The organism is Pseudomonas sp. P7758 (genome assembly GCF_013386485.1).
Lineage (GTDB): Bacteria > Pseudomonadota > Gammaproteobacteria > Pseudomonadales > Pseudomonadaceae > Aquipseudomonas.
Genome location: NZ_JACARS010000083.1, coordinates 1 through 57671 on the forward strand (window position 1 = coordinate 1; position 57671 = coordinate 57671).

Here is a 57671-nt window from a genome sequence, read left to right on the forward strand (position 1 = left end):
ACCCACAACCCCCTGCCCCCGTTGGCCCAAGCCCCCATGGCATGCCCGTTGCAGTCCCAATCCCCAAAGGTCCCCGCACCCAATACGACTGAACCGGAGCACCCATGACCACTGAATTCTTCTGGCGCCTGCCGCTGGGCACCGACGGCCCCCAACTCACCACCGACAAACACAACCGCGGCAACCCCACCTACCGCCCCGGCAACATCGCACCAGGCCGCCTGCCCAACGGCCAACCCGACGACTTCACCTACATCGACTACATCGCTCAGGTCGCCAAAGCCGCCGAACTCGCCGGCTTCGAAGGCGCCCTGCTGCCCACCGGCCCCGAACCATGGATCGTCGCCGCCGCCCTGGCCCGAGAAACCCGGCGCATCAAATTCCTGATCGCCTTCCAGGCCACCTGGACCCTGCCCGCCTACGCCGCCCAACAAGCCGCGATCCTGCAAAACCTCAGCCGTGGCCGCGTAGAGTGGAACATCATCACCGGCGGCAACCCCGCCAGCCAGCGCGCCAACGGTGACTTCCTCGAACACGACCTGCGCTACAAGCGCACCGGCGAATTCCTCGACATCATCCAGGGCCTCTGGGAGCACGAAAAATTCTCCTACAACGGTGATATCTACCAACTGGAAAACGGCGCCCTGCCCCACGGCCTGCACCACGAACGCAAGCCCGGCGTGTACTTCTCCGGTTTCTCCGACGCCGCCCTCGACGTCGCCGCCAAACACGCCGACGTGTACCTGAACTGGGCCGAACCCATCGACAAGCTCAAGCCACACATCGAGCGCGTGCGCGAACTGGCCGACAAACAAGGCCGCACCGTGCGCTTCGGCCTGCGGGTAGACCTGTTCGCCCGGGAGACCGAGGAGCAAGCCTGGAAAGACCTGCGTCGCCAGTTCGACAAGCTCGAAGGCAAGAGCAGCCAGGTCGCCAAGGGCTTTACCAGCGGCTCGGACTCGGTCGGCGGCGCACGCCAGACCGCGTACCACCAGAACGTCGACCGCTTCGATGACCTGATCATCGGTCCCAACCTGTGGGCCGGTTTCGCCAAAGCCAAACCGGGTCCGACCGTGGGCCTGGTCGGCAGCCACCAGAACATCGCCGAGCGCCTGGTGGAATACCGCGACGCCGGCTTCTCGACCTTCATCCTCGCCGGCAATCCACACCTGGAAGAAGCGTTGCGCATTGGCCAGGAAGTCCTGCCGCTTGTGCACCAACGCCCGGCGATCCAACCTTTGAAAGCCAGCGCCTGAACGCTGTGGGAGAACTCCTGATGACCCAACCTCTCGATACGCTCTGGTACACCCGCTGCCCCGTGCCCACCGGCCTGGGCATTGCAGTGCAAAAAGGCTGGCTGCAAGACACAGTCGGTGCCCTGGGCACCGAGGTGCAGTCGCTGCGTGAGTCCGATGACAAGGCGGTGCGCGAATCGCACTTCGATCACACCTTGCGCAATTCGGTACGCCATGGCGGCAATATCCCGGCGATCTGGGCCCGCGCCCAAGGCCGGGAAACCCGAGTGATCGGCCTGTCGTGGGCAGATGAAGTGCAACTGATCCTGACCCGCCAGGACAGCGGCATCAAAACCGTCAAGGACCTCAAGGGCCGTACTTTCGGCTTGCCGGACTGGGCCGGCGCACAGATCGACTTCACCCGCGCCCAGGCCCTGCGCGGGCTGGAAAACGCGTTGTCACTGGAAGGCCTGAAAGTCGGCGACGTGAAGCTGAAGAACTTCCGCTACGGCGGCACCTTCAGCGATACCCCGGTGCGCAATATCGCCGGTACGCCGGTCACGCAAAAAGTCAGCGAACGCAACCTGGAGCTGATAGGCCTGCTGCGCGGTGAAGTCGATGCGATCTTCCTCAAGGGCGCCCACGCCGCCCAACAGGCTCATGATTTCGGCCTGCACACGGTGATCGACACCGGCTCGCACCCGGACCCGCTGATCCGCAGCAACAACGGCACGCCGCGCACCCTGGCGGTGGACCTGAACCTGCTGGAAAACCACTTCGACGTAGCCACCGGCATTCTTGACTCGGTCCTGCGCGCCGAGCAATGGGCCCACACCCACTCGGAGGAAACCCGCCGCTACCTGGCCCAGGAAACCAACAGCAGTGAGTATTGGGTCACCGCCGCCTACGGCAACGACGCCCACTTGCGCCTGCGCACCGAACTGGATGAACAGGCAATTGCCGCGCTGCAGGACTTCACGCATTTCCTGCACCGCTGGCGCTTTATCCCGAAAAGCTTCGACGTGCGTGAATGGATTGATGCACGGCCGCTGGAAGCACTCTTGAACGGCAAAACTGCGCTGGCAGGCTAACCCCTGTAGAAGCCGGCTTGCCGGCGATGACGGCCTTGAATGGGGTATTGACCTTTCGGGCCTCATCGCCGGCAAGCCGGGCTCCTGCAAAGGTTTCCTATTTCATGGATTTGAACGAAGACCCTTATGAGCAAACCACTCGATACTCTCTGGTACACCCACAGCCCGGTTCCCACCGGTCTTGGCATTGCTGTGCAGTCCGGTCGCCTGGCCGAGGCGTTCCTGCCTTTTGGCACCAATATCCAGTCGTTGCGCGAGTCCACGGAACGGGAAGTTCGCGAGGCGCATTACGACCATCACCTGAAAAACTCGGTGCGCCACGGCGGTAATATCCCGGCGATCTGGGCCTACGCCAGTGGCGTGGAAACCCGGGTGCTGGGGCTATCGTGGAGCGATGAGGTGCAGTTGATCCTGACCACCGCCGAAAGCGGTGTGCGCAGCGTGCGCGACTTGAAAAACCGGCGCTTCGGCCTGCCGAAATGGGCCAACGTGCAGATCGACTTCACCCGTGCCCAGGCCCTGCGCGGCCTGGAAAACGCCCTCAAGCTCGAAGGCCTGGAAGTCTCGGACGTAGAGCTGGTGGACTACCCCTACGGCGGCACCTACAGCGACAACCAGGTGCAATACGTCTACGGCTCCCCGGCGAGCCTGGGGGTGAGCCGCTTCAGCCGCCGCAACAACGAACTGATCGGCCTGCTGCGCGGTGATATCGACGCGATCTTCCTCAAAGGTGCCCACGCCGTGCACCTGGCCAACGAGTTCGGCCTGCATGTGGTGGTGGACACCGGTTCGCACCCGGACCCGCTGATCCGCTCCAACAACGGCACGCCACGCACCCTGACGGTGGACATCAACCTGCTGCAGGAGCACTTCGACGCCAGCGTGAAAATCGTCGACACCGTGCTGCGCACCGAGCAATGGGCCTGGGCCAATCCGGACGAGACCCGGCGCTTCCTGGCACAGGAACTCAACACCAGCGAGTACTGGGTAACCGCGGCCTACGGCGAAGATGCCCATCGTCGGCTGCGTACCACGCTCGATTCGCGCTCCATCGAAGCCTTGCAGGATTTCACCGATTTCCTGCATCGCTGGAACTTTATTCCACGGCGCTTCGATGTGCGCGACTGGATTGATTTCAGCGTGCTGGAAAAGGTCATCGGCTCCACCTCCCGCGTGGCTGTTTGACCTCCCCCATGTAGCAGCTGTCGAGCCCAGGCGAGGCTGCGTTTGCGGTGTGTCAGATACACCGTTTACGCAGCCTCGCCGGGGCTCGACAGCTGCTACGGCAACACCTCCCCTGCTGCTCCAGCAGCACCCTCCAAGCAACTTCTGCTGAATCTTCGACAGGCTTTTCAAGCGGCCTTCGGCTGCGCTTTCAATTGTTCGAAAACGTCCTCTTCTTGAATTTTTTAATCGTTATATATCAATATCTTACAACCATGTATCGACCCTGAAATCTGCTTGGCACGATCTCTGCTCTAACCCCTTCAAGGAAACTTTTCCGGGGGAGATTTCAATGCACACACTTAATCCAATCACCAAGGGCCTGTGGCTCGCTTTACTGCTGGCAGGCGGCACCGCCAGCGAACATCTGCTGGCCGCCGACGCTGCCGAAAACGATGCAGGCAAAACCGAACCGTCGCTGAAGACCGTGACCGTCACCGCACAACACCGGGAAGAAACCCTGCAAGAGGTTCCGGTCGCGGTGTCGGCGGTACAAGGCACCAGCATCATTGCCGACGGCGTGCGGTCGATGGGCGATATCACCACCTTCATTCCCAACGCCTCGGCGAAAAACCCCGACGGCGACGGGCGCCCGCGCTGGTACATCCGTGGCCTGGGCACCGGCGACACCGGCGCGGCCACTGTGTACCCGGTGGGCATCTACGCCGATGACGTGTACCTGAACGCACCGATTGCCGGTGGCGGTCCGCTGTTTGACCTCGAACGCATCGAGATCCTGCGCGGCCCCCAAGGCACGCTGTATGGCAAGAACACCACGGCCGGCGCGGTGAATATCATCTCGAAGAAACCGACCTTCGACACCGACGGCTATGGCACGATCGGTTTTGGCAGCAAGAACGAACGCATCGTCAATGGCGCCATCGGCGGCACCCTGGTTCCGGAAAAACTCGCGGCGCGGATCTCGCTGTACTCCGAGGAACGCGACGGTTTCCAGAAAAACCTGATCGACGATCACACCTACGGCGACGTCAACAAAAAGGCCGTGCGCCTGCAATTCTTCGCCCAGCTCAACCCGGACCTGGACGCGCTGTGGAAGATCCACAGCCGCGAGTTCAAGGGCGACGGCGCCAACGGTGCGCTGACCCTCGGCCGCTACTACAACGTGGGCTACACCCGCCCCGCCGGGCGCAATATTGCGCTGAACGTGGACGACGACTCCAAGCTCAACCATGACGGTACTTCGCTGACCCTCAACTGGCACCTGGGCGATTACACCCTCACGTCCATCAGCGCCTACGACTACATCCGCGGCCAGTCCAGTGGCGATGCCGACTACACGCCCTACGAGGTCAACGGCACCTCTACCGCCGACAACAAATACACCCAGTACTCCCAGGAAATCCGCCTGGCCTCGCCCCAGCAGGAAACCCTGCGCTGGTTGGCCGGCGCGCACTATTTCCATGAAGACCTGGACAGCAGCGCCGGACGCTTTATCGCCCCGGGCCCGACACCCAATGGCACCGGCTCGAACCAGGTCAACGGCGCGACGGACTTTCGCGACCTCAATTACAACCACACCACCGACAGCTACGCGCTGTTCGGCAACCTGACCTACGACCTCACCGACAACTTCAGCGTGACCGGTGGCCTGCGCTGGACCCAGGAAAAGAAAGACATCGACCTCAACCTCACTCAGTTGACGCGCGCCACCGCCAATGGCCCGCTGATTCCCCTGGGCGGCGTCGGTACCAACGGCAACCGCCAGGAAGACAAGACCTGGGAAGCCTGGACCTATGACCTGACCCCGGAATACCGGATCAACGACAACGTGCGGGTGTTCTTCCGCTATGCCCACGGCTTCCGCTCGGGCGGCTTCAACACCGGGCTGTCCACCAGCCTGTCGCAGCTGACCACGGTGGACCCGGAACAACTCGATGCCTACGAATTCGGCGTGAAGTCCGAGTGGTTCAACCATCGCCTGACGGCCAACGCGAACATCTTCTACTACGACTACTCGGACATTCAGGTCAACCTGCTGACCGTCAACAACGGCGTACTGACCACCGCGCTGACCAACGGCGCCAAGGGCAAGGTCAAGGGCGCCGAGCTGGAACTGGAAGGCCAACCCACCGACTACCTGCACCTGCGGGCGGCGATTTCGTTCCTGGATACCGAATACACCGACTTCAAAAACACCAACCCCAACACCGGTGCGGTCACGGGTGACTACAGCGGCAACAGCTTCGTGCGCTCGCCGCGCAACGTGGTGTCGCTGGGTGGCGACTACACCATCCCGCTGGAAATCGGCGGCAAGCTGGTGGCCGGTGCCGACGTGAGTTTTCGCGACAAGGAATACTTCCTCGCCGACCGCCAGAGCAGCGCCGACAAGGACTTGAGCCAGCCGCACTACACCTTGGCCAACAGCCGCCTGACCTGGTACAGCGCCGACGAAAAACTCAGCGTCACCGGGTTTGTGAACAACCTCACCGACCGCCGCTATCAGGTGCATGGCCGGCCGAACGGCGGGCTGGGGCAGTACGTGATCACTTACGGCGACCCACGCACCGTGGGGCTGAGCGTGACCAGCCGCTTCTAACTTCAGCCGCCGGACACTATTCACCAAACGCCGGAGATCAAATGTGGGAGCTGGCTTGCCTGCGATAGCGGTGGGTCAGCCAACCATTATGTGGCTGTGCCGCCATCATCGCAGGCAAGCCCGCTCCCACAGTTGACCTTCTTTGTTTGAGCCATAGCACCCGGCCGCCCTCGTCAACACGCTTCGAAAGGACCTTTCTATGTTCCAACGTACTCCGTTGGCCGGCGCCATCGCGCTGGTCATGGGCAGCCTTGCCGTGCCTGCTGTAGCCGCCGATGCGCAGCCCACTGCCAAGACCGACAAGCTCGACACCGTGGTGGTACTCGGCACCCGCCGCAGCGACGTCACCGCGCTGCAAAGCGCCGCACCGGTAGATGTGCTGAGCGGCGAGCAATTGCAGCAAACCGGCGCTGCCGACCTGTCCGGCGCACTGACCGCACTGTCGCCGTCCTTCAGCTTCCCGCAGTCGCCCCAGGGTGCATTTGCCGGTTCCATCGCCCAGGGCGCCTCGCTGCGCGGCCTGGCTTCCGACCAGGTGCTGGTATTGGTGGATGGCAAGCGCCGCCACACCAGCGCCAACATCACCCGCCAGAGCCTGGCCAACGGTCGTGGCGCGGCAGCGGTGGACTTGAGCCTGATCCCGTTGAGCGCGATCGACCACGTGGAGATCCTGCGTGACGGCGCCGCCGCTCAATACGGCTCCGATGCGATTGCCGGGGTGATCAACATCGTGCTCAAGCAAAAGGACGACGGCGGCAACGTCGGCTACCGTTTCGGTGGCTACAACAAGGGCGATGGCATGCAGCGCAAGTACAGCGGCTGGAAAGGCTTCGAACTGCCGAATGACGGTTTCCTGACTTTGAGTTTCGATGCCGGCAGCCAGGACCCGGCCAGCGACACCAACCCGGACAACCGAATCTTTTATCGCGGCGACACCAGCGTGAACACGCCGCGCGAGCAGAACAACCGCTATCGCACCTGGAACTGGGGCTCCAACAGTGTCTCCGACCAGTACAACTTCCTGGCCAACGGCGAGATGGGTGTGGGCGAAGGATTGACCGCCTACGGGTTCGCCACCTATTCCCACAAGAACACCGACTCCACCGGTTTTTTTGACCCGCCCACCGCGCTGTACAACAACTACGGCAGCGTTTCCTTGCAGCGTTATCCGGACGGCCGTTTGCCGATCACGCGCTACACCCTGGAAGACTATGCCGCCACCGGTGGCCTGCGGTACGAAAACGAGCAACTGGGCAAGTTCGACCTGGCGCTTAACCACGGCACCAACATCGTCAAGTCTACCGACTACAACGCGATCAACCCCAGTTGGGGCACCAACAGCCCGGCGACGATCTACACCGGCGAGCGCAAGAACGACCAGACCAACGTGACCCTGGATTGGGTGCGGGACTTCCCCACCGACTTGCTGTTCAAGCCGCTGACCGTCTCCGCAGGCCTGGCCTGGCGCCAGGAAAATTACCAGTTGAGCGCAGGCGCGCCGGCCGCCTCGCAGAACGGCCCGCTGTTCAACACCGTTGACCCGGTGACCGGACGCCGGCTCACCGGGTATTACTCGGGTATCACCCCGGTGGATGCCGACTCGCTGCAACGCAAGGTGCTGGGCGCGTATCTGGATGTCGAAGGCCAGGTCACCGAGAAGTTCCAGGCCGGTGTCGCAGTGCGTACCGAGCACTATTCGGACTTTGGCGACACCACCAACGGCAAGCTGTCGCTGCGCTACGACTTCACCCCGCAGATCGCCGCACGGGCCAGCGCCAGCACCGGCTATCGCGCACCGTCCCTGGCGCAGAGCGGCATGTCGTCGTTCAGTGTGCAGGTGGTGGAACAGCCGCCGGGCAGCGGCAACTACGTCGAGGTGCAGCAGCGCACCTTGCGCGCCAACAGCCCGGAAGCCCAGGCCCTGGGCGGCACACAGCTCAAGCCCGAGGAGTCGACCAACTACTCGCTGGGCCTGGTCTGGCAACCGCTGGACAACGCATCGGTGACGGTGGATGCCTACCGCATCAACATCAACAACCGCATTACCCTTTCCGACCAATTGCCGGCCTCGGTGGTCTCGCCGATCTTCGCCGGGACGCCTTACGCCAATATCCAGAGCGCGGCGTTCTACACCAACATCGCCGACACCCGCACCGACGGTATCGAACTGACCGGCAACTACAAACTCGACCTGCAGCAATGGGGCCGGGTGAACTTCAACGCCGGCTATGCGCGTAATCGCACGCAAATCACCGACCTGCGCAACGTCGGCAACATCGCGGGCAACCAGATCATCGGCCGCACCACCCAAGGCCTGATCGAGCACGGCACCCCGGACTACAAGCTGACCCTCAGCGCCAACTGGGCCTATGAAAAGTGGGGAGTCACCGTGGCCCAGCGCCGTTATGGCGAATGGAAAAGCCTCAACGCCGCCAACCCGAACCTCGACCAGACCTTCAGCCCGCAATGGGTCACCGACCTGGACGTGTCCTACAACCTTGGCAAGGGGATCAAGCTTTCAGCCGGTGCGACGAACCTGTTCAACACTCACCCGGACAAGGCTTCCGGCGCGCAGTTGTACGGTGTGCCGATCTACTCGATCACCAGTCCTGAAGGCGCCCAGGGTGCGTTCTACTACACCAGTGTGAGCTACGACTTCTGAGGTAATTGCTGATGGGGTGTTGCTGCAGCAGCACCCCATTGTTGGCCAGGCATCATTCGGGCATTCGGATGTACACCCATCCATTGTGGGAGCTGGCTTGCCTGCGATGACGGTGGATCAGCCAGCCTCAATGTTTACTGGCCACCGTCATCGCAGGCAAGCCAGCTCCCACATTTGGCCTTCATTGTTCTCCCCTGTTGTGTTCACTGGCACATGTCTTGCGATAGCCCCCGGGTACTTCGCTGAAATAAGACCCGCCATGCGCCCTTACCGATTGCTCACTGCCCTGACCTGGCTCATCTCGCCGCTGGCCCTGCTCGCCACCTGGACGCTGGTGGCGCACCTCGGGATCTTCCCGCGCAACCTGCTGGTACCGCCGGCCCAGGTCCTGCAAACCTTTGAAGAACTGCTCGCCAGCGGCGAACTCGCTGAACACCTGGGCAACAGCCTGTCCCGGCTCGGTCTGGGCTTTGGCATCGGCTCGCTGTGCGGCCTGGCCTTCGGCGTGCTGATGGCCCTGTCAAAGAACGTCGAGGTGTATTGCGCCCCGCTGTTCCACACCTTGCGCCAGATCCCCAGCATCGCGCTGATCCCGATGTTCGTGCTGCTGTTCGGCATTGATGAAACCTTCAAGATCATCATCGTCGCCAAGACCGCATTTTTCCCGGTGGCCCTGGCCGCCAGCGAAGGCGTCAAGGGCATTCCCCGCAGCTACTTCGAAGTGGCCGACGTGTACCGCCTGCGCTGGCCGACCTTCGTCTGGCGCATCGCCCTGCCCGCTGCCGCGCCGCCGATCATCACCGGTTTTCGTATCAGCCTGACCCGCGCCTGGGTGGTGCTGGTGGCCACCGAACTGCTGGCGGCCGACAGCGGCCTGGGGCAGATGATCGAGATGGCCCGGCAGATGCTGCGCATCGACGTGGTGATGGTGGGTGTGGTGGTCACCGGGCTGATTGGTTTTGCCCTCGACTTTGGCTTTCGTTCACTGGAACAGCGGCTGTTTCGCTGGCAGACCCGCTAGGAGCCCGGCATGACCCTCTTGAAAAAATCCCGCGGCCTGTTGCTGCCGCTGCTGTTGATCCTCGCCTGGGAATACGCCTCGCGCCAGGACGCGGCCGGCGCCTACGCCTTTGTGCCGCTGTCGGCGATCGGCTCGGCGTTGCTGGAAATGCTCGGTAACGGCGAGTTGCTGGTCAACCTGCTGGCCAGCCTGGCCCGCACCAGTGGCGGCCTGGCCCTGGGCATCCTGTTCGGCGTGGTGCTGGGGGTGCTGATGGCGCTGTCGAGTGTGGCCAACCGTTTGATCGGCCCGCTGTTCCATTCGATTCGCCAGGTGCCGATGCTGGGCTGGATCCCGTTGATTGCCATGTGGTTCGGCAACGGCGAGCTCTCCAAGGTGCTGATCGTCAGCCTCGCGGCGTTCTACCCGATGGTGCTCAACACCTACCAGGGCTTCAGCCATGTGGAGCAGCGTTATCGTGAAGTCGGCCAGGTGCTGGTGCTCAGCCCGGTGCAGCAGTTCGTGCACGTGCTGTTGCCGGCGGCGTTGCCGAGCATCGCCACCGGCGTGTTGCATGCCCTCGCCTTCGCCTGGGTCACGGCGATCGGCAGTGAGCTGTTCCTGTCCTCCGGCGCCGGGCTGGGCAACCTGATGATGAATGCCGAGGCTGGCTCGCGCATGGAAGTGATCGTGCTCAGCGTGCTGTGCATCGGCCTGCTGGGCTACCTGATGAACCTGCTGTTTACCCGCCTCAGCCGCCACGTGCTGCGCTGGCGCAATATTCGTTGAAGGCCATGAACATGAACGCAATCGCCCACCACGCCCTCCACACCGCCGTGCAGACCGGCGCCCTGCAGATTCGCGGCCTGAACAAGGCCTATCGGATCGAAGGCAAGCCGCTGCCGGTGTTGCACAACATCAACCTCGACGTGCGGCCAGGGGAGTTTGTCAGCATCGTCGGCGCCAGCGGCTGCGGCAAATCCACCTTGCTGCGCCTGATTGTCGGGCTGGAGGCCGAGTACGAAGGCGATATCCTGCTGGACGGCCAGCGCATCGCCGCCACCAGCCTGGAGCGCGGCATTGTGTTCCAGGATCACCGCCTGTTCCCGTGGATGACCGTCAGCCAGAACATCGCCCTGGCCCTGAAAAACCACAACCTGCCCCAGTCCGAAAAGGATCGGCAAGTGGCCGAACATATCGCTCTGGTCAACCTCACCGGCTTTGAAAACGCCTACCCGCACCAGCTCTCCGGCGGCATGGCGCAACGTGCTGCAATCGCCCGGGCACTGATCAATAAACCCAAGGTACTGTTGCTCGATGAACCACTGGGCGCCCTCGACGCCCTGACCCGTGTGCACCTGCAGCGGGAGCTGCAACGGATCTGGGTGCAACAGCGCTGCACGGTGATCATGGTCACCCATGACATCGAAGAGGCGCTGTACCTGGGTGACCGGGTGATCGTGATGGACGCCCACCCGGGGCGGATCAAGCATGAAATCCGGGTGGACTTGCCACATCCGAGGGAGCGCAGTTCGCCGGTCTTGCAGGGCTACAAGGACCGGTTGCTGGAAGAGCTGGTCGGGCACTGAAGACAGTGGGCATGCCGAGCTTTACATTTTGTATAGTTATGGATATTTTATCCAGACAGCAAATGCAATGCGCTCGTGCCCGGTTCATTTTCAGAGGTCCTTTCCATGCAACTGTCTTCGTACCATGACGTGATCAAAGCCGCCGAACGCCTGGAGGGCTTCGCCAACCGCACGCCGGTGTTCACCTCGCGCACCCTCGATGCCGAGACCGGCGCCCAGGTGTTCATCAAATGCGAAAACCTGCAACGCACCGGTTCATTCAAGTTTCGCGGTGCGTTCAATGCGCTTTCCCGGTTTGACGAGGCGCAGCGCAAGGCCGGTGTAGTGGCGTTTTCCTCGGGCAATCACGCCCAAGGCATCGCACTGGCCGCCCGCCTGTTGCAGATGCCGGCCACCATCGTAATGCCCACCGACGCCCCGGCTGCCAAGGTCGCCGCCACCCGGGAATACGGCGCGACCGTGGTGTTCTACGACCGTATCACCGAAGACCGCGAGCAGATCGGCCGCACCCTGGCCGAGCAGCACGGCATGACGTTGATCCCCTCATACGACCACCCGGACGTGCTAGCCGGCCAGGGCACTGCCGCCAAGGAGCTGCTGGAATTCACCGGCCCACTGGATGCCTTGTTTGTCGGCCTGGGCGGTGGCGGCATGCTCTCCGGTACGGCATTGGCCACCCGTGCCTTGTCACCTGATTGCCTGCTGTACGGGGTCGAGCCCGAAGCCGGGAATGACGGCCAGCGCTCCTTCCAGACCGGCAGCATCGTGCACATCGACACGCCCGCGACCATCGCAGACGGCGCCCAGACGCAGCACCTTGGCAATCACACCTTCCCGATCATCCGCGAGAACGTGAATGACATCCTTACGGTCTCGGACGCCGAGTTAGTGGAGTCGATGAGGTTCTTCATGCAACGCATGAAGATGGTCGTGGAGCCCACCGGTTGCCTCGGCCTTGCGGCCTTGCGCAACCTCAAGCAGCAGTTCCGGGGCCAGCGCGTGGGCATCATCGTGACCGGTGGCAACGTCGATATCGAGAAGTACGCGAGCCTGCTAAAGGGCTAAAACCTCCAACAAGAAAATACTGTGGCGAGCGTGCTTGCCACATGGCTTCCTGCTGCCTGCAATTTCTGCCGCCTATAAAAAATGCCCGGGTGTTCCCTGAGCGTTAACAACAAGAGGTGCTTATGAAAAATCGTTACCTGGCCCGGGCCATTGTGATTGCGATCATCCTTGGCGTGCTGGTGGGGGCCGTGCTGCATGCCCAACTGGACGCCGACACCGCCAAGACCATCGCGGGTTACTTCAGCATGGTCACCGACGTGTTTTTGCGCCTGATCAAGATGGTCATCGCGCCGCTGGTGCTGGCGACGTTGATCAGTGGCGTGGCGAGCATGGCCGACAGCGGTTCCATCGGCCGTGTCGGGTTGAAGGCGATGACCTGGTTTTTGATTGCGTCCGTGGTATCGCTGCTGATCGGTTTGACATTGGCCAATCTGTTTCAGCCAGGCGCGGGGCTCAACCTGAGTGTGGCGGCCAACGGCAACAGCGGTTTGAACACCGCCAGCTTCAACCTGTCGGGTTTTTTGTCCCATGTATTCCCCCGCAGCATCGTCGAGGCCATGGGCAACAATGAGGTGCTGCAAATCGTGGTGTTTTCGTTGTTCTTCGGCGCAGCGCTGGCGTTCGTCAAGGGCAGCGCCAGGTCGCCGATCCTGCACGTGCTGGAAGAACTGACCCAGGTGATGTTCCGCATCACCGAATACGTGATGGTGATCGCGCCGCTGGCGGTGTTTGCCGCAATTGCCGCCACCATCAGCCTGTACGGGCTGGGGATGGTGGGCAGCTTTGGCAAGTTGATCGCGCAATTCTACCTGGGCCTGGCGGTACTGTGGCTGGTGATCAGCGGCGTGGGTTACCTGGCGCTGGGCGCACGTTTCAAACAGCTGTTGCAGTTGCTGCGCAGCCCGGTTTTGCTGGCGTTCTCCACCGCCAGCAGCGAGGCGGCCTACCCCAAGACCATCGCAGCCCTGGACAGCTTCGGCTCGCCCAAGCGCATCAACAGTTTTGTGCTGCCCCTGGGTTACTCGTTCAACCTCGACGGTTCGATGATGTACCAGGCGTTTATCGTGATGTTCATCGCCCAGGCCTATGGCATCGAAATGAGCTTCGGCCATCAGGTAATGATCCTGCTGACCTTGCTCGTCATCAGCAAAGGCACCGCCGGCGTGGCGCGCGGCTCACTGGTGGTGCTCGCGGCGGGCCTGCCGATGGTCGGCCTGCCGGAAGCCGGTTTGCTGCTGATCCTCGCCGTGGACCCGATCCTCGACATGGGCCGTACCGCCACCAACGTGTTCGGCTGCGGCGTGGCCACGGCGGTGATTGGCCACGGTGCCACCGATGAACAACCTGCTCCCCTTCCCTCCCTTGCTTGAGAACTGCCGATCATGAAGATTCACCACACAGCCACTGCCTCCCAGCCTGCCGGGCACTACTCCCAGGCCGTAAGCCACCAGGGCACGCTGTACATCTCCGGGCAATTGCCGGTGAGCCCTGACGGGCGTCATAACCTCGAGGCTTCGTTTGCCGAACAGGCTCAAGTGGCCCTGGACAATCTGTTGGCGATTTTGAAGGCCGCAGGCGGCTCACCCGCAGACCTGGTGAAAGTCACGGTGTACGTGGTGGGGGTAAAACACTGGCCTGAATTTGATGGCTTGTACGCCGCTGCGCTGGGAGATCACCGCCCGGCCCGCGCGGTGGTGCCGGTGCCGGAACTGCACCACGGCTATCTGATTGAAATCGAAGCCGTGGCGCGCTCGGCATAGGTCATTTGGCGTAGGTGTAGACCGCCGCCCGCGAGACCCCAAGGTGTGAGGCAACCGTTTCCATGGCACGCCGGATGTCCATCACGCCGGCTTCTTTCAGCTCTTGCATCAGCAGGCGCCGGTCGGCGGCCTTGAGGGCACGTGGGGTGGTCGCCAGGCGTGCGGCGAACTGGTCGATGCGCGCACGAATGGCGTCGGCACCGGACGGGTCGAGAGACTCGGCGGGCCGGTCGCCGCTGACCGAGCCGAACTGTTCCAGCATGCCCTGCAAGCCACGGAACAACGAGAGGTCGACGTTCATGCACAAGGCCGCCACGTACTTGCCGGTGGAGTCCTTGATGCCGATGGAAGTGCTCTTGACCTGACGCCCGTCGGAGAACTGGTTCTGGTAGTTGGCGATCACCTGCGGGTACTCGGGATCGGCAATCCGCGCCAGGCCCAGCTCGGTGGCCGGGTCACCCGGCTGGCGCCCGGAGAGGTTGTTGTGGATGGCCATGATTGCGTGCTGCGGGTCGCGCAGGTCGTGCAGCACGACCTCGCAAAACGGGCTGAAGGTCTTGCTCAGGCCTTCGGCAATCTGTTCGAGCTGGCTGATCAAGGCCGCTTGTTCGGGAGTGTGTTTTTTCATTCAGACAACATATCCAGTACTGGATAGACCGTCAATTTACCTTTTGGAGTGTGCACGATGGAAACCCCGACAGCTTTGCTGGATGTGAGCCGGATGCAGCGCAATATCCTGCGTATGCAGCAGCGTGCCGATGACTTGGGTGTGAGCTTGCGGCCCCATGTGAAGACCCATAAATGTGCCGAGGTGGTGGCGGCGCAAATCGCCGCCGGGGCCACGGGGATTACGGTTTCGACGTTGAAGGAGGCCGAGTATTTTTTCGACCTCGGCATTCGGGACGTTCTGTATGCGGTGGCGATGGCGCCGCATAAATTGCCTCAGGCGTTGGCGTTGCGTCGTCAGGGGTGTGCGCTGACGCTGATCACCGACAGCCTTGCCGGGGCCCGGGCGATTGTCGAGTTTGGTGCGCTGCAGGGTGAGGTTTTTGCGGTGCTGATTGAGATTGACTGTGATGGGCACCGGTCCGGGGTGAAGCCTCAGGATCCGCTGTTGCTGGAGATCGCCAGGCTGCTGTATGGCGGCGGGATGCTTGCCGGGGTGTTGACTCATGCCGGGGAAAGTTACGGGCTGGATACGCCTGAGGCGTTGCGGGCGATTGCCGAGCAGGAACGGGCGCGCTGTGTTGCAGCGGCCGAGGTGATTCGGGGGGCGGGGTTGCCTTGCTTGCAGGTGAGTGTGGGTTCGACGCCCACGGCGCTGTCGGCGGTGAGCCTGGAGGGTGTGACTGAGCTGCGGGCTGGGGTTTATGCGTTTTTTGATTTGGTGATGCATAACGTTGGGGTGTGCCGCATTGATGAGCTGGCGTTGAGTGTGCTGACTACGGTGATCGGGCATCAGGTGGAAAAGGGCTGGATCATTACCGACGCGGGGTGGATGGCGATGAGTCGGGATCGTGGGACGCAGTCGCAGAAGCGGGATTTTGGTTATGGGCAGGTGTGTACCGAGGGTGGCGAGGTGATCGAGGGGTTGCTGGTGGGCAGCGCGAATCAGGAGCATGGGGTGGCTTGGTTCGACGGGGTGGCGGTGGATGTGGTTGAGCGGTTTCCGCTGGGGACGCGGCTGAGGGTTTTGCCTAACCATGCGTGTGCTACGGGGACGCAGTTCGGCAGCTATGGCGCGCTGCTGGAGAATGGTGAGGTGCAGGTTTGGGAGCGGTTGCGGGGGTGGTAGATCCAAGGCCTCAAACGAGAGCGGGAAAAGTCTTCGTTGTCAGAATGTCGGATCAGCGTCAGGACTTGCGCAGATCGAAGAGGTCTTAAACGCTGGTATTGTGGTTACTGGACCTCAGTGTGTGAAGTGATAGCCGGTCCCAACAGGCCATGAAGCAATTCGCCCAGCGTATTGAGGTCCTCCCCAACACCCAGCGCCACGACGCCAACCCCGTATGTATCCCTGTACTGTGTGGTTTCCAATGAAGGTACTCCGCCCTTTTTTGGTACGAGTAACAACGTGCAATCAGGACCCCGGTCTTGCCAGCGCAAACTGTCCCGATAGATATGCGCGGATTGCATTGCATCCAGTACGCCATAGCGGCTGGCTCGATACTTCGCATCCAGCACCAAAAAACGCTTCTGACCATGGGCCTCAAGGGTTATGACAATATCCGGGAAACGCTGCCGCGAAATACTGGCGAAGCCCCGGTTGGGTTTTTTATCGAATGCCGGGCAGCGGACCTGAAGCCATACATTGAGCTCGATATTGGGTGCGATTGCGTTGAAGGCAATGCATTCAGCTTTGTTCGAAACGCAATCCCTTTGCCAGACCATGTGTGAATAGCGCGCTTGCAAGGTTTTGACCACTTGGAGGTAACACCACCGTTCGTAGACTTCCCAGGTAGGACTCATCCAATGCCTTTCTTCGCTCAACTCACCACCCACCCCATTACGCAGAGCGTGCCAGCCCACCCGATAAGCGCTTGCGTACAGTGGGTGCGCCGAAATAGCGTTCAACCCGGCCGATGAAATATGCGCCGTCTTTATTGATGTAAAGGGCTCACTGCGCGCAATTCGTCGCAGGTCATGCTGTAGGCGATTCAGGTACGCCATACGGCGCGCGAGCCTTGGCACCAGTAACGAACGAGCACCGTCCTGTTCCTTCTGCTCACTGAGCCGACTTAACCCCGCGATCACTTGCCCCGCGCGCCGAGCCACAGCGCGCAGAACCGCGCAGAGCGTCTGGTTCGCAGCATTATCAAGGTCGTTGAATACCGTCGAAACGTCAAAGGCAATGGGCCCGGGAGTACCGAAGTTGCTGGATTGCCCGTTCAACACCGGCAACATTGCAGGATTGCGCATAGCCTTGTGCACAGAGTATCGGTCCAGCCGTCTGACCTTGTTCAACCCCTGAATTGTCCGCTCTCGGCGCAGCCTCGTCAGTGGGCTTTTGGTCACCCTACGCATAGCCTTCAAAAATGCGTCGCCATAACAACGCAAGCGCGCGTATTGCAGATGCACATTCGTCACTTCACCTTGCACGCCGATCTGGCTTTTCGTGTATTCGGTACCCATCAACAAACTTGGGTCGAAAGCCTGGATGTCGGCGATCATCCGCTCAAACGAAGCCTGTTCGAGTTTTTCGCCTTGTGGCGCTACAGACAGGCGATAAAGAGCGACAACGTTGCCGCTGACATCTGTGAGCTCAGCAGCGACTTCCCCCGCATAGAAGCCTGGCTCCCACACCCAGGCCATCTGTTGCTCATGCCGGCCGGCCGCCAGAGCGACGTCATCGACAAATAACTGGCCTGCCCCTTCGGGGATCAGAAAGACATAACGACCCTGCTCATGGAACCCTGAACACAGCTGATCCGGGCTGATGCTGAATAAGCGACCTGAGTGGTCAACGCAGACAATCTGCCCCATGCTTAACGCCAGAACCGGGCAGAACCCAGGTACTGGAGGTCTTCCAGCAACTCATGCATCTTGGCCTGCGATTGCGTAAGTTCATTCTGTTTGAGTACTACCTGCACTGCAGCAAACGCCCGTTGGATACGGGGCGAGTCCTCACCGCGCAGTTTGGGTAATACTTTGGAATAGATAGCCTGGTCCAACGCACTTTCAAAGTCGATAACGTTCCAGCGCAACGCCTCGCGGATATAGCCCATTACATCGCTGATCGTGCGCCAGCCGAAATGCAGCCTGACGGGACGAAGTGCTGCGACCAGATCCTTGAGTGCCTGCTGGACTTTGTGGGTCTGCTCGCTGGAAAGCGGACTATTTTTCCAACCAGGAAAGGCGTCCACGTCAATATCCCAGAACTCAATCACGCAGGCACGATCAAGCACCTTGTCGCTGAGTCCATGGGTGGTTTCGTCCATATTGACGGTACCGATGATAAAGAGGTTCGCGGGGTAGTCGAGGCTGGCTGGAATCCCATTAATCTCGACGCCTTGGGCGTGCAACTCGATCCGGTCACCGGTTTCCATTGCCGACAACAGCGGTGCGAGGTACTGCTCGGGGTGCGACAGATTCATTTCGTCCAGGACCACAGTGTAGGCACGGTCTGGATCTGCACTGGCACACAACAGAAAATCAAGGAGCGCCGTCCGCACATAGACTTCATTATTAATCGGGTTAATGTATCCCAACAAGCAAGACGGATCGTGCCAACCTGGTTGTACCGCAACGGTCAGCAAACCCTGCGCGGGATCTTTTTCCCCGTGCCGTAAGCCCAATGCATAACCTCGGGCCAGCAGTGTTTTCCCAGCACCGCTCAACCCCGTCAATACGGCAAGATGACGACGGTGATGGCTCCACAGGCCGGCATCGAGCTGGCCTATGAGTTCAGGGCGCAAGACAATGTTGTCGTCGAAACTCTCAAGAATCTCTCCCAGTTTCGGACGGTTGATATAGCCTTGGTAGTCGGGCGAGGTTTCTTGTGGCACCAGTACCGGGTCCCCTCCGAGCAAACCTGGAACCCAATGAATACGTTCGGCCCAAGTCAATCCACGCTCGGTCAACTGCAAGGTCTTGTCGGAGGCCAACTCAACAAGCTTCAGGCTGCGCAACCAGTTGATCAGTGAGCTCGGAACAAAGTTGCTGGTCCAGCCTGGATTGACCTTTTGTAGTTCCAGCGCCAGGGCCTTTACAGTCAAAGGTTCCTGCATCAATAGATAGAGCATGTTGTCGAAACCGAGAATACGCGTTAACAACCAATCGCAGAAATCATCCGGGTCGCCAGACTCAAGGAAACTTTCGCCTCTTGGCGTCAGGTAAAGGTTGTCTCCGTCAGGCCGCAATACACCCCACTCCGCAATCAACGCATTGATTTGAGTGTTGAGGGTGCCGGTTACATGGCCGGGGTTAATTGAATGCATGTGCTCACGGAAATCTTCGCGCGTGCAGCCTTCACGAGCAAACTCGATCATTGAACGAATGGTTGATGAGCCCCCACCAATAGCCAACATGCCACGGCGCCGACGATCTGCAGGTAATGGGTTGAGGCGCTCCTCTCCGGTAGCCAGGTCTGATACCTCCGTCGCCTCCAACTCCGCCTTTTGGACGTGATTGACGTACAACAACCAAGGCACGGTCATATGCTCAACAAAAAATTGCGTCAGCCCTGGGCCAGGATCGTCAAGAACCCCCTTCAATCGCGCCATTACCCAGCGTTGCTCCGACAGGCCATGCCCCAGGGGACCGTCAAACCCCATCGCGATAGCCAGCTCGTGGAGCTTTCGGAAATTGGTAATAGTCGTGAAGTATTCAGGACAAATAGCCGCGAGCAACCGACATAACTTCAGCAAAGGCCGGCGCTTGACCTTGAGCTCTACCAAGGCAAGTACCTGTGACCAGGTGGAATCAATCAACATCTCCACGGCATCAGGGAGCAACACTCGATAGGTTGACTTTAGCTGCCATAAGACCTCGGCGATTTGCCCATCGGCTGCCACCAATGAAATGTCGACACTGCCCATGCCTGTGGCTGAAATAGCCCGGCTGTCCCAAAGCATTCGCTGAAATGCCTCACTGGTGAACTCATCGTGATCCGACTCGCGCACTTTTTCGAGCAAGACCATCAGTCGATTACGCCACTCCTGATTTCCAGGTTGGGTGCGCGTTTGCTCAAGCGCGCTTTTACAAGCGGCTTTCAGCTGGGTGTCATCTTTCAAATCCAACAACATTGGCTTAGCTCTCCGAAGCCACTAGGTCTTTTTACGGCTGAACGGGCGTGAATCGTTAAAGCACAAAGCGTCCGTCTCAGACTTGCAAACTGAAACCAGCAGGAGGACAAATAAGCGTCACCATTTTGTCGGCCTTTCTACGGTAATCATCACCCGCCCACACGTATGCCTTGATCCAGATTGTCATGCTGTCGTATTGGAAACGGATACAACTCTGATAATCAAGGTACATGTTGGAACGTGCGACCTGTTCCTCACGCTCAAATACAGTAATTACCGCCAACGCGGTAGTCCTTGCACGCATCCTGTTGAGCTTTGGCGCTACGCATATCCGCAGTTGAGAACCGGTAAAACTCGTTGCGCTCCAAGTCCAGCTCAGTGCGCACGGCGTCACGTTCCTGACTGTAAGGATGGCTGTGAAAGTCTCCGAGAAAACGCAGTTCCGGAAAGAATGATTCGACGAAGGTATTTTTCAAGGTATAGGCATCGTCGCGGGCAGTAACGGAATCCCCCGTGCGGTGAGCGGCAGTCGATACATTTGCCTGGCTGATACGGTACACGGTCTCGTTCATACTGGTTGAGCTGAGATGGCCCCACAGATAACCAAAGGTCTCCAACTTGATCCCGGTACCGTCCAGATCGGCAGAGTGATCAACGCGGTAAGCCTCCAGCGCAGAAGTGGCAATCGTAAAAAAGGCTTGTTCGGACAGTGATACCAGGCAATTGGACATGGATCTACTCGTGTCAGTCGGTGAGATCGACACAAGGGAGGCGTGAAAAAACTCCCGCTACATGACCATCCTTGTGTCGAGCATTGCGCAATGGCCATAGAAGCCATCCAGGGGCGATAAGGTAACCGATCACCGAGCGAAGACAAAGCCATTTGCCACTATCACACACCGCAAGCAACTTAACCCAACCAGCCTACCTCAGATACAGCACGTGGCCTGATATATGATGGGTACTCGACCGATCAGGAAATGACCAATGCTGCCGATTCGCACCCCGTTGATCCTGCACCCCGGCTTGTCTACCGCTACCCGGCGGGTCTGGCTGAAGCTCGAGAACCTGCAACCCTGTGGCTCGTTCAAGTTGCGCGGCATGACCACGCTGTGCGCCTACGCGGCGAGCCAGGGCAAGACCACGGTGGTATGCCCCTCCGGCGGCAATGCCGGGCTGGCCACGGCCTTCGCGGCGCGCGGCCTGGGGTTACAGGCGCGGATCGTGGTGCCGACCACCACCCCCGAAGCCACCCGCGCACGCATCCGCCAGGCCGGGGCCGAGGTGGTGGTGCACGGTGATCTGTGGGATCAATCCAATGAGCTGGCGCTGCAACTCTCCGAATCACCTGAGGCACTGTATGTGCCGGCCTTTGATCACCCGCTGTTGTGGGAAGGCCACAGCAGCATGATCGATGAGATTCTCGAGGACTGCCCTCAGGTGGGCGCCATCGTGACCTCGGTGGGTGGCGGTGGACTGCTCGCGGGCGTTCTGACGGGCCTGGAGCGTCATGGGCGGTTCGGCTGCAAGGTGATTGCGTGTGAAACGGCGGGCGCGGCTTCGTTTGCTGCTGCCGTAGAGGCTGGAAAGCCCGTGCGGCTGGCGAAGATCGATACCGTGGCCAAGTCGTTGGCCGCGACCCAGGTGGCGGCGTGGCCGGTGCAGCATATCGGCAGGTTTGCCCATCAATGCGTGGTGTTGAGTGATGCCGACGCGATGATGGGCGTGGCGCGGTACGCCGATGATTTACGCCAGTTGGTGGAACCGGCATGTGGGGTTTCGTTGGCCGTGGCGTATCTGGAGCATGGGGCGATTGCCGGGATTGAGGATGTGGTGGTGATTGTGTGTGGTGGGGTAAGCATCAGTGCGGAAACGGTTGCCCAGTGGCAAAACACGGTCTCTCTATGATCGTTCCCACGCTCCGCGTGGGAACGCCGCCCTGGACGCTCCGCGTCTGCTCTTGAAGTCGTGACGCGGAGCGTCACAGGATGCATTCCCACGCAGAGCGTGGGAACGATCAATTCAGGCATCCTGCAGGATCAGATCCGCACCCTTCTCCGCCACCATCAACACCGCCGCATGGGTATTGCCCGAGGTCACGTTGGGGAAAATCGACGCATCGACAATCCGCAGCCCTTGCATCCCGTGCACCTTCAGGCGCTTGTCCACCACCGACACCAGCGGGTCCGAGCCCATGGCGCAAGAGCCACACAGGTGATAGATCGAGCCGCTGTTCTCGCGGAAGTACTGCAGCATCTGCTCATCGGTTTGCACCGCCGGCCCCGGCAATACCTCGGCCACCGTCACGCCCTTGAGCGCCGGAGCCTGCATGATCTTGCGCATCAGCCGGCTGCCCTGGATCACCTCGTCGATGTCCTTTTGGGTGCTCAGGTAGTTGGGGTCGATCAAGGCCGCGTCCCGTGGGTTTTTCGAGGCGATGCGGATCGTCCCGCGGCTGGTAGGCCGGCACGGGTTGAAGCACAGCAGGAAGCCTGAATACGGCTCGGGCTTGAGGCTGGCCTTGTTGTTTTTCGGGATCTGGTACGACAGCGGGTTGAAGTACAGCTGCAGATTGGGGTGCGCCTGCCCTTCGTTGCCGCGAAAGAACCCGCCGGCCTGGTTGACGCTCATGGCCAGCGCGCCCTTGCGGGTCAGCAGGTATTTGAGGCCGAGTTTGAACTGGCCAAACAGCGAACTGAGCTGGTCGTTCAGGGTCGGGATATTGGCCTTGTAGTAATAACTGGCGCAGAGGTGGTCCTGCAGGTTCTGCCCCACTGCAGGCAGGTCCTTGACCAGCGGGATGTTGTGTTCGGCGAGCAATTGCTTGTCCGCCACACCCGACAGTTGCAGGATCTTCGGCGTATCCACCGCCCCGGCGCACAGGATCACCTCCTTGCGCGCGGTAAAGGTGCGAACCACGCCGTGCTGGGTCACGCTGATGCCGGTGGCGCGCTGCTGATCGTCGAACAGCACGCGGTCTACCAGCGCATGCAACTCCACGGTCAGGTTCGGCCTACCCAACGCCGGGTGCAGGTGCGCAAAGCTGCTGGAGCAGCGCTCACCGTTGCGGGTGTTGACGTCGTAGAGGCCCGCACCTTCGAAGTTCGGCCCGTTGAAGTCATCGCTCAGGCCATAGCCCAATTGCTCGCAGCCCTTGAGAAATACATCGCAGATGGCGTGAGTCTGGCCCTTCATCGGGGTGATGCTGATGGGGCCGCTGCTGCCGTGGTATTCGGTGTCGCCCAGGGGGTGATTTTCCAGCTTGCGGAAGTACGGCAGCACGTCCTTGAAGCCCCAGCCGTCGTTGCCATTAGCCGCCCAGTCATCGAAATCATGGGCCTGGCCGCGCACGTAGATCATGGCGTTGATCGAGCCGGAACCGCCCTGCACCTTGCCCCGCGGGGCATAGATGGCACGGTCGGCCAGCTGTTTTTGCGGCTGGCTGTAGTACATCCAGTTGAAGGTCGGGTTGTAGTACATCTTGGCGAAACCGACCGGGATCTTGAACCACCAGGAGCTGTCCTTGCCGCCGGCTTCCAGCAGCAATACCGAATGCTCGCCCGAGGCGGAGAGTCGGTTGGCCAGGACGCAACCTGCGGCGCCGGCGCCGGCGATGATGTAGTCGTATGTCATTCACGGTTACCGCATAAGTCGTTTTTTTTAGCCCTTGGCGGGCGAAGTGTCTTTCACGTCAGCAGGCGTGGGCGCCATTTGCAGGTGCAGCCGCTCGCCGGTGTACGGCGTGTGCTTGCGCACCACGTCCATGTTCAGCTCCACCCCAAGGCCCGGCTCGGTGGACGGGATGATGTAGCCGTCCTCCCATTGCAGTGGCTTGGTCAGCACTTCGGCATGGAAGCCGCCCCAGGTCATGATGCTTTCCTGGATCAGGAAGTTCGGCGTGCACGTGGCCAACTGGAAACTCGCCGCTGCGCCGATCGGTCCGTTGTACAGGTGCGGGGCGATCTGCGCGTAGTAGGCCTCGGCCATGCTCGCGATTTTCTTGGCTTCCAGCAGGCCGCCGCAGCGGGCCACGTTCATTTGCAGGATCGATGCACCACCGGCCTGCAAGAGCTTGAAGAACTCGTACTTGGTGGTCAGGCGCTCGCCGGTGGCGATGGGAATGCTGGTCTTGGCCGCGACCTGGGCCATGGCCTCTTCCTGACCCGGAGGCACCGGTTCTTCGAACCACAGCGGGTCGTATTTCTCCAGGCGCTTGGCCAGGCGAATCGCCGACGACGGCACCATCTGCCCGTGGGTGCCGAACAGCAGGTCGCATTTGTCGCCCACCGCCTCGCGAATCTTGCGGCAGAAGGTTTCGCAGCGTTCCAGCACTTCCAGGGAGATCTGGTGGCCGGAGTACGCGGTGTACGGGCCTGCCGGGTCGAACTTCACGGCGGTGAAGCCCTTGTTCATGTTCTCGATCGCGCATTCGGCGGCCAGGTCCGGGTCGTCATAGTCGTACTCGCCCTTGCTGTTGACCGGGTACAGGTAGGTGTAGGAACGCAGACGCTCGTTGACCTTGCCCCCCAGCAACTCATAGACCGGCTTGTTGGCGGCCTTGCCGATGATGTCCCAGCAGGCCATTTCCAGGCCGCTGACCACGCCCATCATGGTCAGGTCGGGGCGCTGGGTGAAACCGCTGGAGTACGCCTGGCGGAAGAAGCGCTCGATGTGGTGCGGGTCGTGGTTGAGCAGGTAGCGCTCGAACACGTCCTCGATGATCGGCAGCATGGCCTTGGGGCCGAAGGTGGCGGCGTAGATCTCGCCCACGCCTTCGATGCCGCAGTCGGTTTTCAGTTTGACGAACAGCCAATACATGCCGCCGATGTGCGGCGGCGGTACGGCGACAATATGGGTTTCAAGGGCGACGATTTTCATCTCAGGCACCTGTCTGGTTGAATTTTTTACGATTGATCCGGGCGCGCAAGGTCAGGGCCGCGAGGGTCCCGAGCACGCCGATGAAGGCGATGTAGCCGAAGTACAGGTTGTAGCCGACCTGCCCCGGGTATGTGTCGGTGAGGTAGCCATTGATCAGCGGGATAAAGGTGTCCGGCAGGTAACCCACCACCGAGACGATGCCGATGGCCAGGCCGGTGATGCGCAGCGGGATGTCGCAGCTGTCGAGGATCGCCCAGTACAGGCCGCGAATCGCGTAGGTCATCAGGCCGATAAAGATCACCGTGCCGATCAGCAAGCCGAGGCTGCCAATGGCCGGGAACACGATCAGGCCGACCATCGCCAGGGTCACCAGCATCAGCGCGACGATCAGCACCGAGATGTTCGAAAACTTGTCCCCCAGCCAGCCGCCGCCGATCCCGCCGATGGGTCGCATCCACAACTTGATGGTGGTGATGGTGCCGGCCATCACGGCGGTCATGCCGCTGCCTTGCAGGTAATCGGAGAAGCTGTAGGTGGCCCAGAACATGTGGTAACCGCAGAACACGATGGCGGTCACCAGCCACAGCTCGGGGATTTTCACCAGGGTGGTGAGGTCGGCGATCAGGTTGAACTTGCCCTTCTCCACCGCCGCAGTTTCGGCCATGGACTTGGGGTCCTTGAGCAGCACCAGCACACAACCAATGGCGATACACACGAACGAATACAGGTAGACCACGTGCTTGAAGCCTTCGGCCGCAGTTTGGCTGCGGGTCTCGGTGGCGTAGGCGAACAGCCCCAGGGCCACGGTCGCCAGCAAGGCTTCCACCAGGCCACGGCCGCCGTCGAGGATGCCGAAGAAACGGCCCTGCTCACTGTGATGGGCGATCATCTTCACCCGCTTGAGCACCGAAGCCCAGAAGGTCAGGCCGGTGGTCAGGCCCCAGCAGCCGAAGATGATCATCAGGCCGGTCATCGACGGCACAGTGGAGTACCAGATACCCAGGGCCCCGGTGGCCACCAACGAAAAGAAGATCAGGAAGCGTGGCGGCAGGCGATCGGCCAACCAGCCGCTCGGCAGGTAGCTGAGCAGGAAGATCGTACCGAGCATCGAGTACAGATAACCCAGCTGGCTGTGGTTGATCTGGAACACCTCGAGCATGGTGGTCTGGTAGACCTGGCGCAGGTAGAGGATCGGGTAGATCGCCCCGGCAGCCAATACCAGCAACATCAATTGGAAGTAGCGACTGGCTTTTTCGCTTTTAGCCGCGGACACGGCATCGAAACCCTGGGCAACGGGTGCAGGCTTGGACATCTTGTAGACCTCGGGCCCCCACTGTGCAGGTGCCCCGATAATTGTTTTTATTGAGGTGAAGCCGGTGGTCGGTGAATCAGTACTTCATGACCACCAAACGGGTCTGGGTGAATTCAAGCATCCCGTGCTTGCCGTCATCGCCGCCCAGCCCTGAGCGTTTCCAGCCGGCGTGGAAACCCTGGTAAGGGTCGGCCGGGGTCCGATTGACGTACAACTCGCCGGCCTCGATGGCGTTGGCGACTTTCATGGCCGTGCGGTAGTTCTCGGTATAGAGCACCGACGACAGGCCGAACTGGTGATCGTTGGCCATGGCCAGCGCTTCGTCGATATCGCGGTACTTGAGCACCGGCAGCACCGGGCCGAAGATTTCTTCCTGGATGATTTCCATGTCCTGGCGGCAGGCGCTGAGCAGCGTCGGCGGGTAGAAATGGCCCGGACCTTCGGGGAGTACGCCGCCTGTTTCCAGTACAGCACCGTCGGCGATGGCGCGCTCGACCATGGCGTGAATATTCTGCCGGGAGCTGGCGTTGACCAGTGGGCCCATCAGGCCCGCATCCGTGGCACGGTCACCGAATTTGACGGCGCCGATCTTGGCCTTGAGCAGGGCCAGGAATCGGTCATAGACGCTTTCCTGCACATACACCCGCTCGACGGCCGTGCACAGTTGGCCGCAGTGGGTGGTCTTGGAAGCGATGATGTCGCTGGCGGCTTTTTCCAGGTCGGCGTCGGCCTCGATGATCGCCGGGGTCTTGCCGCCCAACTCCAGGGACGGCTTGGCGATGTTGGCCTTGCAGTAGTCGAGCACGATGCGCCCGGCGTTGACGCTGCCGGTCAGGGTGATCAGGCCCACGGCCTTGTGGGTGCACAGGGCGGCGGCGGTGGCGTGGTCCATGGTCAGGATGTTGATCACGCCGGCCGGCATGCCCGACTGCTCGACGGCACGGGCGATTTCAAAGGCGGACAACGGCGTGTTGTTGCTCGGGCGCACCACCACGGTGTTGCCGGCAATCAGCGCCGGGGCGATTTTGCGCAGCAGGGTATAGACCGGGTAGTTGAACGGAATCAGGCAAGCCACGACGCCAATGGGCTCGCGTTGCAGGAACAGGTTTTCGTCCGGGGTGTCGCTGGGGATGATTTCGCCTTCGATGCGGCGCGCCCATTCGGCGTGGTAGCGGGTGATCTGGGCGGCGTAGCGCGCTTCGTTGCTGGCGTCGTCGAGGCTTTTGCCGGATTCGCTGGCCAGCGCCCGGCCTATGCTTTCAGCGCAGGTTTCGAGGGCGGCGGCGAAAGCCCGCAGGTGTTCGGCGCGCTGGATGCTGGTGAGCTTGCCCCAGGTTTTCTGTGCGCTGGCGGCGGCATCGACGGCCGCAATGGCTTCATCAGGGGTGGCGGCGGACACCCGGCCTACCTGGGCCTCGGTCGCGGGGTTGTAGACCGCGATTTGGGCGGTGCTGGCAGGTTCGGCGAAGTGGCCGTTGTAAAAGTTGCGCTCGATTTGCATATGGTTTTTTGCCCAATCGTTGTTGTTTTGCGAGTGACTTGCAGTTTTGTCATTGGGCGGGGGTTGGACAAACGATTTATTGACGGGGGTAACGTGCGAAAAATGCAGGTTAGTGGCTGATCCGTATTAATGACCCGGGTCTGAGTCTGTATTGTTCTACCCATACTTCCTACAGTGCCGCCCACTTGGAACCGTGGGAGGACTAAGCATGCAACCACCATCAACCGCACAGGCCTACAACTACAAGGTCGTGCGTCAATTCGTCATTGCAACCATCGTCTGGGGCGTGGTCGGCATGGCCATGGGCGTGTGGATCGCCTCGCAACTGGTGTGGCCCGAGATGAACCTCGACCTGCCGTGGACCACCTTCGGCCGCCTGCGCCCGCTGCACACCAGCCTGGTGATTTTCGGCTTTGCCGGCAGCGCGCAATTCGCCGCCAGCTACTACGCAGTACAGCGCACCTGCCAGGTACGGCTGTACTCGGACAAGCTCGCTGCCTTTACCTTTTGGGGCTGGCAGTCGGTGATCGTGATCATGCTGGTCAGCCTGCCACTGGGTTACACCACCACCAAGGAATACGCCGAGATCGAGTTCAGCGGCGCGGTGTGGATGACCGTGGTGTGGGTGGCCTATGCGATCGTGTTTTTCACCACTGTGGTGCAGCGCAAGACCCAGCACATCTACGTCGGCAACTGGTTCTTCGGTGCGTTCATCGTGGTGATCGCCATGCTGCACGTGGTCAATCACCTGTCGATCCCGGTGGACTGGTTCAAGTCCTACCCGGTGTATTCCGGGGCCACCGACGCGATGGTGCAGTGGTGGTACGGGCACAACGCCGTGGGGTTCTTCCTGACCACCGGTTTCCTGGGGATGATGTACTACTTCGTGCCGAAGCAGGTCGGGCGGCCGGTGTATTCCTATCGCCTGTCCATCGTGCACTTCTGGGCGCTGATCACCCTGTACATCTGGGCCGGTCCGCACCACCTGCACTACACCGCGCTGCCGGACTGGGCGCAGTCGCTGGGGATGGCGATGTCGCTGATCCTGCTGGCGCCGAGCTGGGGCGGGATGATCAACGGCATGATGACGCTTTCCGGGGCCTGGCATAAATTGCGCACCGACCCGATCCTGCGCTTCCTGGTGCTGTCGCTGGCGTTCTACGGGATGTCGACCTTTGAAGGGCCGATGATGGCGATCAAGACCGTCAACGCCCTCTCCCATTACACCGACTGGACCATCGGCCACGTCCACGCCGGCGCCCTGGGCTGGGTGGCGATGATCACGTTTGGCTCGCTGTACCACATGATCCCGAAAATCTTCGGGCGCGCGCAGATGCACAGTGTGGGGCTGATCAATATGCACTTCTGGCTGGCGACCATCGGCACGGTGCTGTACATCGCGTCGATGTGGGTCAACGGCATCACCCAGGGCCTGATGTGGCGGGCGGTGAACGATGACGGCACCCTCACCTACTCGTTTGTGGAAGCGTTACAGGCCAGCCATCCGGGATTTGTGGTGCGATTCGTCGGCGGGGTGTTCTTCCTCAGCGGCATGTTGCTGATGGCGTACAACACCTGGCGCACCGTGCGTGTGGCGGATTTGAAGGTAGCGCAGCTTGACGCGCAGATCGCCTGATGTGGGAGATAGCGCTGAACCTGGCGGCGGTGATCGGCCTGTATGGCGCGGTGGAGTATTGCCTGCGGGGCCAGTCGAAGGAGAGCCTGGATGAGGCCAGCCTGACGCCGTTCGCCGATGACCCGGAAGTGGCACGGCGGGTGGAGCTGGCCACGGGCAAGCGGGTCAACGCGGTGGCGCCTGAGGAAACAAAGCAGGACTGGGGCAATATAGAGATCTAATTGTGGGAGCGGGCTTGCTCGCGAATGCGGTGGTTCAGTCAACATATACAGCGACTGACACACCGCTTTCGCGAGCAAGCCCGCTCCCACACAAGCACCACATTGAGCGACTAGCCGCGTTCGCGGGGAATCAGGCTCTGCAACTGCAACGCCAGGAAGTTGGCATCGAAGCCGAACGTATCCGGGTCTTTCAAACCGTTGGTTTTCTTCCACAGCCAGTCGTTTTTCCCCGGCAGCAATACCAGGGAAATGCTGCCGTAGCGGGCGGCGGTCAAGCCCATCACCGACAGCGAAATCAAACCGCCGGCGCCCATCACATCCGGCACGAACTCCACCGGTTTGCCGGCGATATGGATGGTCAGTTTCTCGGTCTTGAAGGTGGAGGTCTCCACCGGCACGCTGGGGCCGGAAGCCACGTACGCCTCGCGCTGCACTTCCAGCAAACCGACCGTCTTCACAGGCGCAAGCCACTGCTCGATCTGGCCGAACAACTCGCCGATCTTCTGCGCCCAATGGGCCGACTGCACTTCGAACTGCTGTTTCTTGTGGGCTTCGCTGTCGGCGTAATGACGCAGCATCTCGCCCAGTTGTTGTACATCGTCCATTGCCGTGTTCCTTGGGTGACCCATGTTGCGAGCCTTGATCATGGCAGATGCCGCACACCGGCGTATGACTAAAGCGCAGCGCGCGGGTAATGTGGTGCCCTCGCCCGTCCAATTCAGGAGCATCGCATGCGCACCATCGGCCTTATCGGCGGCATGAGCTGGGAGTCCAGCGCCGAGTATTACCGCATCATCAACCAGAACGTGCGCGACCAGCTCGGGCCTCTGCGCTCGGCACAACTGTTGATGTACAGCGTCGACTTCGGCCCGGTGGAGCAGGCCCAGCACGCCGGGCGCTGGGACGACGCGGCGCTGATCCTCGAAGACGCCGCCCGCCGCCTGCAAGCCGGTGGCGCCGAATGCATCGTGCTGTGTACCAACACCATGCACTTGGTAGCGCCGCAGATTGAAGCGGCGGTGTCGATACCGTTTCTGCATATTGCAGACGCTGCCGGCGCGGCGGCCGTGGAAGCTGGCACCCTGAGCGTTGGCCTGCTGGGTACCGCGTTTACCATGGAGCAGGAGTTTCTCAAGTCACGCCTGGCGGCGCAGGGGCTGACCGTGCTGGTGCCGGACGCTGAAGAGCGCCAGGCCGTGCACCGGATCATTTACGAAGAGTTATGCGTCGGGGTGATCAGCGACGCATCGCGCGAGGTGTACCAGCGGGTGATCGAGTCTTTGGCCGCCCGTGGCGCCCAGGCCATCATCCTCGGCTGTACGGAAATCAGCCTGTTGATCAAGCCGCAGCACAGCGACCTGCCCTTGCTGGACACCACCGAGCTGCATGCGCAGGCTGCGGTGGCGTTTGCGTTGCAGGACGACTAGGCCGGCTTGCGGATGCGCGCCATGGTCAGCGTGTCGACGAATGCGCCGTCACGCACGGCGTAGTCGCGCAGCAGGCCTTCGGTCTCGAAGCCGAACTTGTGGTACAGCCGGTGGGCGGCTTCGTTGTCGGCGTACACCGTGAGTTCCACCCGGTGCAGGTTCATCCAGTTATCCGCCACCTCCAGCGCCGCGCCCAGCAGCCGGGAGCCCACGCCCTTGCCCTGCCAGGCGGTGGCGACGCCCATGCCGAATGAACCGACGTGGCTTTGGCGCACGCGCAAATACTGTTCCAAACCCAGCTGGCCGATCACTTCACCGGCATGCAGCGCCACCAGCTGTAGCCGCCGCTCGTTGTCCTGCACCAGGCGTTTGCGCCAGGCCTCGACTGACTGGAAAGGCATTTGCAGCACCTGACGGCAGACAGCCGGGTCGTTGTAGAGCGCAGCGACGCCTTCAAGGTGGGCCTCGGTGAAGCGCGTGATCACGATTTTGGGTTCAGGTGTGTGCATGGTGTTTCGTCCTTTGAAAAACACGTGGCCGACCAGTGTAGGCGGCAAAGCCTCAGAATGGCGAGCCCTGCACTGCACTCATCGGGAACGCGAAGCCACCAATTTCCAGACCCGGGCAATGTCCGAGGCGCGCTCGCGCAACAGGCGCGGTGCCTCGCTGCAGGCCTGTTCCAGGGTAGTCGGGCCGGACGGCAAGGCGAACGCGGCATCCACACCGTGGGCGTACATCTGCTCATAGCCATCACCCAGGGTGCCGGCGATCACGATCACCGGCACGTTGTGCTGCCTGGCGATCCGCGCCACGCCAAATGGGGTCTTGCCGCGCAGGGTCTGGGCATCAAACCTGCCTTCGCCGGTGATCACCAGGTCGGCGCCACGCACGGCTTGCTCAAGCCCAACAAGCTCTGCGACCACTTCAACACCCGCGCGAAACTGCGCGCCAAGGAACGCCTTGGCGGCGAAACCCAAGCCACCGGCGGCGCCGCTGCCGGGTTCGTCGCGTACGTCTTTGGGCAATACCCTGGCGCAGTGATCGGCAAAATGGCCGAGGGCCGCATCCAGTTGTTCGACTTGCTGGGGATTGGCGCCCTTTTGCGGGCCAAAAATCGCCGAGGCCCCGTGAGGACCGCATAAAGGGTTGTTCACGTCGGCGGCGATTTCGAAGCGCACTTCATTCAGGCGGGGGTCCAGTTGTTCAAGGCTGATGCGCGACAGCTTGCCCAGCGCCAGGCCGCCAAGGGGCAGCGCTGCTCCCTCGGCATCAAACAACTGCACACCCAGGGCTAGCATCGCCCCGGCGCCGCCGTCGTTGGTGGCGCTGCCGCCAATGGCCAGGATGATGCGCTGGGCGCCGGCATCCAGGGCGGCGCGGATCAGTTCGCCAGTGCCGAAGGTGCTGCTGGAACACGCATTTCGCTGACCCGGTGGCACGAGTTGCAGGCCGCTGGCTTCGGCCATTTCGATGATTGCGGTGTGGCTCTCGGCCAACCAGCCCCAATGCGCGTCGACACTGCCGCCCAATGGCCCTTGCACACGGCTGGTGCGCAGCTCGCCCTGGCAGGCGGCGAGTACCGATTCCACCGTGCCCTCACCACCGTCCGCCATTGGGCACTTGATCAGCTCGGCGTCGGGCCACACGCTGGCCAACCCCTCGGCAATGGCATTCGCCACGCCTTCAGCACTCAGGCTGTCCTTGAACGAGTCGGGGGCGATGATGATTTTCATGGGCTTTCTCCGGTTTTTATAACGCCCATGCTGCCAGTTGGCACCGGCAATAACGCCGGTCCATTGCACAAGAGTGGCTGGGGTTTGTTGTTCATTTGGACAAAGCTTGCGGCAATAGCTGCACGCCGAGGTACAACGCGAGCATGCCGTCGAGGGTCAGCGGGTCGACGCCGCTCAGCTCGGCGATGCGTTCCATGCGATAGCGCAGGCTGTTGCGGTGGATCCCCAGGGCATCGGCGCAGGCCTGGCTTTGGCCGTCGTGGTCGCACCAGCTGCGCAGGGTCGCCAGCAACTGGCCGTTGCTGTCCTTGGCCAGTACCTTGCGCAGCGGGTTGAGCAGTTCGTCGAGGGCGTCGTCGTTGCGGTGGCGCCAGAGCATGACCGGCAGGCGGTAGCGATTGAGGGTCAGCAACCGCGATTCGGGCAGCACATCACGGCCATAGGCGAGCAGGTCGCCGACCCGCCGGTAACAACGGCGCAGGCCGGCCAGCCCGTCCGCTTGCCCGCCGACGGCGACCCGCAGGATGTTCCAGCCCAGGCCGTCGAGCTTTTCCAGCAGGCGCGGGTTATCGACTTGCACCGACGCAGGCCGGCACCACAGCAGGGAAAACTGCGCGGAGCTGACGCACCAGCTGTCGGGGTAGCGCGAGGTCAGCCAGGCGCTCAAGGCCTCGGCCGACTGGCCGCTGCCCAGCTCGAACAGGTACGGCGTGCGCGCCAGCTGCGGCTTGAGGCCCAGTTGCTGGGCTTCATCCACCAGGCGCGGCGAATCGCCGGTCTCGGCCAGCAGCAGTGCCAGCAGATCATCGCAGCGCTGGCGCCGCCATTGCTGCTCGGCTTGCTGGTGACGCTGGCTGACCAGCATTTCGGCAGTCATGCGCACCAGTTCGGCATAGGTGCGCAGCAATTCCGGCTCACCGGTAATGCCCAGCACGCCGATCAGGCGCTGGTCGTGCAGCAGCGGCAGGTTGATCCCGGGTTGCACGCCCTTGAGGTGCTTGGCGGTCTGGCCGTCGATCTCCACCACCCGCCCGTTGGCCAGCACCAACTGCGCGCCTTCGTGGCGGGTGTTGATCCGCTCGGGTTCGCCGCTGCCCAGGATCAGGCCCTGGCTGTCCATGACGTTGACGTTATAGGGCAGGATCGCCATGGTGCGATTGACGATATCCTGCGCCAGGTCATGATCCAGCTCGAACATGGGGCTAAATTCCTGAAAAAAACCGGTTGTTCATAGGCACAGCGCAAACCATGCTTCACTGTGCGCGAGCACAAAGACAGCACCCCTTGAGGTGGCCGAGACTCGTTGGGCGATCAACGTTACCCTCGCATCGCGAAAAATCATAATAAAGAGAGACTGCCATGTCACAGAGCGCCGCTGTTACCCAGGCCACCGATGACGATAAAAACGCCGTATACAAGCGCATCACCCTGCGCCTGATCCCCTTCATTTTCATCTGCTACCTGTTCAACTACCTCGACCGCGTCAACGTCGGCTTTGCCAAGTTGCAGATGCTCGACGACCTGAAATTCAGCGAGACCGTGTACGGCCTCGGTGCCGGGATCTTCTTTATCGGCTACGTGCTGTGCGGCGTGCCGAGCAACCTGGCGCTGACCAAATTCGGTCCACGGCGCTGGATTGCGCTGATGATGATCGTCTGGGGCGCCCTGTCCACCTGCCTGTTGTTCGTTACCACACCGACGCACTTCTACGGCTTGCGCCTGCTGACCGGCGCCGCTGAAGCCGGGTTCTTCCCGGGCGTGGTGCTGTACCTCTCGCAGTGGTTCCCGACCTTCCGCCGTGGGCGGATCATGGCGCTGTTCATGTCGGCGATTCCGGTATCCGGCCTGCTCGGCAGCCCGTTCTCCGGCTGGATCCTCAACCACTTCGCCGCCGGCCAGGGCGGGCTTGCGGGCTGGCAGTGGATGTTCCTGCTGCAAGGCGTGCCGACGGTGATCCTCGGCGCCCTCGCCTACTTCCTGCTCAGCGACAGCTTTGCCAACGCCAAGTGGCTCACGTCCCATGAGCGCGCGGTGCTGGAAGCCGACCAGGCGACCGACCTGGCCAACAAGCCGAAGACCACCAGCGACTCGCTGCTGGAAGTGTTCAAGAACCCGGCGATCTGGGCGTTCGGCCTGATCTACTTCTGCATCCAGAGCGGTGTGTACGCCATCAACTTCTGGCTGCCATCGATCATCAAGAACATGGGCTTCAGCGATAACCTGGTGATTGGCTGGTTGAGTGCGATCCCGTACCTGCTGGCGGCGGTGTTCATGCTGCTGGTGGGCCGCTCTGCCGACTTGCGCAAGGAGCGTCGCTGGCACCTGGTGGTGCCGATGCTGATGGGCGCGATCGGGCTGGTGATTGCGGTGAACTTTGCAACCACGCCGGCCATTGCGATCCTCGGCCTGACCATCGCCACCATGGGTGCCCTCACCGGCCTGCCGATGTTCTGGCCGGTGCCAACCGCGATGCTCAGCGCAGGTGCGGCAGCGGGTGGTCTGGCGTTGATCAACTCCATGGGCCAGATGGCGGGGTTCCTCAGCCCGTATATCGTCGGGTTTGTGAAAGATGCCACCGGGTCTACGGACCTGGCGCTGTACCTGCTGGCGGCGGTGATCGTCGCGGGCAGTGTGTTGGCGTTGCGCATGACGCGCACACTCAAGGCTTGAATCAGCGCTGACCGGTGCCGCGATATCGAGGGCGGCGCCGGTCATCTATCTGCTCATATAAAGGCGTGTTTTTATAGGCAAACAACTGCCTGACAGCCGTATTAACCTCTACGCCCATTCCAGGTAACAAATAGGCTACAACCTTTACCCAGCCTTTACTTTCGTACTCCATCATCCCGTCCGAAACCGCTGTCTGAAGCATATGCCCGGGGATATTATCAAGACCGGTTCGGTGCATACGTAGAGGACTTATCATGATCAGTCGACTCTCAAAAATGAAAGTAGCCATGTTGCTCATTGCCACCCTCGCCATCGCAGGGCAAGCAGAAGCCCGTGGAGGATATGGCTATGGCTGGGGTCACGGTTATGGGTACGGGCATGGCGGTGGTTGGGGCTGGGGTGGCCCGGCTTTGCTGGGTGCGGTTGTCGGCGGTCTCGTAGTGGGTTCGGTGGTCGCCAACTCCCAGCCTCCGGTCTATGTGCAGCAGCAACCGGTTTACGTGCAGCCGCAGCCGGTGTACATCCAACAGCCGCCGCCGGTCTATTACCAGGCGCCGCCTCCAGGCTATTACTACCCGCCACAACCGGTTCCGGTGCCACGTTATTAAGCACGGCCCTGTTACTGATAATGCAGGTCCCGCCTGAAAGCGGGACCTTTTTTATTCAGCTGCCTTTAGAGTAATCCGCCGCCGTCGACATCAATCACGCTACCGGTGATAAACCCGTTCTCCATCGCCAACACATACCCGGCAGCCACTTCTTCGGCCTGCCCCACGCGCCCCACCGGCAACGCCCCGCCCGCCTTGGCAAACATTGCCAGTCGCTGCTCATCGGACAACCCGGCATACGCCTCGGTGTCGATCACCCCCGGGCTGACCACATTGACCCGCCGTGGCGCCAGTTCCTTGGCCAGTTGCTTGCCCAGCGCTTCGGTCGCCGCATTGATGCCGGTCTTGATGAATTGCCCCGCAACCGTTTTGCGCCCCAACTGCCCCGACGTCAGGGTGATGCTGCCGCGCTCGGCGAGAAATGGCAGCGCCGACTGGATCGCCCGCAGCGAACCCCAGAGCTTCACGTTGAAGTTGTCTTGCGCCAGGTTCAGGTCGGTCTCGATCAGGGCCTTGGCCTGCACCGCAGGCCCTGCGGTGTAGACCAGATGGTCAAACGGCCCCACGGTTTCGAACAAGCGCTGTAATGAGGCTGCGTCGGTCACGTCCACCTGCTCGCTGCGCACCCCGTTCTCCACGGTTGAAGACAAGCGCCGCCCGGCCAGCACCACATGGGCACCGCGTGCCACGGCCTGCTTGGCCACCGCGGCACCAATGCCGCTGCTGCCGCCAATGACGATGATGGTTTTACCGTTGAGGGGAGATGTCATGGGGAAATACCTGGCTGAGAAAATGAGCTTTCATCTTCCCAGCTTGGCAATCGTTGAAAAATCCCGGTAAAACGACAAGATCTTTAAAGGATTTTTACAAATGAGCTCAATCCTCGACCTTGAAGTGTTCGTGCGCACTGCTGACACCGGCAGCCTGTCGGCAGCCGCCCGCAGCCTCAGCCTGACCCCGGCCGCAGCGAGCATTGCCCTCAAGCGCCTGGAAACCCGCCTGGGCATCCGGCTGCTGGCGCGTTCCACCCGCAGCATGCGCCTGACCGAAGAAGGCCGGCGCTACCTCGACAGTGTGCGCGTGGCCCTGGAGGCGCTGTCGGAAGGCGAACAGGCGGTCAAGCAGCAAGGCCAGAGCCTGAGCGGGTTACTGCAATTGGCCGCGCCCTCGGATTTCGGGCGCAATGTGCTGCTGGGCTGGCTGGATGAGTTCAAGCTCGAACACCCGAACGTGCGCCTTCAGTTGCTGCTCAACGACAGCAATGCCGACCTGTTCCGCGAAACCGTCGACATCGCCCTGCGTTTCGGCGTACCACGGGACTCCAGCCTGGTCGCGTTGCCGGTGGTGCCCGACCACACGCGGGTGGCGTGCGCCAGCCCCGACTACCTCGCGCGCCACGGTACGCCACGCCTCCCCCAGGACCTGGCACAACACAGCACGCTGCGCTATATGCGCCAGGGTCGGGCGAACAACACCTGGTACTTTCGCCAGGGCGAGGTGCTGCAGGAAGTCGAGGTCGGCGGCGACTACCTCAGTGATGACGGCGAGATCGTGCGGCGCTGGGCATTGGCCGGGCACGGCATCGCCTATAAAGCGCGGCTGGATGTAGCGCGCGATATCAAGGCCGGGCGCCTGGTGCCGTTGCTCACCGATTGGCAAGGCGAACCGACCCCGTTCAATCTGATGTGTCCCCATCGGTTGCAGGTGTCGGAGCGGGTCAAGGTACTGCATCGCTTCCTGCAACTGCGCTGCGCCGAACTATTACCGCAATAACCGTTGCGGGGCTTGTTCCAGAGCCTTGCTCTCTGGTATTGGATAGGGCCTGTCTCCCCCTTTTGAGGTGTTCACGATGATTTACCGCACACTGGGCCAGTCCGGGTTGAAGGTCAGCGCACTGACCCTGGGCAGCATGATGTTTGGCGAGCAGACCAACACCGAGGACTCGCTGCGCATCATCGACAAGGCCTGGGATCAAGGCATCAACTTTATCGACACCGCCGACGTCTACACCGGCGGGCGCTCCGAGGAAATCGTCGGCGAAGCCATCGCCCGCCAGCGCCAGGATTGGGTGCTGGCCTCGAAGGTCGGCATCGGCCCGGCGGATGGCCTGCCGAACCGCAGCGGCCTGAGTCGCAAGCGGATTTTCAATGCGCTGGAAGCCAGCCTGACGCGCCTCGACACCGATTACCTGGATATCTATTACCTGCACCGCGAAGACCACAACACGCCACTGGAAGTCACGATTTCAGCGATTGGCGACTTGATCCGCGAGGGCAAGATCCGCCACTGGGGCTTGTCCAACTACCGCGGCTGGCGGATCGCTGAAGTGATCCGCGTGGCCGAGCGCCTCGGGGTGGACAAACCGATCATCAGCCAGCCGCTGTACAACATCGTCAACCGTCAGGCCGAGGTGGAGCAGATCACCGCCGCCGCCGCGTATGGCCTGGGCGTGGTGCCTTACAGCCCGCTGGCCCGTGGCGTGCTCAGCGGCAAATATGCGCCGGACGTAACGCCTGAAGCCGGCAGCCGTGCCGGACGCCAGGACAAGCGCATCCTGGAAACCGAATGGCGCGTTGAATCCCTGCGCATCGCCCAGCAGATCCAGCAATACACCCAGGGCCGTGGCGTGGGGATTGTCGAGTTCGCGATTGCCTGGGTCCTGAACAACTCGGCGGTCAGTTCGGCGATTGTCGGGCCGCGCACCGAGGCGCAGTGGGATGCCTACACCGGCGCGCTGGAGGTGAAGATCACGGCGGAGGACGAAGCATTCATCGACTCGCTGGTCACGCCAGGGCATGCGTCGACGCCAGGGTTCAATGATGTGAGCCACTTTGTGTCGGGGCGAGTTGCCCGGCCATAAGTCCCTTTTATGGGGGGACCTGAGAAATCCTCCCATAAACCGCTCCAAAACAGAGCAAACATCTCACCTCAAAAGCACTATATTCCCTCCCTGAAATCCCCCTTCTTTTGTATCAATCGGCTTTCGTGAGGACAGTGTGTCTAAAGGTGTTGTGTTATCGGTCTTGGCCTCGGTGTTGTTTGCCGTGATGTATTACTTCACGTCGCTGCTTACGCCCTTGAGCGGCCTGGAGATCTTCGGCTGGCGCATGTTGTTGACGGTGCCCTGCATGACCGTGTTCATGATTGTCAGCGGCGAGTGGCGACGGGTGTGGGAACTGGTTCGGCTGGTTGCGGCCAAACCCGCGCTGATCGGCGGGGTCGTGGTGTCTTCGGCCCTGCTGGGGGTGCAGTTGTGGCTGTTCATGTGGGCGCCGCTCAACGGTCGCAGCCTGGATGTATCGCTGGGCTATTTCCTGCTGCCATTGACGATGGTGCTGACCGGTCGGCTGGTGTATGGCGAACAATTGTCACGCCTGCAAAAGATTGCGGTGTTCTTCGCCGGTGCTGGTGTGCTGAACGAGTTGTATCAGGTGGGCGGATTCTCCTGGGCAACCCTGGTAGTGATCATCGGCTACCCGGTTTACTTCGTACTGCGCAAACGCCTGAAGACCGACCACCTCGGCGGGCTGTGGCTCGATATGGCGCTGATGTTGCCGGTGGCACTGTGGTTCGTGCAAAGCGGCGAACAGGGTTTTGCCGTGCTCGACGCCCACAAGGGTTTGTACGCCTTGATCCCGATGCTGGGCTTGATCAGTGCCTCGGCGCTGGTGTGCTACATCGTCGCCAGCCGCTTGTTGGCCTTCAGCCTGTTCGGGCTGCTCAGCTATGTAGAACCGGTGCTGCTGCTCGGCGTGGCCTTGTTGTTGGGCGAAAGCATCAAGGCGGGGGAATGGCTGACGTATCTTCCGATCTGGCTCGCGGTGATGGTGCTGGTGTTTGAAGGCTTCAAGCATTTGGTGCGTCAGCAGAAGGCCTGACAGCGCTTTTTTTTGCTGCCATTTCGAGCATTACAGCCGTTTGCGACAACCCCCCTCGGATGGCCCCGTAATACGGAATCCTGCCTTGGATTTCGTCGCCTATTTGCGTCAGTGCGGCGTCCATTTGCGCCTTTTCAACGCCAAACAGCTTACCGAGCCGGTTGCCATGATTGAGTTCAAGCAAGGTGCCGGTGACGGGGTTTTTGACGATTTTTTCGATGGACTGTGCCACATCCTCAGGCACGCCCAGTGCGATCAAGGCCGTCCCAATGCCTGAACCCGGATTCTTCAGTTGGCGGATGAACTCGTCGAACAGCCCCCATAAATCGTTGGCACCCACATTATCCAGGCTGACACTGACGACCGTTTTCAAGTATTGCTCTCGCGAAACAGGCGACAGCGGCTGGTCATTGTTCAGGCCGTTTTTCACAAAGTAGAAGTTGCCCTTGTTACCTCCTCCATGGAAGTTGCCGTAGGCATCGTACTGATAGAGTACGGTTTCTCCGTCCGGACGTGTGCCTGCGAAAGTCACCCGGCCATCACGGGTCTCAACTTTCAGGTAGGTCCCCGTCAGCCCGTTGACCGGTACCGGCGGCACGCTTGTGTGCTTGTCCAGGCGATTGAAGATATCGCCCTTTTCGTAGCCAAAAGGCCCGACCACGGCATTGATATCGCCTGCTGCGAAGCGCGTCATCGTGTCTTTTACCCGCTTTGTCTGATCGGCAGGTGCATTGCGGGAAAAATGCCCGGCAAATACATCCAACTTGTCAGGGTCGGTGGCGACCTCTTTGAGCCAGGCGTTCATTTCTCCAAGGTTATTGAATTCGAAGAACGAATTGCCCTCAACGTCAGGAATATACAACAGGACATTCGTTCCGGTTTCAGAGGCGGGTACGCGTTTGACCACCAGAATGTCGCTCGACTGGATCCCGTCCACCGCGAACGTGCAGACCTGCGCGCCGACGGTTGATGAGGTACCCGGGGCCAATACGGCATTGGCCAGTTCGACGCCTGCGGCGGTCAGCTCGCCTTGCGCACTGCTCCATTCCACGTTCGAGGAAAACGTCACGCGGGCGACAGTGGCAGGACTTAATGGGGAGGGAGCAGTTGGGGCCAAGGGACTGATGGCCGGTTCGTCGTTGACGGCTGCTGCCTGATTCAAACCTGGAGGTGGACTACCGGTGTGCGCAATGACTGTCATACATGAACCTCAACTGGGCATATGACACTGAGTAACGCTGGCAGTGAATTCCGTTCCTGGCCGCTGGCAACCGCCTGTGTCCCGATGTTTCTGCCGGGCAACAAAAAGCCCGGCCGGGTGCAATCCCGGTCGGGCTTTTTTGTGTATCGCCCAGGCGATCAGTCAGCGGTCAACACACCACGACGCACTTGGTCGCGCTCGATGGATTCGAACAGTGCCTTGAAGTTGCCTTCACCAAAGCCGTCGTCACCCTTACGCTGGATGAACTCGAAGAACACCGGGCCCATCAGGGTTTCCGAGAAGATCTGCAGCAGCAGGCGCTTGTCCCCCGCCACTGACGAGCCGTCCAGCAGGATGCCCCGTGCCTGCAGTTGATCCACCGGCTCGCCGTGGTTCGGCAGGCGGCCTTCGAGCATCTCATAATAGGTGTCTGGCGGCGCGGTCATGAAGCGCATGCCGATCTTCTTCAACGCATCCCAGGTCTTGACCAGGTCATCGGTGAGGAAGGCAACGTGCTGGATGCCCTCGCCGTTGAACTGCATCAGGAACTCTTCGATCTGCCCGGCACCCTTGGACGACTCTTCGTTCAGCGGGATGCGGATCATGCCGTCCGGGGCGCTCATGGCCTTGGAGGTCAGGCCGGTGTATTCGCCCTTGATGTCGAAATAGCGCGCCTCACGGAAATTGAACAGCTTCTCGTAGAAGTTCGCCCAGTAGGCCATGCGGCCGCGGTACACGTTGTGGGTCAAGTGGTCGATGACCTTGAGGCCCGCGCCCACCGGGTTGCGCTCGACACCTTCGAGGTACACGAAGTCGATGTCATAGATCGAGCTGCCTTCACCAAAGCGGTCGATCAGGTACAGCGGCGCGCCGCCAATGCCCTTGATCGCCGGCAGGTTCAGCTCCATCGGGCCGGTTTCGATATGGATAGGCTGGGCGCCCAGTTCCAGGGCCCGGTTGTAGGCCTGTTGCGAGTCCTTGACGCGAAACGCCATGCCGCACACCGACGGGCCGTGCTCGGCCGCAAAGTAGGAGGCGATGCTGTTGGGTTCGTTGTTGAGGATCAGGTTGATCTCGCCCTGCCGGTACAGGTGTACGTTCTTGGAACGGTGGGTCGCGACCTTGGTGAAGCCCATGATCTCGAAGATCGGCTCCAGGGTGCCCGGGGTTGGCGATGCGAATTCGATGAACTCAAAGCCCATCAGGCCCATTGGGTTTTCGTACAGGTCTGCCATTTTCGGTGCCTCATCATCATTCTTGTAATTAACAAATGTTTATTTGCGAGCAAGGATGAGGTCAGCGGGTGGCGCACAGGAGATACCCCGCACGCTGCGGGCGAGGAAGTCACCAAAGATGAGGGGGGACCCGAGTAGCTTCATGGTTACATCAGTCTCTGACGGGCGAGGCTTGCGTTAGCGCAAGTCCTTATTCTTGTATGCGTAAATCGATTCTACACAGCGTAAACAGATTTGTCCGTACTCTTATCAAATCCCCATTGCCCTGGCCCGCGCAAGGGGTTTGTTGCACAGATAGATGCCCAGCAGGATGACCGCCCCACCCAGCAGCATCGGCACGGTCAGTTGCTCGCCAAGCAGCAATGCGCCGCAGATCACTGCCGTCAGCGGATTGAGGGCGATAAATACACCCGCACGGGTGGCGCCGATGCGGCGCAGGCCATCGTAGTAGCCGATGTAGGCCAGTGCCGAGCCCAGCACGCCCAGGTACAGCAAACTCATCAGTTGGGGCAGATCAATCCGGCCCAATGCGGCCATCGTTAGCCGACCCGTCACCAGCGTGGTGATCGTCAGCATCAGCGTGCCCAGCAGGATCGACCAGGTCACGGTTTGCAACGGCCCCAGGCGCTGGTTGAGACTCCGGGAAAACAGCGAGTACACGCCCCACCCCACCACGCAGCCGAAAATCAGCAGGTCACCGACCCACGCATCTGCCGTGCCCTGCAGCAACTGCGGGTTGCGACTGACGATCACCAGCCCTGCGCCACCCAGGCACAGCGCGATCCCCACCAGCTTGAAGCAGCCCAGGCGTTCCTTGAACAGCAGCCACGAGGCCAGGCCAATCACTGCCGGGTTCAGCGCCACGATCAACGACGCCCGGGACGCATTGATGTAATGCAGGCCGTAGAAAAAACACAGGTTGTAGAAAAAGACCCCGAAAAAGCCCAGCACCATCAGTTGCACCCATTGCGCGGTGGTCGGACGCACCAGGCGAATACGCGCGACGCCCAGGAAGGCCAGCAGCGCCAGGCTGGCCAGTGCAAAGCGCACGGTCGCCGCCAACAGTGGGTCCAGGCCTGCCGCCAGATAGCGCCCGGCAACGAAGGTGCCGCCCCAGATCATGGTCACGGCTGCCAGCTTCAGATACGTCAGACGGTCAGGGCTCGGGTTCATCAGATTTCTACTCACAAGACACGGGATTGGCTTATTGTTGGGCTAATCCCCGATCATCGTAAAATGAGTAAATACTCATGACCCTTACCCAACTGGAAATCTTTTCCCTGGTGGCCGAACTGCAAGGTTTCACCAGCGCCGCCAATCGCCTGGGCATCAGCCAATCGGCGGTGTCCCATGCGATCAAATCCCTGGAGCAGGAACTGGGTGTGGAGTTGATCCGACGTCATCAGTCCCAGGTCGAACTCAGCGATATCGGCCAACAACTGCTGTTGCGCGCCCGGGCCATGCTCGGGTTGGCCAACACGCTGCAACAGGAAGCCGCCGATGCCCGCGGGATGAAGCGCGGCACGCTGCGCATCGGCTCGTTCGGGCCGACCTCATCGATTCGCTTGTTGCCCGCGATCCTGCAGCATTTTCGCGAGCAGCATCCGGGCATCGAGGTGCATGTCGACGAAGGCCCCGATCGCCAGGTGACGCAGTGGCTGGAAGAGCGGCGCGTCGACGTTGGGTTTGTGGTGCTGCCTGAAGAGCGCTTCGATACGTTCCCGTTGATTGAGGACCAACTGGTCGCGCTGCTGCCCTTGGGGCATCACTTGGGCGCGCAGCCAAGTGTCAGCCTGAAAGCGCTGTGCGGTGAACCTTTTATCCTGACCCAGGCCGGTTCGGCCGAACTGGTCTCAAGGCTGTTCGTCGGTGCAGGGTTGCAGCCGGATGTGCGTTACCGCTGCTCACAGCTGCTCAGCACCCTGGACACCGTGCGCCGGGGCGACGGTGTGACCATTGTCGCCGAGTTGTCGCTGCCTGAATCCACGCAGGCGGATTACCTGATCAAACCGCTCAAGCCTGCCGTCAAACGCCAGGTGGGGCTGGCGGTACTGGACCGTCGGCAGTCCTCGCCGGCAACCCTGGCATTTATTCAACTGGCCACACGGTTGAAGCTTTATTGAACATGCACAGACGCCTGCCGCCATCTATCATGGCCAATACCGATACGCTTTGTTGGAAGGCCACCGAGGTTGTCCCGACCGCATTTGAGCGTCCTATTGCCCTCTCCCGCTACAGGCTGCGCAAATGCCACTGACCGTCAAAGGCCCCCGAAAAGCCTCCACTCGCCACCTGATCACCCTGCTCAGTGGCGCGCTGCCCATTTTGCTGGGTGTACTTATCCTGTATTGGCAAGCCGGGCGCACCCTCGAGCACAGCACCGCGCAAACCGCCCAGGAGGCCGTGCGCCAGTTTGACCTGATGCTCGACAACACCGCCCTCGCCGCCCAGGACCTGCTGCCACTGGCCGGCCATGAATGTGATAACCCGACTCAACTGAAGCTGCGGGAACAGGTCACCCGCCGGCCGTTCGTGCGCGCCACCACCTTGTCCTGGCAGCGCAACATCTATTGCAGCTCGTTGTTTGGTGGCAACTACCAGTCCCCGGTCAACCCTGAGGACTACGTCGGCGGTCGTCTCTGGCTGATGAAAGGCAACCCGGTGACACCCGACACCGCATTGCTGGTGTATCGCCTCACCGAGGGAGACCGGGGGGCCTTCGCCTCCATTGATGGCTACCACTTGACCAACGCGTTGCGCCTGATCAGTCGATATACCGACCTGGTGTTGCAGGTGGGGCCTAACTGGCTGGCGTCGGATGGCAAGGTGCACAGCACAGCGCTGCCGACATTTTCCGTCGCGCATCATCATCTCGACTCCACGCGGTATACCTACAGCGTGGAAGCCGGGATGCCGGAGGGTGAAACCTGGCGCTACATGCAGGCGCGGTATCCCGCGCTGTTCGTTCTGGTGGTGTTTTTCGGCGTGCTGGCAGGCATCCTCGCCCACTGGCTGCAAAAGCGCTCATCGGCACCGACCCTGGAACTGCAACGGGCCCTGGGCGCCAATGAATTTGTGCCCTATTACCAGCCAGTGGTGCGTGGCGACAACATCCGGCAGTGGGCCGGCTGTGAAGTGCTGATGCGCTGGAATCATCCCAGGGAAGGTCTGGTGCGCCCGGACCTGTTCATTCCCCTGGCCGAACATTCGGGCCTGATCGTACCGATGACCCGCGCCCTGATGCGCCAGACCGCCGCACAGTTGGCGCCCCACACCGCGCAGTTTGCCGACAATTTTCACGTGGGCATCAACATTACCGCTCGCCATTGTCACGACCTGGGGCTGGTGGAGGACTGCCGGGAGTTCCTCGCTGCCTTCCCGCCGGGCAAGGTGATCCTGGTCCTTGAGTTGACCGAGCGCGAGTTGATCGAACCCACGGATATCACCCGCCAGCTGTTCCAGGCGCTGCATGAAATGGGGGTAATGATCGCAATCGACGACTTTGGCACCGGCCACTCCAGCCTGGGTTATTTGCGCAACTTCAATGTCGATTACTTGAAGATAGATCAAAGCTTCGTGGCAATGATCGGTGTTGATGCACTCTCGCGGCATATACTCGACAGCATCATTGAACTGTCTGCCAAGCTGGACCTGGGCATCGTTGCCGAAGGCGTCGAAACACAAGAACAATGCGACTATCTGGCGGCCCAAGGCGTTGATTTCTTGCAAGGCTACCTGTTTGGCAAGCCTGTACCTTGCGACGAGTTCATTAGATTCCTGAACAGCCATTGAATAGCCAGCCACTTCAACGGAAATATTGTTATTTATACAAAAGACATGATTTACTCATGACTGATTAACTACTACAATTTTTCCTGCCTGTGCTGAATTGGCAGGAAGGCCACTTTCATTGAGTCGCCTTAAGGCTCTTGGCTTATCGCTTTGTTTGCAGTAGATATCAGCCAAATACACTATTGGAGTATAGATTTTGTCCAGACTCGCCGAATTTCGCGCAGCAGAAAAAGCCCTTCAAGAGCAGCTTGCCCAGCTGGAATCCCTGAAGAACGATGCTGGTTTGAAGAAAGAAATCGAATTCGAAGAAAAGCTGCAAGGGCTGATGAAGACCTACGGCAAAAGCCTGCGCGACATCATCTCCATCCTGGATCCTAACCCGGGCAAGTCCGGCGCTTCCGTCGCTGCCGCACCCAAACAGCGCCGTGCCCGCGTCGTCAAGGTTTACCACAACCCGCACACGGGTGAACTGATCGAAACCAAGGGCGGCAACCATCGCGGCCTGAAGGCGTGGAAAGAACAGTACGGCGCAGCCACTGTAGACTCCTGGCTTCGCGGCTAATGCTTTGCGGCTAGTACAAACGCACTAAGAAAAGCCCTGCACATGCAGGGCTTTTTTGTTTACAGGCATCGATAGTGAAACAAATCAGGACGCTGGCACTTTCAAAAACGAACTTTAAAAAACATTTCACTTTGTTCAAATCCACTTATTTGTCGCGATGCCTACAACGCTCAAAGTTTAAGGCTGTCACGCACCGAACTGACTTCATCCTTGCTTGATTCGTAAGCGTCGGCCTGGCCTGCGTATGAAAAAACATAGGCCTTATCGGTATCGACAGCCCCCACCAACGTTTGCGACAGCACATGCCGACCGTTCTCGGTGATTACACAGGTAGTTTCCAATGCCTCAAGCCGGCTCAATGTTGTGGGGTGCATCTTGGTGCACACACTTTGATAACCACCCTGGGCAAAGTCCTTCTGGATGGATTTGCGCATTTCCAGCAGCACGCCTTGCAGGTTGACCGTATGCCCCGCTTCGATTGGCGTGCCCGTCAACTCCATGACCATCAAGGTCGCGCCATTCTCATCATTCTTTATGGCCCGCTGGCGGGACACCGCCGACGGTTGCGCCGGGGCCTGGTCGTCGGGCGCCACTTCCTCTACCTGCCAGCCGCTGGGCCAATGAATTTCTGGGTCAGCCGCCCATGCAGCGGTGCTGCCCAGCAACAGGCTCAGGGTACTCAACAACGGTGCGCGAAATCCGGTCATTACGAAAAACACTCAAGGTTCAAGCGACAAAGTTTGGGCCCCTGCACCCGCTGGCCGCAAGGGTTGCGTGACCTTTTTCATTTGGCGCAACCGGCAGGGCTGCGTATCATGGACCGGCTGCACGGATGCCAGCCGCAAGCCAAGGGATGCTCCAACCGGAGCCACGTTTGCCCCATTTTTCTCTGGAGGGCCCATGAGCCTGCACGAACTGAACACTTTCCCGGGCGTCACCGCCCAGCCTGACACCGCCACCACGAACTTCGTGTTCAACCACACCATGCTGCGGGTCAAGGACATCACCAAGTCGCTGGATTTCTACACCCGCGTACTGGGTTTTTCCCTGGTTGAAAAACGTGACTTCCCGGAAGCCGAATTCAGCCTGTACTTCCTGGCCCTGGTCGACAAGGCCCAGATCCCGGCCGACGCTGCCGCCCGCACCCAGTGGATGAAGTCGATCCCGGGTATCCTCGAACTGACCCACAACCACGGCACCGAAAACGACGCGGACTTTGCCTACCACAACGGCAACACCGACCCGCGTGGCTTTGGCCATATCTGCATCTCGGTGCCGGACATCGTTGCTGCCTGCGCGCGCTTTGAAGAACTGGGCTGCGACTTCCAGAAGCGCCTGAGTGACGGCCGCATGAAAAGCCTGGCCTTCGTGAAAGACCCGGATGCGTACTGGGTTGAAATCATTCAGCCAACGCCGCTGTAAGGTTCCGCCGGCAATAAAAAACCCCATGATCACTCATGGGGTTTTTCATTTCCGGGCCGGAATTTACGCCGGGGCGGAAGTGCGGATCAGGTGATCGAAAGCACTCAGGGAAGCCTTGGCGCCCTCGCCTACTGCAATCACGATCTGCTTGTACGGCACAGTCGTTACGTCACCGGCGGCAAAAACACCTGGCAGCGAAGTCTCACCACGTGCATCGACGATGATCTCGCCACGTGGAGTCAACTCCACAGTGCCTTTGAGCCAGTCGGTGTTGGGCAGCAAACCGATCTGTACAAAGATGCCTTCCAGGTCGATAGTCTTGAATTCGCCACTGTCGCGATCCTTGTAGGCCAGGCCGGTAACTTTCTGGCCATCCCCCTTGACCTCACTGGTCAGCGCGCTGGTAATCACGTCAACGTTCGGCAGGCTGTACAGCTTGCGCTGCAACACGGCGTCGGCGCGCAACTTGCTGTCAAACTCAAGCAAGGTCACGTGGCTGACGATACCGGCCAGGTCGATGGCTGCTTCAACGCCGGAGTTACCGCCGCCGATCACCGCCACGCGCTTGCCCTTGAACAGCGGGCCGTCGCAGTGCGGGCAGAAGCACACGCCTTTGGCCTTGTATTCCTGCTCGCCCGGTACACCCATTTCACGCCAGCGGGCACCGGTGGCCAGGATCACGGTCTTGGACTTGAGGGTCGCACCGCTTTCGAAACGGATTTCGTGCAGCTCACCGTTGTTTTTCGCCGGGATCAGCGCAGTAGCACGCTGCAGGTTCATGATGTCCACGTCGTACTGACGCACGTGGGCCTCCAGGGCGCTGGCGAGTTTCGGCCCTTCGGTTTCCTGTACCGAGATAAAGTTCTCGATCGACATGGTGTCCAGCACCTGCCCGCCGAAGCGCTCGGCTGCAACACCGGTACGGATGCCTTTACGTGCAGCGTAGATAGCCGCTGCCGAACCCGCTGGGCCACCGCCGACGACAAGTACGTCGAACGCATCTTTGGCGCTGATTTTCTCGGCGGCTTTTTCGATACCGCTGGTGTCGAGCTTGGCGAGGATTTCTTCCAGGCCCATGCGGCCCTGGCCGAAGTTCACACCATTCAAGTAAACGCTGGGCACGGCCATGATCTGACGATCATCGACTTCTGCCTGGAACAGCGCACCGTCGATGGCGACGTGGCGGATGTTCGGGTTCAATACTGCCATCAGGTTCAGCGCCTGGACCACGTCCGGGCAGTTCTGGCACGACAGCGAGAAGTAAGTCTCGAAGCTGAACTCGCCTTTAAGGGCGCGAATCTGTTCAATCACTTCGACACTGGCCTTCGAGGGGTGGCCGCCGACTTGCAGCAGCGCCAATACCAGCGAAGTGAATTCATGGCCCATTGGGATGCCGGCAAAACGCAGGCTGATATCGGCACCCGGGCGGTTGATGGAGAACGATGGCTTGCGCGCATCATTGCCATCGCTTTTCAGGGTAATCAGCGTCGAAAGGCTGGCTACATCCTGCAAGAGGGCAAGCATTTCCTGGGATTTCGCACCGTCATCGAGGGAGGCGACGATCTCGATCGGCTGGGTGACCCGTTCCAGGTATGACTTCAACTGAGCTTTAAGATTGGCGTCCAACATACGGGCGATTTCCTATTAATTCGGTTTATTGCAGACAAAAAAACGCCCGAGCGAATCTCGCCCGGGCGTTTCGAGGGCGGATGCAGCTTACTTAGGTGCGGTAACCCGCCCTTGGCATTTCACAGACTTAGATCTTGCCGACCAGGTCCAGGGACGGAGCCAGGGTGGCCTCGCCTTCTTTCCACTTGGCTGGGCAGACTTCGCCCGGGTGAGCAGCAACGTACTGGGCCGCCTTGATTTTGCGCAGCAGCTCGGAAGCGTCACGGCCAACGCCGCCATCGTTCAGTTCAACGATTTTGATCTGGCCTTCAGGGTTGATCACGAAGGTGCCACGGTCTGCCAGGCCAGCTTCTTCGATCAGCACGTCGAAGTTGCGGGAGATAGTCAGGGTCGGGTCGCCGATCATGGTGTACTGGATTTTGCCGATGGCTGGCGAGGTGTTGTGCCAGGCAGCGTGGGCAAAGTGGGTGTCGGTGGAAACGCTGTAGATTTCGACGCCCAGTTTCTGGAATTCGGCGTAGTTGTCAGCCAGGTCTTCCAGTTCGGTTGGGCAGACGAAGGTGAAGTCGGCTGGGTAGAAGAACACGACAGACCATTTGCCTTTCAGGTCAGCATCAGTCACGTCTACGAAGTTGCCGTTTTTGTAGGCGGTAGCTTTGAACGGTTTTACTTGGCTGTTGATGATAGGCATCGTTGACTCTCCGTCAGGTTTGTAGAAGGGCTTAGTAAGTTGATGAGGTGAATCCTACCCACTCTTCCGGCCGATGGCTCATTGGCAAACCTGATGCTGACGATTGGTTTTCACTATCAAGAGACTGTATTAATAGAAGAAACCTTGAATCACTCGAGGGATGCCCGGGTCATGCCGAGAAAGGGCGTCGCTTCAACATAGCGCATGGCCGATTTCATGTCTTTCCAGCCGACGTAAGTCATCAACGACTTCAAGTCCCAGCCACTGCGATGAGCCCAGGTAGCGAAGCCCCGGCGCAGGGAGTGGCTGGTGTACTGATCGGCCGCAATCCCGGCGCGCTCCAGCGCCTGGCGCAATAGCGGGATCACGCTGTTGGCGTGCAAGCCCTCCTCGCCCAGGTTGCCCCAACGATCAATGCCGCGAAACACCGGGCCGCGCACCAGCGCTGAAGCGCTGAGCCATTCGCTATAGGCCTGCACCGGGCACAGCCGCAACAGCGCCGGCGTCTGGTAGGTGCGGCCGATATTTTCCCGATCACTTTTGCTGCGCGGTAGATACAGGGTGATGCCCGAACCGGGCACCGCCTGCACGTGCTCGATATTCAACCGGCATAACTCATCGCTGCGAAAGCCACGCCAGAAACCCAGCAGGATCAACGCCGCGTCACGCTTGGCCCGCAGCCATCGAGGATGGTCTTCTGCGCGCCGGGCGTCGTGGCCTTCCTGTTCGAGGAACTGGATGACCTGCTCCAGGTGCTGCAGTTGCAATGGCTCCGCCTGTTTTTCCTGAGCCGGGTGCAGGGCACGAATGCCTTTCAGGACTTTGCGCACCACTGGCGCCTTGGTCGGATCAGGAAACCCCTGGCTGGTGTGCCACTGGGCCAGCGCCGATAACCGCAGCTTCAACGTGTTGACCGACAGCACGCCCGCATGCGCCACCAGATAGCGCGCCACGCTGTCGCTGGTCGCCGGCAGGAATCCACCCCAATTCACCTCGAAATGCTCGATTGCCGCTCGATAGCTGCGGCGGGTGTTATCGCGGGTGGCCGCATTCAGATAACGGTCCAGCTCACTCATGCCTGTACTGCCACTGGCTGTTGTCCATTTCAAAACCTGTATCACACGGGATAATACGCCAATATCCCATCTGATAAATCATCAATTTCGGCTTTAAAACAATCGTGATATAGTACGTATATACATACTACGTACCACAGTACCAAATCGACGGAGACTCCATGGCTCGCGGCGGCATCAATAAAGCAGTAGTTCAAACGGCACGCCTGGCGATCCTTGCCCGTGGCGAAAACCCGAGCATCGATGCAGTACGCATCGAGATGGGCAATACCGGCTCGAAAACCACGATTCATCGCTATCTGAAGGAGCTGGACGAAAGCGAAACCCGCCAGACCATCACCGAAGCGCCCATTGACGACGAATTGGGTGAACTGGTGGCGCGACTGGCCCAGCGCTTGAAGGAGAAGGCCCAGGAGCCTATCGACCTGGCCCTGGCGCAGTTCCAGCAACAGAAAACCGCCCTGCTCGCCCAGGTTGAGGAGCTGGAAGCGGCCCACTCCCAGCTCAAGCAGCAGTTCGATATCCAGTCCGCCGCCCTGGCCGATGAAAGCGCGGCCTTGCAAAGCACTCGCTCCAGCCTGCAAACCGAGCAAACCCGCAACGCCGGGCTGAGCCAGGCGTGCAGCGATTACGAGTTGCGGATCAACGACAAGGACGAGCAGATTCGCTCACTGGAAGAGAAGCACCTGCATGCCCGGGACGCCCTGGAGCATTACCGCAATGCGATCAAGGACCAGCGTGAGCAGGAACAGCGTCGCCATGAAGGCCAGTTGCAGCAGGTCCAGGCAGAGCTGCGCCAGGCCCAGCAGAGCGCGATGGTGCGCCAGGATGAAATCACTCAGTTGCACCGCGATAACGAGCGCCTGCTGATCGAGCATCGGGTGACCGTGAAGGAATTGAGCGCACTGCAGGAACAGGCTCGCCAGGACCGTGAACAGCAGCGTCAATTGAGCGAGCAAGTGAGTGTGATCGACAGCGAGCGTACCCTGTTGCAGGAGCGCTTGCGAGTTGCCCAACTGGAGAATCAGGCGCGCCAGGAAGCGCTGGCCGAGCATCAGAAGGCCAACAAAACCCTGGAACTGGACCTGGTCAAGGCCCAGGCCAGTATTGATGCGCTGCGCCTGGCAGCCGTCGTTGCGACGGTGCCGGAAGCAACTACCGAGGGCTGATTACTGCGCCACTGGCGTGCGCATGGTGACGAACTCTTCCGCCGCCGTTGGGTGCACGCCGATGGTTTCATCAAAATGCTGCTTGGTCGCGCCCGCCTTGAGCGCGATCGCCAGGCCCTGCACGATCTCGCCAGCGTCGGGGCCGACCATGTGGCAACCCAGGACCTTGTCGGTCTCGGCGTCGACCACCAGCTTCATCAAGGTCTTTTCCTGGCAGTCGGTCAGGGTCAGTTTCATCGGCCGGAAGCGGCTTTCGAACACCTGCACCTTGTGCCCGTCTTCACGGGCCTGCTCTTCGCTGAGGCCCACGGTGCCGATATTCGGCAGGCTGAACACCGCCGTCGGGATCATCGCGTAGTCCACCGGACGATATTGCTCAGGCTTGAACAAGCGACGTGCCACGGCCATGCCTTCAGCCAGGGCCACTGGCGTCAGTTGCACGCGGCCGATCACATCACCAATCGCCAGGATCGACGGTTCGGCGGTCTGGTACAGCTCATCCACTTCGACAAAGCCGCGCTTGTCCAACTTGACGCCAGTGTTTTCCAGCCCCAGGTTATCGAGCATCGGGCGTCGGCCAGTGGCGTAGAACACGCAATCGGCTTCCAGCACGCGGCCATCTTTCAAGGTGGCCTTGAGGCTGCCATCGGCCTGCTTGTCGATACGCTCGATGTCGGCGTTGAACTGCAGGTCCAGGCCGCGCTTGGTCAGCTCCTCCTTCAAGTGCGTGCGCACCGAGCCGTCAAAACCGCGCAGGAACAGGTCGCCGCGATACAGCAGCGAAGTCTGTGCGCCCAGGCCATGGAAAATCCCGGCGAACTCGACGGCGATATAGCCACCGCCGACTACCAGCACACGCTTGGGCAGCTCCTTGAGGAAGAACGCCTCATTGGAGCCAATGGCGTGCTCGCGCCCCGGGATGTCCGGGATCTGCGGCCAGCCACCGGTGGCCACCAGAATGTGCTTGGCGGTAAAACGCTCGCCGTTGATTTCTACCTGGTGCGGGTCCACCAGCCGCGCATGCCCTTCGTGCAGGGCCACGCCGCTGTTGACCAGCAGGTTGCGGTAGATGCCATTGAGACGGTTGATTTCACGATCCTTGTTGGCGATCAGGGTCGCCCAATCGAAATTCGCTTCACCCAGGGACCAGCCAAAACCGCTGGCCTGCTCGAAGTCTTCGGCGAAATGCGCGCCGTACACCAACAGTTTCTTCGGTACGCAGCCCACATTCACGCAGGTACCGCCCAGGTAGCGGCTTTCAGCCACCGCCACTTTGGCGCCAAAACCCGCAGCGAATCGTGCAGCGCGCACACCGCCGGAACCGGCACCAATTACATAAAGGTCAAAATCGTAGGCCATTTCACTCTCCTCGGCAGGACAACAGCATACCTGCTGCCGCGCCAGAGGTCAGCGCCTTACCAGCGATACGTCGCGCTGGCCTGCAACGAACGGGTTGCGCCCCAGTAGCAAAGGAAACCGTTGCTGCAGTAGGCCAGGTATTCCTTGTTGAACAGGTTGCTGGCGTTGAGGGCCAGGCGCCAGTTCTGCACGTCATAGTGCGCCGCGGCATCAAACAGCGTGCGCGATGACACCTCCAGCGTGTTGTCGGCGCTGCCGTAGCTCGGCCCGAAGTAGCGCGCACCCGCCGCGAAACCGACGCCCTGCAGCGGGCCGTCGTGGAAGGTGTAGTCCACCCACAGCGAGGCACTCTTGCCCGGGATGCCGGTCGGGTGTTCGCCCTGGTCGCCGTCATTGGATTTGAGGATGCGCTGGTCCATCCAGGTGTAAAAACCGATCAGGCTGAGGTTCGAGGTGACCTCGGCATGGGCTTCCAGCTCGATGCCGCGGGAGCGGATTTCGCCTTTCTGGGTGGCAAAATTGGGGTCGACATCGTCGGTGGTCAGGACGTTTTGCTGACGTAGGTCGAACACTGCCGCGCTGTACAGGCTGCGGGAGCCCACAGGCTGGTATTTAACGCCGGCTTCGTACTGCTTGCCGGTGGTCGGCACAAATGTCGCGCCCAGCCGGTCAGTGCCCAGTTGCGGCTGGAACGATTCGCTGTAGCTGACATACGGCGCAACGCCGTTATCAAACACGTAGCTCAGGCCCGAACGCCAGGTGAGTTTCTCGTCGTGCTGGCGCGTGTTGCTCAGGTTGGCGCCGGTCAACGCGCTGTCCTGATTGTCGTAGGTACGCGCCCAGTCTTGCCGCACACCGATCAGCCAGCGCCAATGGTCGAAGCTGAGCTGGTCCTGCAGGTACACGCCAAACTGGCTCTGGGTGGTGTATTGGTTGATGGACACCGGCCCCCTCGGCAAGGCGCTGAAGTCGGGGTTGTAGATATTGATCGCACTCGGGAAATACTGACCGCCCCGGTTGATGGTCTGCAACAGCCGCTGGAAGTCCGCCCCCATCAGCACAGTGTGCTTGACCGGGCCGGTGCTGAAGTCGGACTGCAACTGGTTATCAAGGGCGAACTGGCCAAGGTGCTCATGATTGACGTTGGCCCACAGCGGCGCGGTGGCAAGGTTGGCGTCCAGCGGCCCGGTGAGGGAAGTCTGGTAGTAGTCGACGTCATCATGCATATAGCGCAGGTGCTGGCGAAAGCTCCAGGTGTCGTTGAACCGGTGGCTGAACGCGTAGCCCAGGGAAAACTGATTGCGCTTGAAGCGATCGCGGTCCGGGTCGCCCAGGTAATCATCGGGGCGCAAGCGCCCATTCGGGTTGTGCAGCGCGGTGCCATACGCGGGTACCGGGTTGAACAGCCCACCTTCCGGGTCGTATTGATAGTTGGCCAGCAGGGTCAGGCTGGTGTCGTCGTCGATGTTCCAGGTGATGGCCGGCGCGATGGCGATGCGCTGGTCCTTGATGTGATCGGTCTGGGTATCGGCCATGCGGCCCAGCCCGGTCAGCCGATAGGTCACATCGCCCTGCTCGTCCAGGCGCCCGCCAAAATCGAAGCCGGCCTGATAGCGGTTGTCATTGCCCACGCTCATTTGCAACACGTGCAGTGGCTCATCCGTCGGCCGCTTGCTCTGCATGTCCACCAGGCCGCCCGGCCCGCTCTGGCCGTACAGCACGGAAGCTGGCCCGCGCAGCACGTCGATGCGCTCCAGAAACCAAGGGTCGACCCGAGGCGTAGCGAACCAGGTCGTGCGATTGAGCTTGAGCCCGTCGAGGTAGGAGTCGGCATCGAAGCCGCGAATGCTCAACTGGTCAAACCGCAGGTCGTTATCCTGGGAGTAAACCCCTGGTGTGTAGCGCAATGCCTGGTCGACGGTTTGCGCCGCCTGGTCATCCATCTGCTGGCGGCTGACCACCGAGATCGATTGCGGCGTCTCCACGATCGGCGCGCCGGTTTTGGTGCCCACGGTGGTGTTGCGCGCCACATAGCCTGGCACCACGCCGTCTGCCGGCTCGGCCTCGGCGGCTGTCACCGCGGTGTCCTTCAACACGATGGGCGCGTCATCGGCCCACACAACAGGAGCAAGCGCCAACACCACCAGCGCCAGCCTGGAAAGGTAAAACGGAGGAGAAGACAACGCACCGGACATGACGATTCCTTGAAAAGTCTTTTTGTTAATCGTTCTTATTTAATATTGAATCGCGTTAAAGATCCGGTCATTCTTCTACGCGCACGGGTCAATTAATGACCGTTCCAACCTACATCTCAGGAATCATTCTTGATTGGACAACATCTGGCGTAAACGCTTTGGGGCGCCCGCTCGCAGCACCAGCGAGGAATTACGGGTTCGGGCCCATGACTATGTCGATGGCGCACGAGAGATTTGGCACAGCCATGAATATGGCCAACTGGTGCACGCCACCCAAGGCGTGATCCGGGTGTTGACCCGCATGGGCGCCTGGACCGTCCCGCCGGCATACGGCTTTTGGATTGCGCCGGGTGTCGACCATGAATTGCACATGGTCGGTGAGGTTGCGATGCGCGCACTGTACGTGGAAAGCGATCAATTACCCACGGCGTGGCAATCCTGCCGATTGATCAGGGTAGAGCCGCTGCTGCGGGAGCTGATTCTGGGCATGCTCGCACCCGACGCCCACACTGCCCTGCTCACGCCATTGCTGCTGCACCAGTTGATATCCGCGACTCAAACCGAAGGCTGCAGCCTGCCATTGCCCCGGGACAAACGCCTGCTCAGTGTGTGTGAAATGCTTCTGGAAGACCCGGCGAACCCGGCCACCCTGGAAGACTGGAGTGAATCTATCGGCGCCAGCGTGCGCACCCTGCGCCGGCGGTTTCGGGATGAAACCGGGCTGAGCTTCAACCAATGGCGCCAGCAGCTACGGATTGCCGAAGCCGTTTGCCAGTTAGCCCAGGGCCGACCATTGGGGGCTATTGCACGGGACATGGGCTATGCCAACGGCAATGTGTTTGGTGCAATGTTCAAGCGGGTACTGGGCGAAGCCCCCAGCCGCTATTTGGGCAAGGCATAAAAAAACCTGCGGTCTTTCGACTCGCAGGCTTTTTCAACGGGCTGGCAACGATGAATCAGTAAGCCTTGCCAGTCTTGTAGAAGTGCTCGTAGCAGAAGTTGGTCGCTTCGATGTAGCCTTCAGCGCCACCGCAGTCAAAACGACGACCCTTGAACTTGTAGGCAATCACGCAACCGTCTTTTGCCTGCTTCAGCAGGGCGTCGGTGATCTGGATCTCGCCACCCTTGCCTGGCTCGGTTTCTTCGATCAGCTTGAAGATGTCAGGGGTCAGGATGTAGCGGCCGATGATCGCCAGGTTCGACGGAGCATCTTCCGGCGCTGGCTTTTCAACCATGTCGCGTACGCGGATCAGGCCATCACCGATATCGTCGCCGGCAATCACGCCGTACTTGTTGGTTTCCTGAGGATCGACCTCTTGAACCGCGACGATGGTGCAACGGTACTTCTGGTACAGCTTGACCATCTGGGTCAGGACGCCGTCGCCTTCCAGGTTTACACACAGGTCATCGGCCAGTACCACGGCGAACGGTTCGTCACCGATCAGCGGACGACCGGTCAGGATCGCGTGCCCCAGGCCTTTCATTTGGGTCTGGCGGGTGTAGGAGAACGAGCACTCGTCGAGCAGCTTACGGATGCCGACCAGGTATT

The 57671-nt window shown here is 60.7% G+C and carries 51 protein-coding genes (1 of these 51 running past the window's edge); 27 read left to right on the top strand and 24 right to left on the bottom strand.

All coding sequences use genetic code 11. The features are described from left to right. Positions 1–104: 104 nt before the first annotated feature. From HX873_RS18520 to HX873_RS18570, 11 genes are all read left to right on the top strand, one after another. The gene (locus HX873_RS18520) at positions 105–1256 is read left to right on the top strand and encodes an LLM class flavin-dependent oxidoreductase (RefSeq protein WP_008430513.1); all 1152 of its coding nucleotides are present in this window, start codon (positions 105–107) and stop codon (positions 1254–1256) included. A 20-nt stretch (positions 1257–1276) separates the two neighbouring features. After that, the gene (locus HX873_RS18525) at positions 1277–2326 is read left to right on the top strand and encodes an ABC transporter substrate-binding protein (RefSeq protein WP_003212533.1); all 1050 of its coding nucleotides are present in this window, start codon (positions 1277–1279) and stop codon (positions 2324–2326) included. Between the two features lie 126 nt (positions 2327–2452). Next, entirely contained in the window at positions 2453–3511 is a 1059-nt protein-coding gene (locus tag HX873_RS18530; protein WP_003212534.1) for an ABC transporter substrate-binding protein, read from the top strand. Between the two features lie 331 nt (positions 3512–3842). Continuing rightward, the gene (locus HX873_RS18535; RefSeq protein ID WP_087693871.1) at positions 3843–6107 is read left to right on the top strand and encodes a TonB-dependent receptor; all 2265 of its coding nucleotides are present in this window, start codon (positions 3843–3845) and stop codon (positions 6105–6107) included. A gap of 199 nt (positions 6108–6306) precedes the next feature. Beyond that, the gene (locus tag HX873_RS18540) at positions 6307–8769 is read left to right on the top strand and encodes a TonB-dependent siderophore receptor (RefSeq protein ID WP_003212536.1); all 2463 of its coding nucleotides are present in this window, start codon (positions 6307–6309) and stop codon (positions 8767–8769) included. A 259-nt stretch (positions 8770–9028) separates the two neighbouring features. Continuing rightward, positions 9029–9790: an ABC transporter permease gene (locus HX873_RS18545; protein ID WP_008430524.1), complete on the top strand. Its 762-nt coding sequence runs from the start codon at positions 9029–9031 to the stop codon at positions 9788–9790. Positions 9791–9799: 9 nt separating this feature from the next. Next, complete coding sequence (locus tag HX873_RS18550; protein ID WP_003212538.1) at positions 9800–10558, top strand: ABC transporter permease; 759 nt, start codon at positions 9800–9802, stop codon at positions 10556–10558. A gap of 11 nt (positions 10559–10569) precedes the next feature. Continuing rightward, positions 10570–11358: an ABC transporter ATP-binding protein gene (locus HX873_RS18555; RefSeq protein ID WP_023658820.1), complete on the top strand. Its 789-nt coding sequence runs from the start codon at positions 10570–10572 to the stop codon at positions 11356–11358. Positions 11359–11463: 105 nt separating this feature from the next. After that, positions 11464–12423 carry a threo-3-hydroxy-L-aspartate ammonia-lyase gene (locus tag HX873_RS18560; RefSeq protein WP_003212540.1) on the top strand — a complete coding sequence of 320 codons (960 nt, stop codon included), beginning with the start codon at positions 11464–11466 and terminating at the stop codon, positions 12421–12423. Between the two features lie 122 nt (positions 12424–12545). Beyond that, positions 12546–13793 (top strand): dicarboxylate/amino acid:cation symporter, encoded by a 1248-nt coding sequence (locus tag HX873_RS18565; RefSeq protein WP_008430531.1) that lies wholly within the window; start codon positions 12546–12548, stop codon positions 13791–13793. Positions 13794–13805: 12 nt separating this feature from the next. Further along, positions 13806–14183 carry a RidA family protein gene (locus tag HX873_RS18570; RefSeq protein WP_008430534.1) on the top strand — a complete coding sequence of 126 codons (378 nt, stop codon included), beginning with the start codon at positions 13806–13808 and terminating at the stop codon, positions 14181–14183. Between the two features lies 1 nt (position 14184). Here the strand turns inward: HX873_RS18570 and HX873_RS18575 are convergent, their stop codons facing one another. Continuing rightward, positions 14185–14811 (bottom strand): transcriptional regulator, encoded by a 627-nt coding sequence (locus tag HX873_RS18575; protein ID WP_177123019.1) that lies wholly within the window; start codon positions 14809–14811, stop codon positions 14185–14187. A gap of 57 nt (positions 14812–14868) precedes the next feature. Here HX873_RS18575 and HX873_RS18580 point away from each other — a divergent pair, with 57 nt between their 5' ends. Next, on the top strand, positions 14869–15978 hold the full coding sequence (locus tag HX873_RS18580) for a DSD1 family PLP-dependent enzyme (protein ID WP_177067357.1): 1110 nt from the start codon (positions 14869–14871) through the stop codon (positions 15976–15978). 104 nt (positions 15979–16082) lie between these two features. Here HX873_RS18580 and HX873_RS18585 read toward each other — a convergent pair whose 3' ends face one another. From HX873_RS18585 to HX873_RS18595, 3 genes are all read right to left on the bottom strand, one after another. Continuing rightward, complete coding sequence (locus HX873_RS18585) at positions 16083–17666, bottom strand: nuclease domain-containing protein (protein ID WP_177049488.1); 1584 nt, start codon at positions 17664–17666, stop codon at positions 16083–16085. A gap of 2 nt (positions 17667–17668) precedes the next feature. Next, entirely contained in the window at positions 17669–19927 is a 2259-nt protein-coding gene (locus tag HX873_RS18590) for an McrB family protein (protein WP_177039959.1), read from the bottom strand. A 260-nt stretch (positions 19928–20187) separates the two neighbouring features. Further along, positions 20188–20658 (bottom strand): hypothetical protein, encoded by a 471-nt coding sequence (locus tag HX873_RS18595; protein ID WP_177123020.1) that lies wholly within the window; start codon positions 20656–20658, stop codon positions 20188–20190. A 256-nt stretch (positions 20659–20914) separates the two neighbouring features. Here HX873_RS18595 and HX873_RS18600 point away from each other — a divergent pair, with 256 nt between their 5' ends. Then, the gene (locus HX873_RS18600; protein ID WP_177035527.1) at positions 20915–21835 is read left to right on the top strand and encodes a pyridoxal-phosphate dependent enzyme; all 921 of its coding nucleotides are present in this window, start codon (positions 20915–20917) and stop codon (positions 21833–21835) included. A gap of 114 nt (positions 21836–21949) precedes the next feature. Here the strand turns inward: HX873_RS18600 and HX873_RS18605 are convergent, their stop codons facing one another. From HX873_RS18605 to aldA, 4 genes are all read right to left on the bottom strand, one after another. Further along, the gene (locus HX873_RS18605; protein ID WP_003212548.1) at positions 21950–23560 is read right to left on the bottom strand and encodes a GMC family oxidoreductase; all 1611 of its coding nucleotides are present in this window, start codon (positions 23558–23560) and stop codon (positions 21950–21952) included. 27 nt (positions 23561–23587) lie between these two features. Further along, positions 23588–24805, bottom strand: coding sequence for a mandelate racemase/muconate lactonizing enzyme family protein (locus HX873_RS18610; protein ID WP_008432553.1), 1218 nt, complete (start codon positions 24803–24805; stop codon positions 23588–23590). Position 24806: 1 nt separating this feature from the next. Then, on the bottom strand, positions 24807–26117 hold the full coding sequence (locus HX873_RS18615) for a nitrate/nitrite transporter (protein WP_177123021.1): 1311 nt from the start codon (positions 26115–26117) through the stop codon (positions 24807–24809). A 76-nt stretch (positions 26118–26193) separates the two neighbouring features. After that, a complete protein-coding gene (gene aldA, locus HX873_RS18620) occupies positions 26194–27618 on the bottom strand; it encodes an aldehyde dehydrogenase (protein WP_003212551.1) in 1425 nt (474 codons plus the stop codon). A gap of 208 nt (positions 27619–27826) precedes the next feature. Between aldA and ccoN the strand changes: the two genes are divergently transcribed. Both ccoN and HX873_RS18630 read left to right on the top strand, forming a co-directional pair. After that, the gene (gene ccoN / locus HX873_RS18625) at positions 27827–29254 is read left to right on the top strand and encodes a cytochrome-c oxidase, cbb3-type subunit I (protein WP_008432550.1); all 1428 of its coding nucleotides are present in this window, start codon (positions 27827–27829) and stop codon (positions 29252–29254) included. Further along, positions 29254–29475, top strand: coding sequence for a CcoQ/FixQ family Cbb3-type cytochrome c oxidase assembly chaperone (locus HX873_RS18630; protein ID WP_102369024.1), 222 nt, complete (start codon positions 29254–29256; stop codon positions 29473–29475). Before ccoN ends, HX873_RS18630 begins: the two co-directional genes overlap by 1 nt. Before the next feature lie 110 nt (positions 29476–29585). Here the strand turns inward: HX873_RS18630 and HX873_RS18635 are convergent, their stop codons facing one another. Next, entirely contained in the window at positions 29586–30080 is a 495-nt protein-coding gene (locus HX873_RS18635) for a hypothetical protein (RefSeq protein ID WP_003212554.1), read from the bottom strand. A gap of 126 nt (positions 30081–30206) precedes the next feature. On the opposite strand from HX873_RS18635, the gene HX873_RS18640 reads away from it, so the two are divergent. Beyond that, a complete protein-coding gene (locus HX873_RS18640; RefSeq protein ID WP_008432548.1) occupies positions 30207–30902 on the top strand; it encodes an aspartate/glutamate racemase family protein in 696 nt (231 codons plus the stop codon). Here the strand turns inward: HX873_RS18640 and HX873_RS18645 are convergent. The 3 genes from HX873_RS18645 to HX873_RS18655 form a co-directional block, all read right to left on the bottom strand. Then, positions 30899–31411, bottom strand: a complete 513-nt coding sequence (locus tag HX873_RS18645) for a GNAT family N-acetyltransferase (RefSeq protein WP_003212556.1) — start codon at positions 31409–31411, stop codon at positions 30899–30901. The two genes, HX873_RS18640 and HX873_RS18645, sit on opposite strands and share 4 nt — an antisense overlap. A gap of 78 nt (positions 31412–31489) precedes the next feature. Next, on the bottom strand, positions 31490–32635 hold the full coding sequence (locus HX873_RS18650) for a glycerate kinase (RefSeq protein ID WP_177123022.1): 1146 nt from the start codon (positions 32633–32635) through the stop codon (positions 31490–31492). 91 nt (positions 32636–32726) lie between these two features. Then, complete coding sequence (locus HX873_RS18655; RefSeq protein ID WP_003212558.1) at positions 32727–33833, bottom strand: sugar diacid recognition domain-containing protein; 1107 nt, start codon at positions 33831–33833, stop codon at positions 32727–32729. 161 nt (positions 33834–33994) lie between these two features. On the opposite strand from HX873_RS18655, the gene HX873_RS18660 reads away from it, so the two are divergent. Then, positions 33995–35305 (top strand): MFS transporter, encoded by a 1311-nt coding sequence (locus HX873_RS18660; RefSeq protein ID WP_177123023.1) that lies wholly within the window; start codon positions 33995–33997, stop codon positions 35303–35305. 1 nt (position 35306) lies between these two features. On the opposite strand, the gene HX873_RS18665 is transcribed toward HX873_RS18660, so the two are convergent. Further along, positions 35307–35594: a hypothetical protein gene (locus tag HX873_RS18665; protein ID WP_087693889.1), complete on the bottom strand. Its 288-nt coding sequence runs from the start codon at positions 35592–35594 to the stop codon at positions 35307–35309. On the opposite strand from HX873_RS18665, the gene HX873_RS18670 reads away from it, so the two are divergent. Continuing rightward, on the top strand, positions 35560–35913 hold the full coding sequence (locus HX873_RS18670) for a hypothetical protein (RefSeq protein WP_023658819.1): 354 nt from the start codon (positions 35560–35562) through the stop codon (positions 35911–35913). The genes HX873_RS18665 and HX873_RS18670 overlap by 35 nt on opposite strands. A gap of 65 nt (positions 35914–35978) precedes the next feature. On the opposite strand, the gene HX873_RS18675 is transcribed toward HX873_RS18670, so the two are convergent. Beyond that, positions 35979–36683: an SDR family oxidoreductase gene (locus tag HX873_RS18675; protein ID WP_177023081.1), complete on the bottom strand. Its 705-nt coding sequence runs from the start codon at positions 36681–36683 to the stop codon at positions 35979–35981. 100 nt (positions 36684–36783) lie between these two features. On the opposite strand from HX873_RS18675, the gene HX873_RS18680 reads away from it, so the two are divergent. From HX873_RS18680 to rarD, 3 genes are all read left to right on the top strand, one after another. Further along, positions 36784–37686 (top strand): LysR family transcriptional regulator, encoded by a 903-nt coding sequence (locus HX873_RS18680; protein WP_008432540.1) that lies wholly within the window; start codon positions 36784–36786, stop codon positions 37684–37686. Positions 37687–37762: 76 nt separating this feature from the next. Further along, positions 37763–38773 carry an aldo/keto reductase gene (locus HX873_RS18685; protein ID WP_008432538.1) on the top strand — a complete coding sequence of 337 codons (1011 nt, stop codon included), beginning with the start codon at positions 37763–37765 and terminating at the stop codon, positions 38771–38773. A gap of 136 nt (positions 38774–38909) precedes the next feature. Then, positions 38910–39791: an EamA family transporter RarD gene (rarD, locus tag HX873_RS18690; RefSeq protein ID WP_177123024.1), complete on the top strand. Its 882-nt coding sequence runs from the start codon at positions 38910–38912 to the stop codon at positions 39789–39791. On the opposite strand, the gene HX873_RS18695 is transcribed toward rarD, so the two are convergent. From HX873_RS18695 to HX873_RS18705, 3 genes are all read right to left on the bottom strand, one after another. Continuing rightward, positions 39760–40992 (bottom strand): dermonecrotic toxin domain-containing protein, encoded by a 1233-nt coding sequence (locus tag HX873_RS18695; RefSeq protein WP_256349642.1) that lies wholly within the window; start codon positions 40990–40992, stop codon positions 39760–39762. The genes rarD and HX873_RS18695 overlap by 32 nt on opposite strands. A gap of 158 nt (positions 40993–41150) precedes the next feature. Then, positions 41151–42227, bottom strand: a complete 1077-nt coding sequence (gene hppD, locus HX873_RS18700) for a 4-hydroxyphenylpyruvate dioxygenase (protein WP_003212566.1) — start codon at positions 42225–42227, stop codon at positions 41151–41153. A 249-nt stretch (positions 42228–42476) separates the two neighbouring features. Continuing rightward, a complete protein-coding gene (locus HX873_RS18705; RefSeq protein WP_177123025.1) occupies positions 42477–43400 on the bottom strand; it encodes a DMT family transporter in 924 nt (307 codons plus the stop codon). A gap of 77 nt (positions 43401–43477) precedes the next feature. Here HX873_RS18705 and HX873_RS18710 point away from each other — a divergent pair, with 77 nt between their 5' ends. From HX873_RS18710 to HX873_RS18720, 3 genes are all read left to right on the top strand, one after another. Then, entirely contained in the window at positions 43478–44350 is an 873-nt protein-coding gene (locus tag HX873_RS18710) for a LysR family transcriptional regulator (RefSeq protein WP_003212568.1), read from the top strand. 124 nt (positions 44351–44474) lie between these two features. Then, entirely contained in the window at positions 44475–46019 is a 1545-nt protein-coding gene (locus HX873_RS18715) for an EAL domain-containing protein (RefSeq protein ID WP_177123026.1), read from the top strand. 196 nt (positions 46020–46215) lie between these two features. After that, positions 46216–46581 (top strand): histone-like nucleoid-structuring protein, MvaT/MvaU family, encoded by a 366-nt coding sequence (locus HX873_RS18720; protein ID WP_003212570.1) that lies wholly within the window; start codon positions 46216–46218, stop codon positions 46579–46581. A 170-nt stretch (positions 46582–46751) separates the two neighbouring features. Here the strand turns inward: HX873_RS18720 and HX873_RS18725 are convergent, their stop codons facing one another. After that, positions 46752–47288 (bottom strand): DUF4946 domain-containing protein, encoded by a 537-nt coding sequence (locus HX873_RS18725; protein ID WP_177123027.1) that lies wholly within the window; start codon positions 47286–47288, stop codon positions 46752–46754. A 193-nt stretch (positions 47289–47481) separates the two neighbouring features. Here HX873_RS18725 and gloA point away from each other — a divergent pair, with 193 nt between their 5' ends. Further along, on the top strand, positions 47482–48003 hold the full coding sequence (gene gloA, locus HX873_RS18730; RefSeq protein ID WP_003212572.1) for a lactoylglutathione lyase: 522 nt from the start codon (positions 47482–47484) through the stop codon (positions 48001–48003). Positions 48004–48066: 63 nt separating this feature from the next. Here gloA and ahpF read toward each other — a convergent pair whose 3' ends face one another. The 3 genes from ahpF to HX873_RS18745 form a co-directional block, all read right to left on the bottom strand. After that, positions 48067–49632: an alkyl hydroperoxide reductase subunit F gene (gene ahpF, locus HX873_RS18735; RefSeq protein WP_003212573.1), complete on the bottom strand. Its 1566-nt coding sequence runs from the start codon at positions 49630–49632 to the stop codon at positions 48067–48069. Positions 49633–49759: 127 nt separating this feature from the next. Then, positions 49760–50323 (bottom strand): alkyl hydroperoxide reductase subunit C, encoded by a 564-nt coding sequence (gene ahpC, locus HX873_RS18740; protein WP_003173835.1) that lies wholly within the window; start codon positions 50321–50323, stop codon positions 49760–49762. A gap of 149 nt (positions 50324–50472) precedes the next feature. After that, on the bottom strand, positions 50473–51399 hold the full coding sequence (locus HX873_RS18745; protein ID WP_008432517.1) for a site-specific integrase: 927 nt from the start codon (positions 51397–51399) through the stop codon (positions 50473–50475). Between the two features lie 161 nt (positions 51400–51560). Between HX873_RS18745 and HX873_RS18750 the strand changes: the two genes are divergently transcribed. After that, the gene (locus HX873_RS18750) at positions 51561–52568 is read left to right on the top strand and encodes a DNA-binding protein (protein ID WP_003212575.1); all 1008 of its coding nucleotides are present in this window, start codon (positions 51561–51563) and stop codon (positions 52566–52568) included. Here the strand turns inward: HX873_RS18750 and gorA are convergent, their stop codons facing one another. Further along, entirely contained in the window at positions 52569–53927 is a 1359-nt protein-coding gene (gorA, locus tag HX873_RS18755; RefSeq protein ID WP_177049509.1) for a glutathione-disulfide reductase, read from the bottom strand. 56 nt (positions 53928–53983) lie between these two features. Further along, the gene (locus tag HX873_RS18760; protein ID WP_177123028.1) at positions 53984–56122 is read right to left on the bottom strand and encodes a TonB-dependent siderophore receptor; all 2139 of its coding nucleotides are present in this window, start codon (positions 56120–56122) and stop codon (positions 53984–53986) included. A gap of 133 nt (positions 56123–56255) precedes the next feature. Here HX873_RS18760 and HX873_RS18765 point away from each other — a divergent pair, with 133 nt between their 5' ends. After that, entirely contained in the window at positions 56256–57023 is a 768-nt protein-coding gene (locus tag HX873_RS18765; protein WP_008432512.1) for a helix-turn-helix domain-containing protein, read from the top strand. A 55-nt stretch (positions 57024–57078) separates the two neighbouring features. Here HX873_RS18765 and galU read toward each other — a convergent pair whose 3' ends face one another. Next, a protein-coding gene (gene galU / locus HX873_RS18770; protein WP_003212579.1) for a UTP--glucose-1-phosphate uridylyltransferase GalU crosses the window boundary here: on the bottom strand, positions 57079–57671 show its 3' portion. Its footprint extends 247 nt past the window's final position; the window shows 593 of its 840 coding nt (coding positions 248–840); its start codon lies beyond the right edge, outside the window — the gene reads right to left on this strand; the stop codon is at positions 57079–57081.

Coding starts and splice junctions, on each gene's coding strand:
- HX873_RS18520 (WP_008430513.1), top strand. CDS start 105: ATGACCACTGAATTCTTCTGGCGCCTGCCGCTGGGCACCGACGGCCCC.
- HX873_RS18525 (WP_003212533.1), top strand. CDS start 1,277: ATGACCCAACCTCTCGATACGCTCTGGTACACCCGCTGCCCCGTGCCC.
- HX873_RS18530 (WP_003212534.1), top strand. CDS start 2,453: ATGAGCAAACCACTCGATACTCTCTGGTACACCCACAGCCCGGTTCCC.
- HX873_RS18535 (WP_087693871.1), top strand. CDS start 3,843: ATGCACACACTTAATCCAATCACCAAGGGCCTGTGGCTCGCTTTACTG.
- HX873_RS18540 (WP_003212536.1), top strand. CDS start 6,307: ATGTTCCAACGTACTCCGTTGGCCGGCGCCATCGCGCTGGTCATGGGC.
- HX873_RS18545 (WP_008430524.1), top strand. CDS start 9,029: ATGCGCCCTTACCGATTGCTCACTGCCCTGACCTGGCTCATCTCGCCG.
- HX873_RS18550 (WP_003212538.1), top strand. CDS start 9,800: ATGACCCTCTTGAAAAAATCCCGCGGCCTGTTGCTGCCGCTGCTGTTG.
- HX873_RS18555 (WP_023658820.1), top strand. CDS start 10,570: ATGAACGCAATCGCCCACCACGCCCTCCACACCGCCGTGCAGACCGGC.
- HX873_RS18560 (WP_003212540.1), top strand. CDS start 11,464: ATGCAACTGTCTTCGTACCATGACGTGATCAAAGCCGCCGAACGCCTG.
- HX873_RS18565 (WP_008430531.1), top strand. CDS start 12,546: ATGAAAAATCGTTACCTGGCCCGGGCCATTGTGATTGCGATCATCCTT.
- HX873_RS18570 (WP_008430534.1), top strand. CDS start 13,806: ATGAAGATTCACCACACAGCCACTGCCTCCCAGCCTGCCGGGCACTAC.
- HX873_RS18575 (WP_177123019.1), bottom strand. CDS start 14,811: ATGAAAAAACACACTCCCGAACAAGCGGCCTTGATCAGCCAGCTCGAA.
- HX873_RS18580 (WP_177067357.1), top strand. CDS start 14,869: ATGGAAACCCCGACAGCTTTGCTGGATGTGAGCCGGATGCAGCGCAAT.
- HX873_RS18585 (WP_177049488.1), bottom strand. CDS start 17,666: ATGGGGCAGATTGTCTGCGTTGACCACTCAGGTCGCTTATTCAGCATC.
- HX873_RS18590 (WP_177039959.1), bottom strand. CDS start 19,927: ATGTTGTTGGATTTGAAAGATGACACCCAGCTGAAAGCCGCTTGTAAA.
- HX873_RS18595 (WP_177123020.1), bottom strand. CDS start 20,658: ATGTCCAATTGCCTGGTATCACTGTCCGAACAAGCCTTTTTTACGATT.
- HX873_RS18600 (WP_177035527.1), top strand. CDS start 20,915: ATGCTGCCGATTCGCACCCCGTTGATCCTGCACCCCGGCTTGTCTACC.
- HX873_RS18605 (WP_003212548.1), bottom strand. CDS start 23,560: ATGACATACGACTACATCATCGCCGGCGCCGGCGCCGCAGGTTGCGTC.
- HX873_RS18610 (WP_008432553.1), bottom strand. CDS start 24,805: ATGAAAATCGTCGCCCTTGAAACCCATATTGTCGCCGTACCGCCGCCG.
- HX873_RS18615 (WP_177123021.1), bottom strand. CDS start 26,117: ATGTCCAAGCCTGCACCCGTTGCCCAGGGTTTCGATGCCGTGTCCGCG.
- aldA (WP_003212551.1), bottom strand. CDS start 27,618: ATGCAAATCGAGCGCAACTTTTACAACGGCCACTTCGCCGAACCTGCC.
- ccoN (WP_008432550.1), top strand. CDS start 27,827: ATGCAACCACCATCAACCGCACAGGCCTACAACTACAAGGTCGTGCGT.
- HX873_RS18630 (WP_102369024.1), top strand. CDS start 29,254: ATGTGGGAGATAGCGCTGAACCTGGCGGCGGTGATCGGCCTGTATGGC.
- HX873_RS18635 (WP_003212554.1), bottom strand. CDS start 30,080: ATGGACGATGTACAACAACTGGGCGAGATGCTGCGTCATTACGCCGAC.
- HX873_RS18640 (WP_008432548.1), top strand. CDS start 30,207: ATGCGCACCATCGGCCTTATCGGCGGCATGAGCTGGGAGTCCAGCGCC.
- HX873_RS18645 (WP_003212556.1), bottom strand. CDS start 31,411: ATGCACACACCTGAACCCAAAATCGTGATCACGCGCTTCACCGAGGCC.
- HX873_RS18650 (WP_177123022.1), bottom strand. CDS start 32,635: ATGAAAATCATCATCGCCCCCGACTCGTTCAAGGACAGCCTGAGTGCT.
- HX873_RS18655 (WP_003212558.1), bottom strand. CDS start 33,833: ATGTTCGAGCTGGATCATGACCTGGCGCAGGATATCGTCAATCGCACC.
- HX873_RS18660 (WP_177123023.1), top strand. CDS start 33,995: ATGTCACAGAGCGCCGCTGTTACCCAGGCCACCGATGACGATAAAAAC.
- HX873_RS18670 (WP_023658819.1), top strand. CDS start 35,560: ATGATCAGTCGACTCTCAAAAATGAAAGTAGCCATGTTGCTCATTGCC.
- HX873_RS18665 (WP_087693889.1), bottom strand. CDS start 35,594: ATGGCTACTTTCATTTTTGAGAGTCGACTGATCATGATAAGTCCTCTA.
- HX873_RS18675 (WP_177023081.1), bottom strand. CDS start 36,683: ATGACATCTCCCCTCAACGGTAAAACCATCATCGTCATTGGCGGCAGC.
- HX873_RS18680 (WP_008432540.1), top strand. CDS start 36,784: ATGAGCTCAATCCTCGACCTTGAAGTGTTCGTGCGCACTGCTGACACC.
- HX873_RS18685 (WP_008432538.1), top strand. CDS start 37,763: ATGATTTACCGCACACTGGGCCAGTCCGGGTTGAAGGTCAGCGCACTG.
- HX873_RS18695 (WP_256349642.1), bottom strand. CDS start 40,992: ATGACAGTCATTGCGCACACCGGTAGTCCACCTCCAGGTTTGAATCAG.
- hppD (WP_003212566.1), bottom strand. CDS start 42,227: ATGGCAGACCTGTACGAAAACCCAATGGGCCTGATGGGCTTTGAGTTC.
- HX873_RS18705 (WP_177123025.1), bottom strand. CDS start 43,400: ATGAACCCGAGCCCTGACCGTCTGACGTATCTGAAGCTGGCAGCCGTG.
- HX873_RS18710 (WP_003212568.1), top strand. CDS start 43,478: ATGACCCTTACCCAACTGGAAATCTTTTCCCTGGTGGCCGAACTGCAA.
- HX873_RS18715 (WP_177123026.1), top strand. CDS start 44,475: ATGCCACTGACCGTCAAAGGCCCCCGAAAAGCCTCCACTCGCCACCTG.
- HX873_RS18725 (WP_177123027.1), bottom strand. CDS start 47,288: ATGACCGGATTTCGCGCACCGTTGTTGAGTACCCTGAGCCTGTTGCTG.
- gloA (WP_003212572.1), top strand. CDS start 47,482: ATGAGCCTGCACGAACTGAACACTTTCCCGGGCGTCACCGCCCAGCCT.
- ahpF (WP_003212573.1), bottom strand. CDS start 49,632: ATGTTGGACGCCAATCTTAAAGCTCAGTTGAAGTCATACCTGGAACGG.
- ahpC (WP_003173835.1), bottom strand. CDS start 50,323: ATGCCTATCATCAACAGCCAAGTAAAACCGTTCAAAGCTACCGCCTAC.
- HX873_RS18745 (WP_008432517.1), bottom strand. CDS start 51,399: ATGAGTGAGCTGGACCGTTATCTGAATGCGGCCACCCGCGATAACACC.
- HX873_RS18750 (WP_003212575.1), top strand. CDS start 51,561: ATGGCTCGCGGCGGCATCAATAAAGCAGTAGTTCAAACGGCACGCCTG.
- gorA (WP_177049509.1), bottom strand. CDS start 53,927: ATGGCCTACGATTTTGACCTTTATGTAATTGGTGCCGGTTCCGGCGGT.
- HX873_RS18760 (WP_177123028.1), bottom strand. CDS start 56,122: ATGTCCGGTGCGTTGTCTTCTCCTCCGTTTTACCTTTCCAGGCTGGCG.